Consider the following 57,671-nt stretch of genomic DNA (forward strand, 5'->3'; position numbering starts at 1 on the left):
TGGTGCGTTGGAAATTGGTTCACCACTGTAACCTGCACTTCATCTCTTTTGTAATATTCACGTACGGATAAGGCAGATAGCAATCCAGCGTAACCTGCACCTAAGATGACGATTTGTTTTGACATAGTTAATCCCCCGTCCTTACTGATTGAAAGTTAATCAAATTATTTTTGGTTTTTACGTTCTGAAGAGACTTCAAGAAAAGCTTGGGCGAAACGGAAAAGCTTTTGTGCTTGCGGATCTTTCATCATTCTTAACAGACCAAAAAGACCGATCACATCAGTATTCGCTTCTGCACGATCCTTAGCTTCGATGGCATTAGCCGCAAGACCTTTCACTGAACCCACTACAGGTGTAACGATCTCCGAAATGGCGCTGACCGTATCATTTTTCAAGACATCATCAGTCGCAACCGATTGAGCGAAATCATAAGACTTTGTTAAAATATTCACTAACTCAGTCAGTTTTGGTAACTGCTCAACTAAAGTGTTCAATGATTCCTGAACCTCAGGCTTTAATAATTGGTCCAGTACATCTAATTGTTTTTGGCGGGCATTAAGTTGTTCAGTTTGTGATTGGGTAATCGTTTCTGACATATCCAATTCTCCTTTGCAATAAGCATTTTGTTGAGGTAAATAGAAAAACTTGTAAAATATTACACAATGTGTGACCAGAAAAAATACTAACAAAAATGTAATAAATGCTATCCTATAGTATATCCCTTTAGTGGCTTGAAAACAGCTGATTTTTTAAAAAAGATTCATAAAATAATCTTTTCCTGCTTATTTGATGTACAGATTGCAATGAGAGTTACCGTTATTTACCTATAATGGACTTTAAGAGGGGGTCTAACATCGAAGCCTGTCATACATATTTCCATCTTGATTTGCCATCCTAAATGATGGAGGTGAAAAAATGTGACTGATTCAGAATCTAAACTTACAGAAGAGAATAATGATAAGAAGCTTCATAAACTGGTTGGCAGTATGGAATATACCAAAGCGCAACTATCGGAAGGTATGAATGGAATTTCTGAAGTTTACCTCAAAAACAGTGAGGAAGGCACATCGGTAACACCTGATAATTAATATTGTTGTGTAAGCATAGCGAAACAGTTATGCTTACTTATTTTTGTAATAAATCCCACTCTTAATTCACAAACTATAGTTGTTTAAATATTCTAAAAGTACCCTTGACTTTATCGTGAATTGACGTAAGATAAAGTATATAGCCATGGTGTAAACAAGTAGTTTTTTCTAGAAATTCTACTCTGCCATCGTCTAAAATGGACTCGGTGATTTAAAAGATGAATCTATAAATAACTGTCGAATCTAATAGACTTCGCCGCCCTGCGAAGCTAAACCTAGATCAAAAACCAGTTATATCAATTATTTCTTATTGATATGACTGGTTTTTTTTATTTCATCATTCATCTTGTTCCGTTTTTGGCGTAAGAAAATCCAGCGGCTGGCTGATACTCTTTCACACAGTTCTATTAATCGGTGCAAGTGGCGCAAGGCAATGTCAAAAGGTATAAAGTATTTTAAATCTTGTAGCAGGGGTGGGAGTTATATGATAGGTACGAAGCAAACTAGGCTCGCAATTGATGTAGGCGGAACTTTTACGGATGTGTTCGTTTTTGATGAAAGTACGAAGGAAATTTCAATTACGAAAACGTCGTCGACTCCTTTGAATCCAGAGGTCGGTATTTTGGATGGAATTGCGAAAGCGGAAATAGATTGTGAAAATATTAAAGTTTTTTCCCATGGTACAACAGTAGGCACCAATGCCTTGATTGAAAGAAAATTGCCAAAGACAGCATTGATTACATCCGCTGGATTTCGGGATGTATCGGAAATCCGCCGAGGAACCAAGCTTGAGTTATGGGATACATATGATGATGTAGCCAAACCGTATATCCAAAGAAGAGACCGTTTTGAAGTGGAAGAACGCATCGACTTTGCAGGGAATGTCTTGACGGAAATCAATGAAGAGGAAGTACGGTCACTGGCAAGGAAATTAAAAAGACGCGGTACCGAATCGATTGCGGTTTGTTTCATGAACTCATATGTAAATGGAAGCAATGAGGCGAAAGTGAAACGAATCATCAAGGAGGAACTCCCGGATGTTTATATATGCATTTCAAGTGAAGTCCTTCCTGAGATTTTTGAGCATGAGCGCATGAGTACGACGATTGTCAATGCGGTTTTAGGACCGACTGTCAGCAAATATATTAAAACCCTTGAAGGTGAAATGACTAAACGGGGATATGAAGATGACATATTAGTGCTTCACTCCGGCGGAGGGGTAATGACATCCCAAACCGTTCCCCGTTATGCAGCAAGACTTGCAAGCTCCGGCATCGCTGCAGGTGCGATTGCCAGTAAACATATCGCCCAGCTTTGCGGCTTTAATAATGCCATTGGGCTGGATATGGGGGGGACGAGCACCGATATTTCCTTGATGCATGAAGGTGATTTACGAATTACGAAAGATTGGTATATCGAGTATGGATATCCGATAGGCTTCCCAAGTATTGAAATCTTGACGATAGGAGCAGGAGGCGGAAGCTTAGCTTGGGTGGATGAAGGAGGTTCTTTACGCAATGGCCCTCAAAGTGCAGGGGCTGTTCCTGGACCTGCTTGCTATAGCAGGGGCGGCGTAGAACCGACCAATTCCGATGCCAATATTGTCTTGGGACGACTTGGCACCAAACTATTGGATGGACAAATGGAACTGGATAAACAAAAAGCGATTGAAGTCGTGGATAAGATCGCCAAGAAATTTGATTATACGATTGAAGAAGCAGCGAACGCCATCACACGGGTGGCCAATGCCAATATGTGTGATGCTCTAAGGCTGATTTCAGTCAGACGGGGATACGACCCTCGCGACTTTGCACTTGTGGCTTTCGGCGGGGCTGGGCCCTTGCATGGAGCGTACCTGGCCAAGGAAATGGAAATCCCGACCGTCATCATCCCGCCGCATCCGGGTGTAGCCGCCGCAATGGGATGCCTGTTGGTCGATGTTCGTCATGATATATCCAAAACCTATGTCAAAAACGTCAAGGATGTATCGTTAAAAGATTTAGAGAAAGAATTCATCGGAATGGAAAAAGAGGCCGCGGAGTTATTGCAAGAAGAAGGAGTCGCTAAAGAAGCTTCCACATTGATGAGATATATTGACATGAGGTATATGGGACAGTGGCGTTCATTGGCGATAGAAGTCGATTGCCCGATTTCTTCTTTGGAAGAGACCCTTGAACGTTTCCATCAAGAGCATGAACGCGAATTTTCTTTCTCCGATAAAGAACAGACCGTGGAAATTTACGGACTGCTCGTTACGGCTATCGGAACTGTACCAAAACCTGAATTCCCGACTTATGAACCTGGAGGCACACTTGCCGATGCCTTGAAGGAAACGCGTGATGTCTATTTTGAAGAAGAGGGATATGTGAATACGAACGTCTATAACCGGGAACTCATTCCGGCCTTTTCTGAAATCACGGGCCCTGCCATAGTGGACCAGCTTGATACAACTACTGTCATACCACCAAATTTCACGGCAAAAGTTGATAAATACAGAAACTTGATTCTTTCCCAAAATAAATAAAAAGAGGTGGATTTCATTGTCGAATAAACAGTTAGTTGACCAAACTGGAGTTGGAACAGGTTTAGATCCGGTGACATTTGAAGTGATAAAAAATGGCTTCGTTAACCTTGTAGACCAGATGGCGGAACAAATCCTTCGGACATGCTATTCCTTCGTCATTTATAATCGGGATTTCAGCTGTGCTCTTTGTGATGCAGAAGGAAATACAGTCATGCAAGGGACGCAGGATATTTCGGTCCATGTAGGAACATTGCATCTAACGGCAAAGGCGGTAATAGAGGACTTCGAAGATGATATCCATCCTGGGGATGTATTCTTGGTCAATGACCCGTATCGAGGCGGCACTCATTTCAATGACACACGCGTCCTCTTGCCTGTCTTCCATGAGAACAAGCTCATTGCGTTCATGCAGACGAATGGTCACTGGGCCGACATGGGGGGATCGACACCTGGCTCCTTTGATATCAATGCCAAGGAACATTTCGGCGAGGGGGTAAGGATTCCGCCGCTTAGGATTTATAGTAAAGGAACATTTTTAAAAGATGTTGTCAATGTGCTCGCTTTGAACATGCGCGTACCTGAAGAACGTGTCGGCGATTTACGTGCTCAAGTGGAAGCGGCCAAGGTAGGCGAGCGCCAGTTGTTTGCCATCATCGAGAAGTATGGAATCGATACGACTTTGTCCGCCTTTTCGGAAGTGCAGAATTATGTGGAGCGTTTGGCAAGGGCCAAGGTTGCGGCTTTACCGAATGGAACCTGGGAGACCGTTGATTATATTGATATGGATCCTGAAGCCGGAGACGGACTGATTCCGATCCGGGTTAAAATGACCATCACGGATGACGAGATCCTATATGATCTTTCTGGATCGCATTCTTATATCGGCTGCTTTTTGAATGCTGGTTTCGGGGCATCTTTATCGGCAGCATACTCAGGAACCAAGACATTCTTTCCTGAAATACCCCTGAACTCCGGCTTTTACAGAGTGGTGAAGATCGAACTGCCGGAAAACTCCGTCGTCAATGCCCCTGCACCGATTGCCGTAACCGGTTTTTGTTCAGGGGCCTATGAAAAAATCATGAGTGCGTGCTTCGAACTCTGGTCCAACATCATGCCGGAAAGAGCGATCGCATGCTCATTTAACCTGGAGTATTTACTAATCGGCGGTTGGGATCAACGCCAGGAGCAGGATAAATACTTCATGTGGTACGACTGGATGGCAGGCGGTCATGGAGGCCGCAATGATCGGGACGGTGTAAACGCCACCTCCCCGACATTCGGTTTGGGACTCAGCGTACAGCCTTGCGAAGGGCAAGAAAGATTGTCGCCTGTCGTGACGATGAAGCATGAAATCATTACCGACTCTGCCGGGCCGGGTAAATACCGCGGCGGGTGCGGTGTAGAAAAGGGAGGTACACTCACCAATGTCAAAAACACGGTCATGTCCTATTGCTGTGACCGTTCCCGTTCAATAACATGGGGAATTTTTGGTGGGCTTCCTTCTTCCCCGCATGGAGCATGGCTGAATCCGGGCAAGGAAGACGAACGATATTTAGGTGCGATTTTCTCAAATGTAAAAGTGAAGCAAGGAGATTCCTTTGTGCGCCCATCCGCTGGGGGCGGGGGACTGGGAGATCCGCTTGAAAGAAGTCCCGAAGCTGTTTTGGAAGATGTTATCGATGAGTATGTTTCAATTGAGCGAGCTAAAAAAGATTATGGAGTCGTGATCAAGGAAATAGATAAAGATCTCGATTTATTCGAAATAGATCTTGAAGCAACGAAACAAGCTAGGTCGTATATCAAAAACAACCGCAAACAATGGCTTGAGGAAAACATACAAAGCGTGGAAGATAAATTCGGCAATGGAGAGCTGGATAGTCTCGATGTCATTCGCCAGTATGGTGTCATCATCGATTATGCAACGAATAAAGTCCTGCCAGAATCAACGAAACAGTTCCGTGAATCCATGAAAACCCGTTCGTTGGCATATTGGAAGTAACGTGAAAACATTAGGAACCTTAGACTGCAGACGAACTCGAAGAAAACGAGTTTGCCTGCAGTTTTTTCCTTTAAAAAAAGATTTAGATGATTTCAGAAATTCGGCTCCCTTTCCGCCGACTGCCTGCGGAATGCGAGCGCCTGGACCGGAAATCAACATCCAAATTGTATAGGTTCCTAAGACATTCTTAATGGAAACCCATCAATTCCTTCACATGTTCACAATTATCTCTTGAAGTGAGCATTTCCAAGAGCGTAAAGGCAACATCGAAAGCTGTGGATGGATTGTAGGAAGTAATGATATTGTCCGTAACGACAATCGGTTCGTTTACGACAATCGCACCAAAATCTTTTAGCTGCCTCTGTCTCTTACTGGTTGGATGGTTGTATGTTGTGGCTTTTCTTCCCTTCAATATCCCGCTTATTCCTAGTGGGAGAGAACCTACACAAATGGTTGCTATGATTTTGTTCTTATTATGAAAATGCTTGATCACATCAAGAAACCTCTGATCATAGGCATCCTCATAAAAACCGGCTTCTTCAAAACCTCCTGGAATGGCCAAAGCATCGAAGTCATCCAGGTTCACTTGATCGAGGGTCAGTTCGGGCTGCACGATGAAATTCCATGTGCATTTCAATTGTTCGTGAAGTCCCACCGTAACCAGGTCTGTGGTGCCATCACCCTCTAATTTATTCCATCCCAATACATCTGTAAACACACTTGCTTCAACCGCTTCGAATCCATTGGATAGCAGCAGCAATACTTTTTTCATAGCAGTGTCCCCCTTGTTTATATTTGAATTAATTATATAAAAAGCAAATCCCCTAATACATACGATTAATTACGTAATCATTCCTTTTATATTTATTTTATAATGTATTTGAAAGGAATCGGTTTATAAAAAAAGTAGGGGTGATTGAATTGGATCGAACGGACAAAAAAATACTTTCCTTACTGGAGAATAATGGTCGTATGTCCATGAAAGAACTGGCACATGAAGTTTCCTTAACGGCTCCAGCAACGAAAGAACGTGTGAATAAATTAGAGGAAAGCGGAGTGATTAAAGGTTATAAAACAGAAATATCCCTTGAAAAACTTGATAGAAGCATAACGGCATTCATATTATTCGAAACGGATCGATGCAAAGACTTTTATCAATTCAGCTTGAACCATCCGGAAGTTCTGGAATGCCACCGGTTAGCCGGTCAATACAGTTATCTTATTAAAATAAGTACATTTTCCATGGAAACGTTGGAAGACTTCGTCGATGAAGCCATTAAATATGGGAAATCGTCCACCCACCTGATATTCTCTTCCGCATCGAAAAATGTTTTTTCAGGAGATGAGATCTAAACCGGCTTTAACCCATTTACTTGCCAACTTTTTAATATATGACCAATTAGCAGGAAAAAACTCCACCAATATAGAAAGTAAATAGTAACAAAAATCACAGTTGGATGTTCAAAAAGGGAGTGGAGAGAGTGAGTTTTGTTTATGAGGAAGATAAAATAATGGAATTCCTTTTGCAGAATAAAAGTGAGTTTGAAGAATATCTTTTATCAGCAGCGGTCAATGTCAGGGATAAAATCGAAGAAATTTTACTGATTGGAAATGTCGACCTTTTGAATAATGCACATAAGCTCATTCGATATATAGTGGAACATAATGAAACGGATATGATTGCCTTTGCCGAAAAAGAGGGAGTTACGTGGGCAACCCACTCCTTGACGCTTTCATTCAAGCTGGAATGGATTCAAGCCCTTCGCAGAACGCTTTGGACCTTTCTTTATAAGTTTGAACAAGATAAGAAAGCGTTTATTGAGGATTCCAAGGTCTTTTTTGAATTAGAGAAAAAAGTGAATGAAAGTGTTGATGTTTTTCTTAAATCCTTTTTCGTCAGTTACTCCGATTATAAAGACAAATTGATTCTCGCTCAGCAAAACTTGGTGGAAAATCTATCCGTCCCAATCATTCCCGTCACTTCCACCACCTGTGTCCTTCCTTTAATCGGGACAATCGATTATTCACGAATACAGATAATCGAAGAAAAAGTATTGATGGAGATAGGTAAACTGCGGATACAGACCTTGATCTTGGATTTGTCCGGTATCATCGAAATGGAAGTTGAAATGATCAATGATTTGATGAAAATCCTCGATGGTACGGCAATGATGGGGTGTAAAGCTGTGGTGACTGGATTACGCCCAGAGGTTGTTACGAAAATGATCCGTTCAGGAATTCAGCTCGATAATAAAGCAGAAACAAAGGGTACACTGCAGCAGGCCTTGAAGGACTATCTTGTAGTCACCTAAATCGTGAAGTGGAGTCGCCATGTTTTGGTGACTTTTTTTTGTGGGTAATTTGGGATATTAAGGTAATTTATTTGCTGTTTTATCATATCCGAATAAGTATATGGAATGGGAACAGATGCTCCGAAAAGAACTGAATCTTGGTTTCAGAGTGAATCTATTCCGAACCCCCAATTGTTGATAAATTCAAGAAAATCCAGTTTGCCTACAGTTTTTTCTGAAAAAATTCCATTTGATCTCCGCCGGAGACTTTATTCGACCTACCCAGCAGTTTATTCGACCGTTGAAGGAGTTATTCGACCTACCCGGCAGTTTATTCGACCGTTCACAAATTTATTCGACTCTACTTCGGATTCCGGAGCATTTGTCTTGCGGTCCACGCATTAAATCCCGCTCCCGATTGTTGCCAAGCCCTCATCAAAGCAAGCATCTAGCAGGTCTCGTCTAGCCAGTTATCGGCAGGAGTTTCGCCAATTTCTTCTATGCAACCTTCCAAAGAAGGTTGGTTTCACTTCAGCAAGGAATAGACATATGTATCATGAGGGATACCGTTTTGGTAAATATAACTCCTTAATATTCCTTCTCGAATGAAGCCCAGCTTAAGCAAGAGCGCACTTGATGGCTGGTTTTCCAGAAAAACGACCGCGCCGATGCGGGTTAAATCAAGGTCGTTGAAACCGTAAGCGATAATTTCTTTAAGCGCTTCTGACACAAATCCTTTGCGCCAATGTGAAGGATGGATTTCATAACCGATTTCCGCTCGTCTGTATTTAGGACTGTGGGCATGAAAACCGATGGTGCCAATCAATTCCTGCGTATCTTTTCTTTCAATTCCCCATCTTATGGCTCGTTTTTCACGATGGTTTTTCGCAAAAGATGCTACAATATCCTTCGCTTGTTCAACATTTTCCAATGAGTCCTGGCCATAAAAGCGGGTGACTTCATCTTTTGATAAACATTGGAAAAGAGCTTCCGCATCACTTTCATGAATTTCCCGTAAGCGTAACCTTTCCGTGTTCAATAAAGGAAACATTTTTTCTCCTCCTATATCAGTTTTCTATCTATTCGGGCTCCACGAAGGTTTTTCCTTTATTATGAAGTGCCTAATTTTCTGGTGATTTCGGTGATAATCGGACAAGCTAAAAACGTTAGATGCATTAAACAGTTCAACCTAAAAAAGCATTAATGAAGGGGAGATAGATCATGGGAAAAAAACATCGTAACCGTACCGGTTCACCGAAAAAGAATAACCATATTCCGAAAGCGGACATCATTGCAGAACATGAAGCACACGGTAAGGAATATTCTGCGAATAAACGAAAGAACGGTCCTGGCTCCAATACAGATTGAGTAACCTAGTGACCGCTCTAGCCTTTAAGGGCAGGGCGGTCATTTGTGTTTCTTGCCATCAAAGGGTTCATCCTATATCTTAAAGAATGAAGAACCATTGAAGGGAGTTAGGATGATGAAAGCACTTGTTTTTGATGATTTCGGCGGGCCGGAAGTTCTGTCTGTATGGGAAATTGCAGAACCTGAACATTCAAAATCAGCCGTGATCGTTCGAATGAAAGCAATCGGATTGAATTTTGCTGATGTATATAGAAGGAAAGGGAATTATCATTTGGTGGGTGATCCCCCATTCATTCTAGGGTATGAAGGAGCAGGGGTCATCGAATATGTCGGGGAAGATGTCCGTCATGTGAAAGTGGGTGATCGCGTCGGGTTTGCTGATGTTCCCCATGCCAACGCGGAGCTGGTTTCAGTTCCAGCTGATAAACTTTTACCGCTGCCTGAAGGCATTTCCTTTGAAACGGCCGCTTCCGTTTTACTTCAAGGATTGACTGCCCAATATTTAACTCATGACAGCCATCCAGTTAAAGAAGGGGAAATCATTCTGGTCCATGCCGCTGCAGGGGGAGTCGGTCAATTACTGACACAGATGATCAGGATGAATGGCGGTCAGGTCATTGGCTTGACCTCATCGAATGATAAAGCGGCTGTTGCCAAACAAATGGGTGCGGATCATGTTATCCTTTACGGATCGGACTGGGTGGATTCCATTAAGGATATAACCGGTGGTAAAGGCGTTGATGTTGTTTATGAATCAGTGGGTCAAACCTTGATGGATAGTTTCAGTGCGACTAAGACTGGAGGAACTGTTGTATTTTTTGGGATGGCAGGCGGTGATCCAGAAAAAATCGACCCGAGAATGTTAATGGATACATCCAAGGCATTAATTGGTGGTGACCTTTGGAACGTCCTGACTACTCATGAAGAACGGACAAGAAGAACAGCAGAGCTATTCCAATGGATTCTGTCAGGGGAAATCCACATCAAAGAACCGACTCTTTTTTCGTTGGAAAATGGGGCGGATGCGCATAGACTTCTTGAAAGCCGGAAGAGTTCGGGGAAAATATTATTAATACCATAACAGGTCATGGGGCTTTCCATTCTAAATGGGGGCCCATTTCTTTTACCCGTATAGCGTCCTGTCACATTCAATACCTTATTCATACTGATGAATCAGAACCTTTTTAAGTTCCTTATTATAGACCCATTCTACCCTTAGAATAACTCCAGATAAATGTCCTTGTCCTTACAGGGGTTATGACCTGCTGTTAAAACAACTTGATGACCAAGTTGGCTTATCCACAAGATTCATATGCAACACGCGAATTCAGAGGAGAAATCCACAATGGGCCAATCACCAAACAACAATCGTCATTCTTCAATCCACAGGCGTTCGATACAAGCAAAAAAAGAGAACGGACCCGTTCCCTTGGAAAACTTATGAATAGCAGGATTAGGTAATGAGAGACAAACACTTTTTTTAGTGATCCTTGTGGTGCGGTGAATATATGGATGATCTGCCTTAAGTACTTTTCTGTCGTTCTGACTCCCGGGCCATCATATGAAGCGGGCTCTGAATGCCCCCGTCCCAATCACTGTGGAGCAATGCATACAATCAACGTATCGAATTCAGTGGAAGATACATTCCTTAATGGGTATTGGTAAGTTTCTTCATAAATCATAAGGCTTCGTCCCCTTTGGCATCCATCCTTTTATAGAGTCTATATAAACATTAAATCGGTAAAAGTAGCATCGTTGGGGTAAATAGTTTTGGAAGTATTTTGACGTTATTTCGCTATATTAAAAAAATAGTAAATTAGTTGCACAAAAGTGATAAAATGGGTAAATGGAAACATACATGACAAGGAGAGACATTTCAAACCATGATACTTTCACTACTCGGTTTCATCTTAAAAGGAATTTTAATGAAAATGCCATTTGCCATATTGGGACTTTCCTTGATTCCGCAGAGATGGACAAACGCAATCACCAAAAAAGATATACCTTTTTTCATTGAACAAGTGCTGAGACTTTTAGTTTCTGCTGCCGTATTGTTTTTCGTTATCGATATCATGCTGCTGGATCTTACTGCCGCTGCATTCTTTTCGTGTTTTGCCATTATTCTCGGGCTCATTCTCATCATCGATTCAAGATTGTTTATGTACAGTGCCAGTGAATCTTTAGGTACCCGACGGAATCGGAGTGGAAATGAAGCGGCAAAGCAGCCTAAAACACCTTGGAACGTACATTTCAACAGCTTGATGGGTGTCGTGTTGATTGCCGCATGGGTCATCATGCTGTTTTACCCGCTCACTTTTGCCGCAGATCTGCATGGATTGGCGAAGGTCGATAAGAAAAAAGAGCTGGAAGAAATTCAAGATATAAAAACCATGCCGCTTGTTACAGTGAAAATGGCTGACGCAAAAGGTGATGCAGCGATTAATAGAATAGAAAATGCATCATATTTCACTGAAGGCGAATACCGTCTGACCAATATCAATGATGAATTGGCTTATACATCACCCATTGAAATGGACGGGTTTTTAAAAGCCGGGAAAGCGGAATACACGCCAGGTTATAATCTGATTTCCGCCGTATCGACGGATAAAGGGGCAAGTACTGTCAAAGGGAAGATGCTGTATGCTCCCTCACAGTACCTCGATCATGATTTGGAAAGGACCATTCGCAAGGCATATCCGAATAAAATCATCCATGATTCATATTTGGAACCGAACGAAGATGGAAAGCCCTTCTTCGTAGCTTCAGTCGGACATTATTTGAAATACCGGAGCGGTCCCGTGGTGGACGGGGTGGTATTGGTTAATCCGGAAACGGGTGACACGAAATACTATCCAAAAGGAAAAGAACCTAAATGGGTAGATCGGACATTCACATTGGAAACAGCCCTGGAATATTGGACTTACTGGGGAAAATATGTTCACGGGTGGAAAAACCAGTCCTTGATTGGACCGAAGAAAGATGTCCTGATTCCTAATGAGGATAATATGCAAGTTACGTTTAACGAAAAAGGCGAATTGATTTATGTAGTGGACTTTACCCGGGCTAAATCAAAAGGCAACTCCAAAACCCTTGTAGGTTATGGTGTTTTCAATGCCAAGACCGGTGAAATGACGTACTTTAAAGGCGTCACGTCCGTTCTGACAGGAAAGGAAGCAAAATCCAACGCCAATGCGAGTGAGTTTTTGTCTAAATATCCAGGCTGGAAAGCCACTAATGGAATTTTCTATACGATTTACGGTGCTCCCACTTATGTCATTCCAGTTACAAAGGGCAGCAAGTTCCAGGGTGTGGCGATCGTTTACGCAAATAGCGATAATCCCCAAGTGGTCTTTGGGAAAACGAAAGACGAAGCTTTCCGTAATTATAAAAAGCTGATTGCCTCTTTAGGGAAAGTCAGCGGTGTGACGCCTCAAAAAGGTTTTGAGATGAAAGAAATAAAAGGGAAGGTATTAAGGATCAATGATGCCAATCTTTCAAATGGATACGTCTTCCATTTAATCGTCGAAGGCAATGCCAAGAGGTTCTCGGTGGACCCTGGTGTCAACGCGCTATCTGATATTGTGTTGACGAATGTAGGAGACAGGGTTGTGCTGAAGGTGATGGATATGGAAGAAGACATCGTTCCAGTCGATGAATTCACTAATCTGGATTTGCCAAGGAAATGATAATGGATCGTGGACATATAAACTGGCCATCTCCAATATAAGCATGAAAAAAAGCATTGTCATCCGCAATGCTTTTTTCATGTTTTCGAATGATTGTCATGATAAGTCCGATAAATTGAATGAATGGATGGATTCCATATAATATCCCTTTTGAATGACGGCTTTTATTGCAAAGTGCCCATTTAACCGTTTCCGCACGCGGTACAGAAGTGAAGCGATTTCCTCTGCCGTCACAATTTGCTCGGGATCACCGACTCGCTCTGGCCAGACTTGCTGAACAATTTCTTCCTTTGAAATAAGATTGTCCAAATTTTCATAAAGGAGCTTAAAGCAATTGAATTCCTTGGTCGGCATTTTAATGGGTGCTTCTTCATTGATGATTACAGTCTGAAGGTGCTCATTGATAGCGACGGTTTGCAGGAACTCGGGGTTCACCGGCGTGAAATCCATTGTTAAATCGTTGTCGATGGAGATTATGAATTCAATCAATCCATTGACCAAAGTAATCGAATCCCCCGGTTCAATGTGACATGGATTGCCCGGTACGAGCGGCATCTGGTTTACGGAGGTGCCGTGTTTGCTTGCCAAATCCTCAATGAGGAGCTGCCCTTCCTCCATATAAATCCGGCAATGTTCCCTGGAAACAAAGTCATTGTAAAGCCTGAAATCAGCTTTGGAGTGCTGGCTTGCTCGGCCGATCAGCAGGCTTTTCCCTTCAAATACATAGGCGAATTCCTCGGTTTGGCCTTTGTGCATGGTTCTCAATACAACCTTGAAAGTTTTATAGATCATTCACTTCATACCCCTTAAAAAATCTGAAAATTTAAATTATTTTCATGAATTTATCATTTTGGCTACATGGCTGTTTAGTGGGTTCAATTTTATAATTATAAATTATCAGTCGCTTACTTACTAACGAAAAATAAAAAAAATCCAAATTAGGCACACAGCCATTATAACAAAGAGGAACGAAGGATGAAGAAGAAACTCTATTTTTGCTGATGTTCGCTTTGACTGTGGGAGAAGTACTTCCTCAGCACCGGAAGAAGTTTGCGATGAAAATGTACCTTACGCTTGTGGAAAAGGAGTTGACCAAAGGTGAGTATGTGGAGAGATAGGATAAATGCCTTCAGCATCCTGCTGATGATCATTAGTATGATCGTATATATTATTTTTCCCCAGCCCTTTACCCTCATTCTGTACTGTATATTTGGCATTGCCTTTATCAGCCTGACTTTACTGAATTAAGACTACCTTTGAATGGGTGGAGGACGGAACCAATAAGAAGAAAAGAAACAAGCCTGCCGAATCAATGGCAGGCTTTTTTGATGCATAATGTTTCATGATGAAATTATAACTATTGGCATATGAAATTGTTATTTTTATCCGTAATTGTAGTAATATTGCTTGAAGAGGAGATGGAGTTCTGAGCGAGATGCAATTTTCCCGGTTAGTAATGCGGGTAATATTGAACGAGGCCACTAAAGTGAGTATTCATATCATGATTGAAAAAATGAGATAGGAGATTTTAATTATGAAAAAATTAATAGTGCTAATAGGATCCTTGCTGTTTGGACTAATCTTAATGAATGTTTATACTGATTCAGGAACAATGGCACGTGATGGACTTGAAATTAATACATCATATATTAAAAACTCGAAAGAATTAGTGGCTGATATGAGTGTCTCTGGCTATATTCATAAAAAGAAAACGCTAGAAATCAGAACTACTTTAAAAGAAAAGAATACAATTTACATAGATCAAACTGGTAGTGAATTAGAATATATAGTAATCGATTCAACGGGAGAAAAGGTATACTTTGAAAAAATAAAAGGAGATACAATTCGTGCATTTGAATCAATGTCAGGAGAAGGAATCATCAAAATAGTTTTAAGTAGCGGGAAACATACTGCGATTATTAATATAAATGAAGATGAGCTTAATAATGAATAAAACAGATTCTTAAAATCTGTACGGGAGCTAAACCGCTTCACAAGTGTAAAACGGAAGCTGATATTTAAAGGAGAAGAAGCAAGAACCGTTATGGGTTCCTGCTTCTTTCATTCAAAGGGAACCGATGAGGATATTTTCACACAATCGTACTATGAAATCCCGGGGCGCCATGGATTTAAAACGACTTTATAAGAGCCATTTTAATGCAGAAACGGTATAATTAATTGGCAGAAGTAGACATTAATATGGACTGCAACTGAGTTATACCGCGTGTTTTAATATGAATCTTGAGAGAAAGAACATTTATACAAAAGTCAAAGTAAGAAAAGGAGAAACCATGACTAATGAAACAGGATGGAATTTAGACAATAGCTATGCGCGTCTTCCGGAAAAGTTTTTCACGAGCACGAACCCGACTCCTGTACATTCACCGGAGTTGATCATTCTAAATGAACGTTTGGCGGATTCTCTTGGTTTGGACGTAAAGTCGCTGCAAAGCGAAGATGGTGTGGCGGTATTTGCGGGAAATGAGATTCCCGAAGGTGCTTCGCCGCTTGCTCAAGCATATGCTGGGCATCAATTCGGTCATTTTAACATGTTAGGGGACGGCCGGGCGATATTGCTTGGCGAACAGGTCTTGCCCGAAGGCGAGAGGGTCGATATCCAGCTGAAGGGTCCAGGAAGAACGCCATACTCCCGCGGGGGCGATGGCCGGGCTGCACTTGGACCGATGCTGCGCGAATACATCATCAGTGAGGCGATGCACGGGCTCGGCATACCTACCACCCGGAGTCTGGCAGTGGTGACGACCGGTGAAACGGTAATCCGTGAAACCGGGCTGCCTGGTGCCATCATGACTCGTGTGGCTTCGAGTCATCTTCGTGTCGGCACTTTTCAATTCGCTGCAAAATGGGGCACGATCGAGGAACTCCGGACACTTGCCGACTATGCCATTAAGCGTCATTTTCCAGACATTGAATCCGATGAAAACCGTTATCTTTCGCTGCTGCAGGAAGTGGTCAAGCGTCAGGCTGAGCTCATTGCCCAATGGCAGCTGGTTGGCTTCATTCATGGGGTGATGAACACCGACAACATGACGATTAGCGGGGAAACCATCGATTATGGACCTTGCGCCTTCATGGATGCCTATGACCCTGCAACGGTATTCAGCTCAATTGATAGACAAGGCCGCTATGCCTATGGTAACCAACCTGTTATTGGAGGTTGGAATCTTGCACGATTCGCTGAATCCCTATTGCCGCTGTTGCATGATGACCAAGATCAGGCCGTTACTTTGGCCCAAGATAAGATTTCCGTTTTTAATGATCTGTATCATTCTAATTGGTTAGCGGGAATGAGGTCGAAACTGGGGATATTCAACGAAGAGACTCAGGATGAAGCGCTTATTAATGGCATCCTCAGTATGATGAAAAAGCATGGTGCCGACTATACTAATACCTTCCGTGCCTTGACCTTTGATAAAGTGGAGGATACGGTCCTTTTCGGGACACCGGAATTCGCTCAGTGGCAAGAGCTTTGGAAGGCGAGACTGGGCAGGCAGAAGGAATCGAAAGAATCTTCGAATCAGTTGATGCAGAACAGCAATCCTGCAGTGATCCCACGGAACCACCGGGTGGAAGAAGCGTTGGAAGCGGCAGTGGAGCAAGGGGACTACGGCGTGATGGAACGGCTATTGGATGTTCTTGCAAATCCTTATGCACACTGCGAGGAACAAGCTGAATACGCCGCACTGCCTTTGTCAACAAAACCTTACCGAACTTTTTGCGGCACCTGATTATGAAACATGTATGAAGCAGCTCCCGCGATTGAAGTCGATTCTTTGTCAACTTCAATTGCGGGAGCCTTTTTGTGTATTCATTAGTAAAAAAGTTTTGTTTGAAGAATGTCCAGGGCACGGTCAATTTCCGCTAAATCTTCCTTCGATGCATGTTGCAGCAGGCTTTGGAAACGGGATTCTACGATTGCAAAAGCCTCGTTCATCATCATTTCCCCCTCTTTGGAAAGGCGGATGTATTGTTTCCGTCTATCTTCCGAATCACTTATTTTTTCAATTAAATTCTTTTCGCTTAATTTTTTCAGTTCACGGCTCGTGTTAGGCATGGAGATATGCTGACAGTCACTGATTTCACTTGGTGTGACAGGCTGACTGACTGTTATATATTCAAGAATTTTATATTGTACCGGCGTGATGGAATCGGATTTGGCGTTTTGTGTCAATTCGTGTGTGACTTGATGTACGGTAGTCGTAAATGTGACCATTTTTTCAAAAAGAGCTTTTTTGTCCATAACTTTCACCTCTTATTGAGAAGATAACAAAAGTGTTATCAAAATACAATTATCATTTGACAACAAAAAAAGGGGTGTAATATGATTGTTATCAAATGATAAGTAAATAGGGGGTACGTCATGAACATGCTGGTCATCTACACATATCCAAATCATAAAAGCTTAAGCCATTCTTTTTTAGAAAAAGTCATTCAAGGAAGTCAGGAGAACCCTAACATAAAAGGGATTCAGGTCTTGGATTTATATGATGAGGGCTTCAATCCGATCTTGGAGTTCAATGAGCATAAACGAAGGAGTGATATGCATCGTGATCCTCAGCTTGAAAAATATAGAAATCAGATTACCTGGGCCGACCAGATTGTCTTTGTCTATCCAATCTGGTGGGGGAGGCCTCCAGCAATGCTGATGGGATACATTGATCAATTATTTTCTGCGAATTTTGCCTACAGGGACAAAAAGGGATTGTTCCCGGAAGGCCTACTGAAAGGAAAGTCGGTCGTATGTGTGTCCACGATGAAGGGACCTGCAAAGTATCCGCTTCTCTGGTTGAATGATGCGCATAAAATATTGATGAAAAGAGCACTATTCAATTTTGTCGGAATCAAAAAAGTGAAATTTTTTGAATTCGGAAATATGGAAAGTCCAAAGGGGAAACAAACCCAAAAGCTAGAGAAGGTTTATCGGTATTTCAGAAAGGTGGCAGTCTAAGTTTTTACGTGATTGATAGGGGCACTTGATTTGTATATTTTACTATGAACCTGATTTGCTTTTTTGATTTCCACCCCAGGCACTCGCTTTCCGTGGGCGGTCCGGAAGCCTCCTCGGCGCTTTTTGCGCCTGCGGGGTCTCCCTTGGACACGTTTTTCCCGCAGGAGTTCCAATCAACATTGGGTTGGGACTTTATGTCGGCGAACTTTCTTTTTTTATCTATTTACGTGTATCAGATTACATAGTTTGTTATGCAACCACTTTGCCGTGCAGCTTCGCAATCAATCCCGTTTTGTTTTCACGGATATCCATTTGTTCTTGATAAGCGTAAGGATCATACAAATCACTAGGATCGTAAATGAAGCTAATCCGCTGAACCATATGCTTTGGAATTCACTTACATAAGGCTGGATGATGTATGAAGCGACAATAGCCAGGACCGCGCTTATCGGTATGTAGTCAGCGACTTTCCCTTTGCTGAATACGATAACAAGGATTGGTGCAAGTAATGCCGAGTATATGTTGCCTGAGTAAAATAAGAGCTCCAATAAGTTGGGGGAATAGAAGAGTGTAGCAATGAAAACCAATCCTCCAATACAGATTGAAAGCAGGCAGGCCATCCTTATTTTTTGCTGGTCGCTTTTTTTTGTTTGTAATGGTTCAAGAATATTGGCTACGATCAGGCTTACCAATGAATGCAGGCAGGCACCGAATGTTGAGGTGATTGCACTGAAAGCGCAGAGCACAAAAAGGATGAAAAAGAATGGTGTCGTTATTTTGTTTGCCAATCCCGCCAGAATCGAGTGTATATCAGTGAAGCCGCCCGTAAAGATAACCATGATGAACAGGGATGAAAAGGAGAGCGGGAATATGATCCATATAAGGCCGGATAAAGAGAATGTCAATCGAACCTTTTTCATTTCTATCATGAATAATCGCTGCCATGATGTCAGGTCAAAGAAAAACTGGCCGAACCCGACTAGAAGCCCTGCAAAAAGAAAACTCCATAGATCATATTTATTGATTACGAGCATGTATGGATGGTATAAACGGATTCCATCATAAACGGGCTGAATCCCTTCCTTGACGAAAAAGTATAAGGGGATTAATATAACCGCGGCAAACATGAAGACGACTTGAAAAGCTGCGAATCCATGAATGAGCTTTAACCCGCCGAATCCAGCATAAAGGACACAGAAACCGAAAAAAAAGAACAGCCCGACATAGAGTGGCGTATCGAAAAGAAACTGACATAGGGTGGACGCAGCCATTCCCTGAATGAATAAAATGTGTAAGCTGGTTATGACCAGAATCACGATCAATATCCAATATCCGAGGGGATTGAGCCGGGCTTTTAAATAGTCCCCAATGGTCAAGCCCATGGGGAAGTCCTGCCGGACCCTCTTCCCGATGAAGCTGAACATGAACAGGGCGATCGCTCCCATCAGGGCGTATCCGATCCCTCCGAAAACTCCATACTTCACCATCGATTCGGGGGAGGATAATATCGTGGTTCCTGTCACCCAGCGTGCCAGGAGGGAGATGATCCCTAATCCCATCCCGATTTGAATGGGGCCTTGTACGTATTCTTGAAATGTACGTGATCGCAATGTTCATTTTCCTTTCTCGCGGAACTCCTTTGGCGTGATTCCCTCTATCTTCCGGAATAAAGTGCTGAAATAATGCTGGCTATTGAAACCCGATTTTTCAGCGACGTCTGATATGCTCCAGCTGGTGTTATTGGTTAAGGTCCTTTTTGCGGCCTTTATTCTATAGTGCATTAAATATTCCGAAAACGAAGTGCCGACTTCTTCATGGAATTTCCTGCTTAAATAAGTCGGATTGGTATGCACTTCACGGGCGATGTCCGAAAGGGAGAGTTTTTCGGCATAGTTTTCATGAATGAATGAAAGCGAATGGTGAATAAGGGTTGAATAGTTATGGGAAGATTCCCTTTTGTCATACTTGGCCAGGACTTTATGCAAATCACTTTCTATTACAGGTTTCGTTAAATAATCAACCACGCCTATCCTGATGGATTGCTGGGCATAATCGAAACTTTGATGCGCGGTCACCATGATGATTTCGACCTCTTTGTTTAATGCCCTTAGGTCTTCACCAAATTCAAGACCCGATCGCCCCGGCAGGTTAATATCAAGGAAAGCGAGGTTGATTTTATGATTTTGGTTGAGGGTCAGTGCCTGACAGGCATCAGCAGCTTTATGAAACTTCCAAAAAGGGTATATGGACTGAATCATATATTCCATTTGTTCAAGGACCAATGGTTCGTCATCAACTAATAATACATTCATTCCGGCTCCGCCTCCTCCGATTTCTTATCAAAAACCAGTGGCCATGATACCTCTACCTTAGTTCCCGAATCAGTAGAAGCTATATTCAATTGTGCACGATCATTGAAATACAAATATAAGCGCTTTTGGATATTATCCAGGCCATGGCCGCCTTCGTCCGTAGCGAATGGTTCCTTTCCCATTAACCCATTATCCGCCACTTCCAGATACACCATCTGCGATTCCAGATAAAACCGGATATGCAGCAGGGCTTCACCCACTTTTTTTTCCAAACCGTGTTTAAACGAATTCTCCACCAATGTCTGAAGAATGAAGGGGGGAACAAGTGCGGTTGCTAATGGTTCCGGGCAATCCATGTCAATCTTGAGCCGATCACCGAAGCGAAGGGTCTGGATGTCGAGATAATGCTGGGTATACTGAATTTCCTGGGAAAGGGGGATCAATGGTTCTGATGCTTTATATTTGAATTTCAGGAATTGCGAAAATGCCTCCAAGGCCCGTATCAATTCAGCCGTCCTGTTCAGGCGGGCCAAGCCCAATATGACATTTAGTGTATTAAACAAAAAGTGTGGCTGGATTTGCTGGTTCAATTTATTATATTGTGCTTCTTGCAGTGCTTGCTCCAGGCGGATCTCTTTGTTTTTATTTTCAAGAAGGTCGATCCTTTTCTCGAATATGAATAGAAATAAAAGAGCGATAGCTCCCATGATGGGAGCTAAAATGAAGAGCATGATAATTAAGGTGAATCCCTCGTAACTTAGCATGGAGAACCTCTGCTGGTTATATTTTTAAATAACTTGAATTATTCTGTTTATTAGTATCATACTAAAGACCCCTCCGGAAATCTACAGCTTATGACACAATGTGACAAGCGACTTGATGATTTTGTGCAGATTGTTTCAGTTCGGGTAGCTGTGTTTTGCAGATATCCTGTACGAAAGGGCACCGTGTATGGAAGCGGCAGCCGTTTGGAGGGTCTATGGGTGAGGGGACATCACCCGTCAATAGGATCCGTTCTCTTTCATGCACAGGATTCGGTACTGGGATGGCCGATAGCAATGCCCTTGTATATGGATGCTGGGGCTGTTCGAAAATGGACTTTTTATCGGCTATCTCGACTATCTTTCCGAGATACATGACCATCACCCGATCCGAGATATGTCTGACCACACCTAAATCATGTGATATGAAAAGAAAGGTAAGGTCGAACTGGCGCTGTAAGGATTTTAATAAATTCAGCACTTGCGCTTGGATGGAGACATCCAGTGCAGAAACTGCTTCGTCACATATGATCAATTTTGGATCCACTGCCAGAGCCCGCGCAATGCCGATCCGCTGTCTCTGGCCGCCGCTGAATTCATGCGGGTATCTTTCCATGGATTCAGGTCTCAGCCCGACATGTCCCAATAATTCTTCGATCCTGCTTTTCCGTTTTTCTTTAGGGACTACATTTTGTATCGCTAAAGCTTCTCCGAGAATTTGGACGATAGTCTGTCTCGGGTTAAGGGAGGCAAATGGATCTTGAAAAATAACTTGCAGATCCTTCCTGGTACGCCTCATTTCTTTTTTTCCTAAACTCAGTAAATCCCTGTCCTGAAAGTGAATGCTCCCGCTTGTCGGTTCATCCAATCTAAGGATTGCCCTTCCGGTAGTCGATTTTCCGCAGCCGGATTCGCCGACTATGCTTAAGGTTTCACCCTGTTTGATATCGAAGGTAATGTCATCAACGGCTTTTACATGATTGATGGTTCTTCCGAAAAATCCACCCTTGATCGGAAAATACTGTTTCAATTGATTCACTTTAAGCAGAACCTTTTTCTCTGCAGCTGGTACACCCATCATTAAACCCCTACCTTCTCTTGAGCGTCATATTCCTTCTCCCATTGGGGGGTGAACATCCAGCAGCTGACCTCGGTGCTTGGGCCGATAGCCTGGAGATCCGGTACGGCTTGTTCACAAATGCTCTTCGCATGTGCACAGCGGGGAGCGAAGCTGCATCCCTTGGGCATGTTGTAAGGACTTGGAACGGTCCCTGGAATTGTAGTCAGTTCTTCCTGGTCCATGTCAAGACGCGGAAGGGAGTTTAATAAACCGATTGTGTAAGGATGTTTTGGGTTTGTGAATATTTCCTTGGCCAAAGTGTATTCAACGATTTTCCCTGCGTACATGACAGCAACCCGATCACAGGTTTCGTATACGACTCCCAAATCATGAGTAATCAAAATGACAGCCGTCCCGAAATCCTTTTGCAGCGTCTTGATCAGTTCGAGAATTTGGGCTTGGATCGTCACATCCAGTGCTGTTGTCGGTTCATCCGCTATTAAAACCTCAGGATGGCAGGCAAGTGCCATGGCAATCATGACCCTTTGCCTCATTCCGCCGCTTAGCTCATGCGGCTCCTGTTTTGCCCTTTTTTCAGGTGAGGGGATCCCGACGAGCCGAAGCATGTCGACCGCTTTATTCCATGCTTCCTTTTTTCCCAGCTTTTGATGGAGCCTGATCGCTTCTGCAATTTGCTCACCCGCTGTATATACGGGATTCAGTGATGTCATCGGCTCCTGAAATATCATCGAAATTTCATTACCGCGTATGGACCGCATCTGTTTTTCAGACTTCGTAAGCAGATCCTCCCCTTTAAAAAGGATGCTGCCACCGGCAATCTTACCGGGTGGCGATGGAATGAGCCTTAACAATGATAGTGATGTTATGCTTTTCCCGCTTCCCGACTCTCCGACGATTCCGAGCGTTTCCCCTTTATTGAGGGAGAAACTGATTCCATTGACTGCCTTACTCGTTCCTTCATCAGTGAAAAAGTGTGTCTGCAGATTTTTTACCTCCAGTATTTTATCATCATCCTGTTTCATCATCATACCTCCTTAGTTCAAGTCTATTCTTTTGTTAAAGTATCGATAGAGGACATCCACCGCTAAATTCATGAATACGAAGATAACGGAAGCGATGAGGACCCCGCCTTGGACCATCGGCAAATCCCTCGTTCTGATTGCATCGACTATCAATCTCCCAAGTCCATTGATGGCAAAAACGGACTCTGTCAATACCGTACCGCCAAGGAGTGCACCGAACTGGAGGCCAACTACGGTAATGACGGGGATAAGCGCATTTTTCAGGCCGTGTTTATAAATGATGATATATTCTTTTAATCCCTTGGCTCTCGCGGTCCGGATGTAGTCCTGGCGAACGACTTCAAGCATGCTCGACCTGGTCATCCTGGCAACGATGGCCGCACCGCCGGCCCCAAGGGTTATGGCTGGGAGAACCATGTGGCTGAAAGTTCCCCAACCTGAAACCGGAAACAAATGAAGGTTCACGGAAAAGAAGTAGATAAGCATGAGGCCCAGCCAAAAACTAGGTAACGAGATTCCCAATAAAGCAACGATCATGATGGAAATGTCAGCTGCCGAGTATTGCTTGGTAGCCGAGATGATTCCTGCGATCATTCCAAGCACAACGGTTATGAAAATGCTGGCAAGTGCCAGTTCAAGGGTGATGGGCAAGCGGACCATGATTTCGTCCAAAACAGGGCGGCTGCTGCGGAGTGATTCTCCAAAGTCACCTTGAACGGCATGAAGGACATAGTCAACGTACTGATAGAGGATTGGACGATCCAATCCAAGCTCATGACGCAGTGATTCAATCGTTTCTTTAGTCGCTCCTTCACCTGCAAGCAGTGTTGCCGGGTCTCCCGGGACCATTTGCATGATGAGGAAAACAACAAGACTTACACCCAGTAAAACCGGTATCGTTTGAAGTACCCGTCGGATAATGAATACGAACATTTTCTCTCCTCCTTATTTTTTCATTCTTGGATCCAGGGCATCTCTAAGTCCGTCCCCGAAGATGTTGAAACCAAGTACCAGTGTTGATATCGCTATCCCCGGAAACAAAGCGATGTGGGGGGCACTGAACAAATAATCCCGTCCGCTGCTCAGCATCGCGCCCCATTCTGGTGAGGGCGGCTGGGCTCCCAGTCCCAGGAATGACAATCCGGCTGCCGACAGAATGGCCGTTGCCAGACGTAATGTGGCTTGAACGATGACGGGAGATAGAATATTCGGAAAAATATGCTTGCAGATGATCGTGAAGTCAGTTGCTCCCAATGCACGAATGGCATCGATATATTCCAGCTTCCTGACTGACAATGTGGAACCTCGTACAATCCGGGCAAACATCGGTATGGAAAAGACACCGACCGCTACCATTACATTGATTAAACTTGGACCAAGGGCACTAATGATCGCAAGTGCAAGCAGTATTCCCGGGAAAGCCAGCAGAACATCGACAATCCTCATAATGACGGTGTCGATCCATTTTCCGTAATAACCAGCTGTTAACCCGAGGAGTATGCCAATGAACGCCCCGAAGAATACAGAGACAAATCCAACCGTTAATGAAAGCCGTGTTCCATATAATAATCTGCTTAAAATATCCCTTCCCTTATCATCTGTACCCATCCAATGTTCGGCTGACGGAGTCTGGAGTTTGTTGACTAAATCAATTTCATAGGGATCCTGAGGTGAGATCAAAGGTGCAAAGATAGCCAATAAAATATAAAAAAGTACGATGTACCCGCCTACCAATGCCAATTTATTTCGCTTGAATTTTTTATAAAAAGCTTTCCAGTGTCTTAGTTTCGGAGTTTTTCTTTCTTTTACATTCAATTCGGTATTATTGATGACGACCTCTGGCTTCATTGGATTTCCTCCTTTTCTTTCATTCAATTTATTCAAAAAAGGTATTGAAGTAAATATGATGCGGAAAAGCAGTAAAGATAATTAAAAAATGAGTAAAGATTCTGAAAATATAAAATTCGGTTTTTTTTTATAATTTACATTAAGCCCGATGTACTCATAGCTGAAAGTTACTTGGAGAAACAAAGGCAGGTTGAAAAGGGAGGAAATAGAATGAGAAAAAGTATGATTGGGTTGCTTTTTGCTTCTTTATTAGGCATCTCATCCGTTTTATCAGGCTGTGCAACAGAAGAAACCGGCAGTAAGGAAACAGTGGAAAAAGCGAAGGAAGGAGGAACGCTGATCGTCGCGCGATTATCTGATGCGACCACCCTTGACCCTCATTTCATAACAGACATTCCATCTGCAAACGTCGTTTATGAAAAGGTTTATCAAACATTGGTCGTTCCTGACAAAAACATGAACCCTAAACCGCTGCTCGCAAAAGAGTGGAAACAACTGGATGATGTCACTTGGGAGTTTAAATTGCAGGAGGGAGTCAAATTCCATGATGGAGCTCCATTCAATGCCGAAGCGGTGAAAACCAATTTTGACAGGGTACTGGATCCGGCAACAGCTTCTCCGCAGGCTGGTAAATTGGAAATGATCAAAGAAATTAAAGTCGTTGACGAAACGACTGTACAATTCAAGCTGAAATATCCTTATGCTCCGCTGCTATCGATTTTAGTGAGTAATGAAGGAAGCATCATCAGCCCTAAAGCGATTAAGGAAAATAGTGACAAACTGGCTCAAAACCCCGTTGGGACAGGGCCATTCGTTTTTAAATCGTGGAAGCCTGGTGAAGAAATCGCACTTTCGAAAAACAAGGACTATTGGGGGGATAAGCCTAAGATCGATGGGGTGGTATTCAAGGTTGTCCCTGAAGATGCCACGAGGATTGCAATGATAGAAACGGGTGAAGCACATGTGACCGATCAAGTGCCAGTGACGGAGATTGATAGAATCGAAGCGTCAGGCACGATGGATTTATATCGCACGGAGGGACTTGCAGTTGAATACTTAAGCTTCAATGTTAAGAAAAAACCCTTTGATGATGTACGGGTCCGTAAGGCGGTCGCACATGCCATCGAGGTTGATTCCATTATCAAAGGGGTTTATAACGACGTCGGTACGAGGGCGAATTCAACAATGAGCCCGAAGGTGTTTGGTTATGATCCGGATATAAAAGGCTACGACTATGATATTAATGAATCGAAGAAGCTCTTGACTGAAGCGGGGGTCAAGGATGGTTTGGAGTTTACATTGACGACGAGTGATCGTAAGGAAAGGATCAATATGGCCGAGGTGATTCAATCCCAGTTAAAAGGAATTGGAATTAAGGTCAAGATTCAAGTCCTTGAGTACGGGGCTTACATTGATGCGACAGCCAAAGGCGAGCACCAGGTAGCGATAGGCGGCTGGGGCAATGCTACCGGGGATGGAGATTATAATCAATACAATCTTTTCAATACCAAATCCCAAGGTGCTGCGGGAAATAGTTCATTCTATAGCAATCCGGAAGTTGATAAATTGATTGAAAGTGCACGTAAAGAATCGGATGGAGATAAACGTAAGGAACTATATTCCAAGGCTCAGGCAATTGAAAGGGAAGAAGTTCCATATGTTCCTATCCGTAACTATGAACACTTGGCCGTATATGGCGGGACGGTTAAAGGACTTTGGCTGAATCCGGCAAATTATTTAATGCTTGATGACGTAACCGTGAAGTAGGAATTCATCACAAAAGGAAGGCAGCATAAGGAAGTTATGCTGCCTTCTCAATTAGGAGGGGAAAATATGATAGATTTACTGCTAATCCATGGGACCGTGATAACCATGGATCAAAACAGGAGAATTCTGCAAGATGGCGCCATTGCCATACATCAAGGAAGGATTTTAGCCGTAGATTCAACGGAAAAACTGAAATTGAAGTATGAGGCAGTTAAAGTCATGGATTGCAGCCATCAGTGCATATTGCCTGGATTGATAGATGTTCATGGTCATGGGGGGCATTCCATGTTCAAAACGATTGCAATGGAGAATATTGATTTTTGGATGCCGATCATGACGAATGCGTATAAGCATTTTGTTACGGATGACTTTTGGTATTACGAAGGAAAGCTATCCTCGCTTGAGAGATTAAAGGCGGGCGTGACAACTGGGGTTAGCGTGTTGGGATCCATGCCGCGGTCCGATGAACCGATTTTCGCCATCAATCATGCAAAAGCATACGCCGAAGTGGGAATCAGGGATGTGGTATGCACGGGTCCTTGCAACCCTCCATGGCCCCATTCATTCAGCCGGTGGATCGACGGAAAGCGAGTGGTAAGGGAAGTTTCCTATGAAGAAGTGTTACAGGGGGCGGAAGCTGTAATCGAGGCGCTGAACCATGCGAATGAAGACCGCACGAGAGCCTTCATTACACCATTTGTCATCGTTACATCAGTGGATCCCTCGAATCCCACCTCACCGGACAGGCTTTATGGGCTGACTGATCATGACCTTTATCAAGCGAAGAAAATAAGGGAGATTGCCAGGAAATATAAAACACGAATTCACTCAGATGCCTTTGGCGGGATGATTCATTTAGCGATACAGGATAAGGAAAATGCCCTATTGGGTCCAGATGTCCATTTACAGCATTGTCGGGGCATTTCCTTCGATGAGGCAAGAATACTGGCTGAAACAGGTACCAACGTCAGTGCATCACCTGGTTTTGGCCAGGTTCATGCCCGTACCCCGATAACCGAATTATTGGAGATGGGGACAACTGTGGCAATCTCCACGGATGGGACTTCCCCTTCCACAAGCTTTGATATGTTTCAGGCAATGAGGAAAACACAGTTTGTTCACCAGGCAGCGCTTAGGGACTACTATTATTTACCTCCAGGCAAGCTACTGGAAATGATCACGATAGATGCTGCGAAATGCATTGGCTGGGATGATGAAATAGGCTCCCTTGAGATCGGGAAAAAAGCGGATGTCATTACGGTCAATCTGCATCAGCCCCATCTGACCCCTGAATTCATGCATGTTCACCGGCTTGTATTTCAAGCAGTGGCGAATGATGTGGAGCATGTCATCGTGGATGGCAAATTGATCATGGAAGGAAGGAAAGTACGGACGGTCCATGAAAGTACAGTCCTTGATGAAGCGAATGAGGAGGCCTTTTCAACGATAAAGCGTGCCGGGCTCGAAAAGTATATGCAGCCGACGAAGTACTTCTGGGGGCATGCCAGGGCCTATGTAGATGAAAAGCGATATGACGAACGCGAAGACGCTGCCGTGATGGTGAAAGGGGAATAAGATGAAAACCAAGCTTAAAGGAAGATATGTAATTGGATATGATGGATACGATCATGTCATTTTGGAAAACGCAGAAATTGTTTATGAAAAAGACACGATTCTGTATGTCGGAAAAAATTATCCTGAAGAAGTGGACAAGGTAATGGATGCCGGTAACGCCATTATCAGTCCCGGGTTCATAGATTTAAATGCATTAGGGGACATTGACCATGATATTTTACATTTTGAAGCCGGTGCCGACAGACAGAAAAACCTTCTTTGGTCAGAGAATTATATAAAAAGCGGACATCCTGAATTAATGACCGAGGAAGAAGAAGCTTTTAAATCACTATATGCTTATTCACAACTCATTCTTCATGGCGTGACGACGGCGATGCCCATCACTTCCGTTTTTTATAAAAGCTGGGCTGAAACCTATGATGAATTGGCAGCTGCGGCAGAACATGCCGCTGGATTGGGGTTAAGGATTTACCTTGGTCCGAGTTTCCAATCAGGAATGAGAGTCATCCAGCCTGACGGGAAAATTAAACTGCATTGGGATGAAAAAGCCGGTGAAGCGGGATTACGGAAAGCGATCGAGTTTGTAGAAAAATTCGATGGAGCCCATGAAGGCATGGTCAGGAGTATGCTTGCTCCAGAACGTATAGAGTCTCAAACGGCAGATCAATTAAAACAGATTAAATATTACAGCGAAAAATTGGATGTACCGATAAAGCTTCATGCTGCACAAGGAAGTTTTGAATTCAACACCATCTGGGAAGCCCATCATGTTACACCGATCAGATATTTATACGACCTTGGCTTTCTCGGTCCAAGAACAGGGATCCCGCACTCCCACTTTGTTTCAGGATATAGTAAAGCGAAATATGGCCAAGGTGATGACTTGGCGCTGCTAGCTGAAACGAATACAACGGTGATTCATTGCCCGCTGATCATTGGGAGGCATGGGGAGGCGTTAGAATCTTTTGCCAAATATAAACGGGCTGGGATCAATATAGCCCTTGGAACGGACACATTCCCTCCGGATATGTTCCAGAACGTTAGGACAGGCAGCATGCTCTCACGGCTGGCGGAAGGAGAAACGGAAGGCTCTGTATATGCCGATTTCTTTCGCTCAGCCACACTTGATGCGGCCGCCTTTCTTGGCAGGAACGATTTAGGACGCATCGCAGTTGGGGCCAAGGCGGATATAATCGCGATTGACTTGGATGGTTTTCATATGGGGGTAATCGATGATCCGATTCGAACCATGTTCGTAAGCGGGTCCGGGAGGGACGTTAAATTATCGATCATCAATGGAAAGGTGGTCATGAAGAATCGAATAATCCCCGATCTTGACTTAACGGAAATCAAATATAAGGGGCAGCAATATTTTAATAAGATGAGAAGAGGCTATATGGAAAGGGATTATCAGGAGCTTCCCGAGAAAGAATTGTTTAAGCCCTCATTCAAGGTCGTGGAATCGATAAGCGATACAGAAGCGTAAAAACCAAACAAGTAAAGAAAATGAAAAACATAGTAAAGATATTCGAAATGAATAGTCAGAATATTTCCTATAATTAGATAAGTATTCAAAAAATGAAATCGGGAGGTCGAAGTCCATGGGGTTAAAACGTGGGACAGGAAAGTCTTTTCTAGTCATGATCATGGCCATCATCATTACGGGCTGTTCTTCTAACAATGACGTAATCACAACAGAAAGTGATCCGAACAAAGCATCAAACGAAGGGGGCACATTGGTTATTGCCCGCTTATCCGACGCCGAGAATTTGGATCAGCAGTTCATGTCCACGATTAACGCCGCTAGCGTCACTCACCATAAAATCTATGAAGGCCTTGTACAACGGGATGAGAATAGTGAGATACAGCCAATGCTAGCAGAAAAATGGAAGCAAATAAATGACACGACCTGGGAATTCAAGCTTAGGGAAGATGTAAAGTTTCATGATGGCACACCATTTAATGCAGATGCGGTAAAAAAGACGTTTGATCGACTATTAGATCCGTTGGTCGCTTCTCCCAGAGCGGTAGTATTCGATATGGTAAAAGAGGTGAAACCGGTTGATGAATTTACCGTGCAATTCATTTTGAAGGAACCTTTTTCCCCTCTCCTTTCCATATTGGCGAATCATGAAGGCGGAATCATCAGTCCGAAAACGATTGAAAAGTATGGCAAAAAGATTATCCAGGAACCGAATGGAACAGGTCCTTTCGTTTTTGATTCATGGTCCCCGGGCCAGGAAATCATATTGACGAAAAACGACAGCTATTGGGGAGATGAGCCAAAAGTGGACAAGGTCCTATTCAAGGTCGTCCCGGAAGACTCCACGAGGATATCGATGATAGAAACCGGTGAAGCGCATATCGCAGAGCCTCTTCCTGTTGCTGTAATGGACCAGGTGGAATCTTCACCGGCAATGGACGTTTACCGCAGTGAAGGGTATGGAACCGAATATTTAGGGTTCAATGTCAATAATGAACCGTTCAATGATGTAAAGGTACGTAAAGCTATTGCTCATGCCATTGAAATGGACTCGATCATCAAGGGTGTCTTTAATAATGTGGGAGTAAAGGCGAACTCCTTGATGGGCTCTAAAGTATTCGGGTACAACGAAGATCTCGAAGCCTATGATTACAACCTGAAGGAAGCAAAGAAATTGATGGCCGAAGCTGGATATTCTGAGGGACTGGATGCAACCATCCTGACAATGGACAGTAAAGAAAGAGTTAACTTGGCCGAGGTCCTGCAATCCCAACTGAAAGGTATCGGCATTAATTTGAAGGTGCAGGTGATGGAGTACGGTTCGTTCGTGGAACAAGTGAATAAAGGGCAATCGGAAATGTTCATCATCAGTTGGAGAAACGCGACCGGCGATGCTGATTATAATCAATATAATCTATTTCATACCGATTCACAGGGAGCGGCAGGCAATACATTCTTTTACAGCAATCAAAAGGTTGATCGTTTAATAGATGCCGCCAGGAAGGAAAAAGAAGAAGAGAAGCGCAAAGAACTATACGCAGAGGCACAGGAAATCGAGATGGGTGACACCCCGTATATTCCTGTAAGGGTCATAGAAAATGTTGCTGCAGTCGCGAAAGATGTAAAAGGATTTTCAATCAGCCCCTCAGGTTATCTGGAGATAAATGACGTAACGATAAAGTGATGCAGTGTGTAGAGGAAAGGGGTTCGGAGTCCGAATAGGGAGAATGGTTTTTTCCTGTAAACCCCATTGGAAGAGATTTGCGAAACTCCTGCCGAATTACTGGCTGGCCGAGACCCCAAAGGCGGAAAGCGAGTGCCTGAAGTGGAAATCAACGTCTATAAAAGGAAGGAAGCGGATCTCTGAAATTAATTGAACGTTTCAAATACTGCAGGCAAACTGAGTTATCATCGAGTTGTCTACAGTCTGAAAGGGTTCATCCATTAGGGTGAGCCTTTTTCTTTGGCACAATAAGTAAAAATAACATAAAAACGAGTAAAAATTCTGAAATTATTTGCTGATCTTTAAAACTATAATGAAAGTGATGCATGTTCAATCTGAAATGGAAGGGTGAGTTTAATGTCTCAATCGTATTGGTTGACGAATGTACGCTTGGAAAATGGTTTTACTTATAATGAAAATGAAACGATCACCGGCACTGAAACCGGTCATTACCACATCAAGATTGAAAATGGAAAAATATCCTCCATTTTATTGGCGAAGGAATCGATAACTGATCAGGACCCGCAGCATGATGTTCACGGCCTCCTGATGGTCCCCTCGTTTAAGGAAATGCATATCCACATTGATAAAACCTATTATGGCGGTCCGTGGAAGGCTTGCATGCCTGCCATTAATGGCGTGAAAACCCGGATAGAGGAAGAGCAGGTTTTACTGCCAGAATTATTGCCTACCGCTAAAGTAAGGGCAGAAAAAATGCTGGATTTATTATTGGAATTCGGATCTACCCATATTCGTACACATTGCAACATCGACCACGTTATAGGACTGAAAAACTTAGAGGCGACCATTCAGGCACTGGAAGGATATAGTGATAAATTGACGTATGAAATCGTCGCATTTCCGCAGCATGGACTATTACGCAGCAATTCCGCTGGTTTAGTAAGGGAGGCCATGAGGAATGGGGCAAATCTGGTAGGAGGCGTGGATCCAGCCACCATTGATGAAAACATAGAGCGGTCACTTGAAACGATCATGGATATCGCGGTTGAATACAATTCCGATATCGATGTCCATTTACATGATCCGGATCACCTTGGTCTCTTCACCATGCAACGCCTAGCTTCACTTACGGAAGACGCAGGCTGGCAAGGAAGGGTAACGGTTAGCCACGCCAGCGGTTTGGCAGATCTTTCAGTCCCGGAGGCAACGGGCATCGCCGAAAGATTTTCGGAAACAGGCATATCGATTACATCAACAGTGCCCATCTTCAGAACGATCCCCATCCCCCTGCTTCATGAAAAAGGGGTGAAAGTCGAATTGGGTAATGATAGCATCACTGATCATTGGACACCCTTTGGCATCGGGGACAATCTGGAAAAGGCCGGTCGCCTTGCAGAGAGGTTCCGCATGATTGAAGAACGTTCCTTAGCGCAAAGCCTGCAATTCATAACAGGTGGGAAGACCCCATTAAACCAAGACGGGGTCAAGACATGGCCTAATGTCGGGGATGAGGCAAATATCGTTTTGCTTAAAGCAAGCTGTTCTGCGGAAGCGGTGGCTAGAAGGGCAAATCGTGCCGCTGTCATCTTCAGGGGCAATGTTGTTAGCGGATCCATTTCATCTTTTGAGACGACAGGTGTTTAATCTTCTATTAAAGAGAGTGATTTGATGAATGAAGCATACTGGCTTACAAACGTTACGCTTGATAGTGGATTTGTTTTTGAGAATGAACGAATTGATCGGACGAAGACAGCTACATACAACATGTATATACAAAATGGGGTCATAAAGGATTTGCAATTGGCTTCAACTATGCCTTTTAAAACGGATGGACCTGTTCACGACGCGGGAAAGCTGCTTGCACTTCCTCCTTTTAAAGAGATGCATAACCATCTTGACAAGACTTATTTAGGACTGCCATGGAAATCATGCACTCCGGTTCCGAACTTAATCGAACGCTTAAAATTAGAAGCAAAAGAGCTTGCTGAACTGGCTGAAACCGGGCGGCTCCGGGCTGAACGGATGCTTCAACTATTGTTAAGCGGCGGGGCAACGCATGTAAGGACGCATGTTAACATCGATCCATACATCGGTATGAAGAACTTGGAAGAAATTCAAAAGGCGCTAAGTAGTTTCAGTGGGAAAATGACATACGAGATCGTGGCTTTCCCGCAGCATGGACTGCTAAGAACGAATTCAAAAGGGCTGATGAGACAGGCGATGAAAGAAGGGGCGTCATTGGTGGGCGGCCTGGATCCTGGCGGAGTGGATAATAATATAGAAGCTTCCCTGTATGAAATGGTTGATCTGGCCGTTGAATTTGATGCAGATATTGATATTCATATACATGATCCCGGTCATCTTGGTTTATATACGATCAAGAAACTGGCTTCTTTGATCGATGAAGCAGGGTGGAAAAACAGAGCCGCTGTGAGTCACGCTTTTGCACTGGGTGATGTTTCAATTGGAGAATCAAATGAAGTGGCCAGTGAATTATCAAACCTGGGGATAGCCGTCATGTCTACGGTTCCGATCAACCGGGTCATTCCCCCGATTGATTCACTGCATGAAAAAGGTGTCCATGTTGCTCTCGGATGTGATGGCTTTTATGACTCCTGGTCCCCATTCGGTACCGGAGATATGCTGGAAAAGGCAGGCCGATTGGCCGAGAGGTACAACTGGAAGGACGAGTATGCATTGTCCCAATCGCTTCAATTCATTACGGGCGGGGTCAAGACACTGGACCCTGAAGGTAAACGTTTATGGCCGAAGGTGGGAAATGACGCAAGTATGGTTTTTGTGGATGCATCATGTGCGGCCGAGGCAGTTGCCAGGAGATCGACGCGTGCTGCCGTTATGGTCGATGGAAATCTGGTTTTTGGCGGACTCGATCGCGAATTTGCCTTGAAGAAGAATTGAAGGTCTATTTCAAGAAGGGATGAAGATCATGAATACAATCTATTGGTTAAAGAATGTTCGTTTGGAATGTGGCTACCGAAAAGAGAATGGTAGAGTTACAGGAACGATGACCGGGCTATTTCATCTGTTGATCGAGGATGGAAGAATCACGAAGATTGTCAAAGATGGAGAAGCCATACGTGATGATTTACCAGTGGAAGATGCAAAAGGATTGCTGGCGTTACCATCCTTCATTGAAAAGCATGTTCATCTTGATAAGACACTGATGGGTGATGTTTGGAGGGCTTGCACTCCTTCTTCAAGTGTCATTGAACGGTTTGAAAATGAGAAAAGGGTTCTGCCTTCCATTGCAACAAGCACATGTAAACGTGCAGAATCATTACTGGAAATCCTTTTAGCTTCTGGATCTGCACATATCCGTACTCACGTTGATATCTATCCGGAAGTGGGATTGCAAAACTTAGAGCAAGTACAACAGGCGCTTGCAGGCTATTCCAATAGACTCAGTTCGGAAATCGTCGCATTTGCGCAGCACGGATTGCTGAGGTCCGGCTCTGTCAAGCTTGTCAGGGAGGCATTGCGAAACGGAGCAGGAATCGTCGGGGCGGTGGATCCAGCGACAGTCGATAACAATATTGAAGCATCGCTGGTTCAATTGATGGATTTAGCAGTGGAAGCGAACGCTGATGTGGATTTGCATTTACATGATCCAGGCCATCTGGGCACGTTCACCATGAAACGTTTGGCAGCTCTGACAAAGCAGGCGGGCTGGGAAGGCAGGGTGGCATTAAGCCATGCTTTCGGTATCGGGGACGTATCCAGGGAAGAAGCCTATGAACTGGCTGACGTTCTGAGGGATGCAGGGATTTCCATCGTCACCAGTGTCCCTATTAACAGGCAGATGCCCCCTGTTGATTTATTACAAGAAAGAGGGGTTGAAGTATCGGTAGGAAATGATAATATCTTTGATGTATGGTCACCTCTTGGGAATGGTGACATCCTAGAGAGAGCAGGGAGGCTCGCAGAACGTTTCAAATGGATTGATGAAGTCTCACTTTCCCGAACACTCGGGTATATAACTGGGGGAAAAACCCCATTGGATGAAAAGGGTAACAAGGTATGGCCGAAGGCGGGGGATGCTGCAAGTCTTGTGTTGATTGACGCAAGCTGTTCGGCAGAGGCAGTTGCCAGGCGTTCTGAACGTAAAGCGGTCATTTACAAGGGGAACTTAGTTGCCGGTTCACTATATAAACAAAAGCAGTCAATTGAACGGTAGTACTAAACGAAAAAGGAATTCTGGATACTTCCGGATTTCCTTTTTCGTTTTGGGTATGGAACGGCTTCCATGTACTTTTACTTACTTATGTTATATGCTGAGGAAGTGTTTTTTTGCTCTCATTTCATTACTGTTATACCCCAATATATTTAAAACGGTCTCGCTTCTGATTGCCCATTTGCCTTGCAACAGTAGTCAAGCCAACAAATTAGCAGGGAGCCTCAGTCTTTGTTACTATTAATGGGAACGTTATCATTTATCATGAGAGTCTGCAAAGGTCAAATGACATAAATCATGTGTTCAGCAATGCAGCGGACCATCCGGGACCGCGTTTATTAGCATGGTGCTGTCCTATCGCCCTTTTTAAGGGAAGGACAAGTGAAATTCACCATGAGTTTGAAAAGTATCATGTTCAAAGGAGATGGAATCTATGAAAAGTTGGAGATCTTCTGTGACTCTATTTTCTTCTTTTCAATGGTTGTTTTTTATTTTTGCAAATACGGTAGTTGTGCCCATATCGATTGGCGCAGCTTTTGATCTTCCTCCCAATGTTACGGAAATGACCATGAGAAGCTCGCTCATTTTCACCGGGATCGCTTGCGTGTTTCAGGGGTGGAAGGGGCATAAGTATCCGCTTATGGAAGGGCACTCCGGTCTATTATGGGGAGTGATGCTGAATTTAGGTTTATCTGCACCATCCATAGGGCTCGGATATGCTGAAGTAGGAGGGGGAATTGCTACTGGCCTCATTGCCGCGGGTGTAGTGACCCTCATTATTTCTGCCTTCAACCTGATTTCTCATGTCCAGAAGATTTTCACTCCCATGGTCATGACGGTTTATTTATTCCTTTTGACGTTCCAGCTCATTTTTGTCTTTTTTAAGGGGATGCTGGGGATTACGGAGAATGGGGAAATTAACATCCCGGTCAGTTTCCTATCAGTGGGAATTGTACTTCTAGTAAGTATATTAAAAATAAAAGGGCCAAGGACGATTAGCAATTTCTCGATATTGATTGGGATTATAGTGGGATGGATTTTTTACGAGCTGCTATTTCCGAAGGCTGGAGGAGAAATGGGCTCGACGGGTGCCGCTTTTTCACTTTTCCCATTAGGTGCTCCAAACCTTCAATTCGGGATAATAGCGATTTCCTTTTTTGCAGGATTACTGAATTTGTGCAACACGTTCGCTTCCATTCAGGCTGCATCGGAATTAATCGGTGATGAAGCTGAACACAAGCAGTATCGAAATTCTTTATTCATGACTGGCGGCTTTACCATTTTCGCTCCCTTGCTTGGCCTTGTTCCGTATACACCTTTTACTTCATCGATCGGATTTTTGCAGAGCACTCAAATCTATGAGCGGAAGCCCTTCTTGCTTGGAGGCATGTTATTGACCATAATTGGGCTCATTCCCCCTTTTACCTCTTTCCTGGCTACGATGCCGATCACAGTCGGGAATGCAGTATTGTTCGTTGCGTACCTTCAGCTGTTCGGTACGGCTTTCAACAGCGTCAAGGGTCAGCATTTCACTTCAGACACGATATTCAGGCTTGCCGTACCAGTATTGATTGGCGTGAGTTTGATGAATATCCTGCCTAATGCATTTTCGAACCTGCCCACGCTATTACAGCCCTTTTTGACGAATGGGCTCATAATGGGCGTATTGATATCAATCGTGCTGGAAAAATCGGTCAACTGGAAACGTTATGAACAACTGCAGAACTAATTGGAAAGAGTTATGTGTGGAATTCTTATTAAGCACAAGAGGTAACTTCCTAATTAAAGATTCTATACAGCTTTCTTATATTTTAAAAGACATGGAGAAACGCCTGATTGGATACGGCAGTACATAAGTGATTCTCCCATCAACAAGGGTGGGGCAATCTTTATTGACGAAGAAAAAAGATACTTGTAAGGCAATTAATATGAAAACCAGAAGGTGTTGGGGACCTTCTGGTTTTTTTGATTGTGTTTAAGGTTTAACAATTTTATAGCATAAACTTGTTCGGTTTGAGACATCAAACTTTCTATAGAGATTTTGCAAATGTCTTTTTACTGTATTAACACTAATAAATAGTTCGCTGGCAATGGTGATATTGGTATGCCCTTTTAGAACCAGTTGTAATATTTCTGCTTCTTTTGATGTTAAATCTGGTTGTCTGAGATCTTGAGAACTAGCCAGAATCTTATTTTTCAAAGGATTAATGTTTTCTTTGGGAACGCTTACAGAAGGATAAGGGAAATCACTTGTTTTTTGCGATAAGAACCTAGAAATAACCTCTAAACACATAATATCGGATGTACTAAAAGGCTTCTCCTTTTTGGATCTAACGAAGTTCAGAACACCTTTAATGCTGTTTCTATCATATAAAAAAACACCCACATCATAATAAAATCCATATTTAAACATGAAATCATTGTAGTATACACTTTTTTCATATAATTCAGGCGGAAGTAAATCAAGGTTTTTTATAACAGTTTGTTTACTTGCTTTTTGCCTATTATATTTTGGGGCTAGCAAATCTAATTGATAAAAGTTATTAAGATAATCATCCGTAACATATTTATCTATATTTAACGTAATAGGTTCGATCAAGTCATTATTATCATCACATAACCAAAAAACAGATTGGCAGTAACCAAATAAATTTTCAAAGGTCTGTAGTACTTTTTCACGGAAATTTACATTAGAAAAAGTAATTTCATCCATAAAAGATAAAATTTTTTTATAGCTGGGGTTAGACATATCCTTCATAGGCTTTCCTCCAAGTTAACTTTTTTTGATTATATAACATTTTAAAATAAAATGAATTACTTTTTGATATAAAATGACCCATTTGGGTAATGGTAAATTTTTTGATTTTTCTGGATAATATAAAATACTAACATGTAATAGTTCATAAATTAGAAAGACTTTTTAAAATAAACCTAAGGAGATGAAAGAAACGAAGTGTGTGAGGTAGGAAAATAAACATCTCCTTATCAAAACCGAATAAGTGGATGCATAGTACACTTTTGAGTTATTGAATTAAGGGTAATTGAAGGAGAGTAATGTTTATTTGTATAACGTTTTTGTAACGGTTGTTGAATTTTTGGGTATATTTATGTGTTTTTTAGAGTTACTAATTACTCTATCTCTTTAAAAAAATCAATAAAATAATGGAAGAGGTTTGCTTTCATGGACAATTCAGAAATTGAAACGCTAACTCGTGCTGAAATAGAAGCACTGTAAATGAGCAGATTTCAGACTACATTATGACATATCTATCTGAATATAGAGTTTATCGAATGAAGTTTAAAGAGCTAAGGATTACTCCTGATGACATTCAATTTTAATGGATGCCATTTACCAAAAAATAAGACTTAAGAGTTCATTATCCATGTTGAAAAATCATAATAATGTAATCGCTTTCAACTCTGTGTGTAAACAAAGTTAGGGGCTTTTAGCTTATTCAAGATACGCATCACATAAGGAAACCTAGCTATGTTTTTCAGAATTGTATGGTTAGTAATTTCGAAGTTTTATCAAAAAAATAAATAAGAGGTGGAGAAAATGAATAAATATCAACTATTTATCGATGGAAAATGGACAGATTCACTCTCAGGAGAAACATTTGAAACGATTAATCCTGGCACAGGAGAAGTTTATGCCCTTGTTTCACAAGGGGGCGAGGAAGATTTAAACTATGCAGTTAAAGCAGCTCGAAAAGCGTTCGAATCCGGACCATGGGCGACTATGTCTCCTAGTGACCGAGGTAGACTTCTGTATAAAGCAGCTCAGAAAATGCGGGAGAATTCAGACTTTTTAGCGGAAGTAGAATCAAAAGATAATGGTTTACCAATCAATGAAACCAAGCATATAGCGCTTCCTTCTACCATAGATGTACTGGAGTTCTATGCAGGACTTGCAAACAAGGTTCAGGGTGATACATTAGCATCACCTCATAATCGTTTCAACTACACACTAAAAGAACCATTAGGTGTAATTGGCGCCATTGTCCCTTGGAACTTTCCTTTAATGCTGACGATGTGGAAATTAGCTCCTGCTTTAGCTGCTGGAAATACAATTGTAATTAAGCCAGCAAAAGAAACATCAACAAGTATTTTAGAGCTGGCTAAACTATTCCAAGAAGTCGGTATTCCTGATGGGGTGATTAATATTGTACCCGGTCCAGGTTCAACCGTGGGATCTGCTTTAGCTTCTCATCCAGACGTCGATAAAATTGCCTTTACGGGGTCAACGGACACGGGTCGCTTAATTATGCAAGCAGCTACAAAAAACTTGAAACCAGTTTCGTTAGAATTGGGAGGGAAATCACCTAACATTGTATTTGACGATGCCACTCTTGAAGATGCAGTTAATGGAGCGATGTTTGGCATTTACTTTGCACAAGGTCAAGTTTGTGCTTCTGGTTCTCGTTTATTTGTCCAAGAAAGTATTTATGATAAATTTATGGATCTTTTTGCTAGTAAAGTACAATCAATACGGGTAGGAAATCCCCTTGAAGCGACAACACAAATGGGTCCACAAGTTTCCGCACAACAGTTAAAGACGATTGAAAAGTATGTAGCGATTGGTCTTGAAGAAGGTGCGGAATTAGTGACGGGTGGCCAAAGAGGCAAGAAAAATGGATATTATTTCACACCTACCATCTTTGGAGATGTAACCAACGAAATGACAATTGCGCGTGAAGAGATATTTGGACCAGTCGTGTCGGTTATTCGCTTCAAAGATGAAGAGGATGCTCTACGACAAGCAAATGATACTATTTACGGTTTAGCTTCAGGGATATGGACCAATGACTTAAAAAGAGCTCATCGTATGGCGCGCGGTATCCAAGCAGGAACTGTCTATGTTAATACGTACAGTATGCTAGATAGTACAACTCCTTTTGGAGGAATGAAACAAAGTGGATTTGGTAGAGAATTAGGGGTACAAGCCATGGATATGTATACACACTCAAAGAGTGTATGGATTGATTTAGGTGAAAAAGGCTTAAATTGGTACGGTGGCTAAGACTATTATTTCTAATGAAAGTTAAAAATATAAAATGAAAGGAAACATTCTATGAAAACAATGCAAAGAACTTTCAAAGCAGCAATTATTGTAATGACTGCACTAACTTTCATATTCTCTCCTTATTCACTAATTCATAATCACAATGCTTCTGCTCATGGCGGTGAAGTGGAATTAATTAAGCTAGAAACAGCTTTAGAAGGTACTGGTGCAACTGTTAAATCTGATTTTTGGAGTTTTTTCACAAAAAAAATCACCATCGAAAAAGATGATACGGTCATAAAAATAATACCTGATTCTGATAAAGCGTATATTAATGGAAAAGCGATTACACTCGAATCAAACGTAATAGAAAAAGATGAGAAAATCTACGTAACGGATCATTTTGTGAATGAAGTTCTCCCTGAAATCAAGCAAACAGCTAAAATAAAGGAAGCTTATCATCCTTTAGATCCTTTAACTCCTAAAGAAATTAAAGCAGTCGTTAATGTAATCAAAAAGGCAGGGAAATATAAAGATACTCTTCGTTTTACAGAAATTACACTGAAGCTTCCCGAAAAAAAGAAAGTGTGGGAGTGGGAGTACGATAAAGAGAAAAAAGACAACGCATTTACAAGAAAAGCAGAGTTCATTGCATTGAATGGCAAACAAGTTATTGAGGGTGAAGTGAATATATCATCAAAAAAACTAGTTTCATGGAATGAAATGGACGGCGTTCAGGGCATGGTAATTATGGATGATTTTGCTACTGTTCAAGGAGCCATTGAAGCAAGTGAAGACTATGCAAAAGCGCTAAAAAAGCGGGGGATAGATGACCCTAAAAAGGTCGTTGCGACCCCTTTGACAGTAGGTTATTTCGATGGTGAAGATAAATTGGAGCATGATAAGCGTCTATTGAAAATAGTATCTTATTTGGATACAGGTGATGGGAATTTTTGGGCGCATCCAATTGAAAATTTGGTCGCAGTTGTAGATCTTGAAAAGAAAGCGGTTATTAAAGTAGAAGATGATGGTGTCATTCCAATCCCGATGCAATTAAACGCATATGATGGTAGAGATTATGAGAAGAAATCCGATGTAAAACCGCTTAATATTACCGAGCCAGAAGGCAAGAACTATGAAATAAAAGGAAATACGATTAGCTGGCAAAACTGGGATTTCCATTTGCGATTGGATACTCGGGTAGGACCTGTGTTATCAACCGTTACTTATGATGACCATGGGAAAAAAAGAAAAATCATGTATGAAGGATCACTGGGTGGGATGATAGTTCCTTACGGAGATCCTGACGTTGGCTGGTACTTCAAGTCCTATTTGGATGCTGGTGAATATGGAATGGGCACATTAACTGCACCGCTGGAACTTGGAGCGGACGTACCAGAAAACGCCGTGCTGCTAGATGCAACAATTGCAGATAACTCGGGCAATCCTTACGTTATTAAAAATGCCATTGCAGTATTTGAACAATATGCGGGGCCAGAATATAAACATGCCGACCTTGCGACATTTAAAGAAGAAAATCAAAGCCGTGAACGCCGTGAATTAGTGGTTCGCTGGGTTAGTACAATAGGAAACTATGATTATATCTTTGATTGGAAGTTATCACAAAATGGAATAATTAATATTGATGTAGGAGCATCCGGTATTGAAGCAGTTAAAGGTGTTAAATCAAAAACAATGCATGACAAAACTGCAAAAGAGGATACAAAATATGGTACTTTGCTTGATAATAATATTGTCGGAACCACTCACCAGCACATTTACAATTTCAGGCTTGACCTAGATGTTGATGGCGAAAGTAATTCCCTAATGGAAATTAATCCAAAGGTAGAAGAAAATCAAGAGGGCGGTCCACGCAAAAGTGTTATGGTAACAGAAGAAAAAACAGTAAAGACGGAGCAAGAGTCGATTCAAAAATTTGATTCTTCCACTATTCGACTGTTCAGTAATCTTAATAAGGAGAATAAGGTAGGAAATCCTGTTTCCTATCAAATCATCCCTTTTGCAGGAGGCACTCACCCGATTGCCAAAGGAGCCTTATTTAGTGATGATGACTGGCTTTTTAAGCGAGTTAACTTTATGGACAAGCAGTTGTGGGTCACTAATTATGACCCGGATGAGCGTTATCCGGAAGGTAAATATCCGAACCGCAGCAAAACAGATACAGGATTAGGACAATATTCGGCAGACAACGGTTCCATTGACAATACAGATAATGTGGTATGGATGACCACAGGTGCAACTCATGTAGCACGAGCTGAAGAATGGCCAATGATGCCAACAGAATGGGTACACGCCATGTTAAAACCGTGGAATTTCTTTGATCGTACTCCAACATTAGACTTACCAAAAGAAAATTCAAAGTGATTAAATAAAGTCCTTGTATAAGTTAGTGCAAGGGCTTTTTTTTTGGTCCGAAGCGAGATTGGATTCATACATTAATTGTTTGGAGTAGCATCGTAATTCATAGATGAAAAGGATATTGATGTTCTATGTTTATAACTTGCACCAGAGCCCATTTCGCGTCGATAAGCTAAGCTCCCAGGCTTTCCAAGTTAATTCCGGATTCTTACAGCTTTGTTCGGAGTTTTTCATTTGTACCAAGCCACATAATTAATATAGTGATTATCCTATTTCCGTCTTGAACCGTTTTAAGGAGATTCAAGGAAATTAGGCGCTTTAATCAGTGGCAATACCCACTCCCCTGACATAATTTGTTGGAGGGATTACTTGACGTGGTGTTAAATTCCCTGACCATTTCTTTCAGGTTTCCTGTTCTAAGCACTATCTTATAAATAAAAAACGGAGGTTATATAAAATGTATGAATTTCAAAATCAATTGCAAAATCTGAATGTCGATGATTTCCAGGTAACTCAGCCAGTTCCTTGGGATCAAAACCAGTACAATCTGGATGATTCGTCCCGGCAATTCATTGGTGTGGGCGGCTGCTTTGGCTGTTTTGGCTGTTTCTTATGCTTCGGTTGCTTTGGTTGCGGCGGTCGGTGTGGTCGCTGTGGTGGATGCGGACGCTGCGGCGGTTGCGGCGGACGTTGCGGACGTTGCGGGGGTTAAGTATCCAGGTTTTCTAAAGGAAGTCCCTGCATGTGCAGGGACTTTTCTTTATAGCATGAGACATAAGGGACAAATTGTCGTACATAGGATTAAAGTGAAGTGCTGTGCTAATAGCAGTACTTAGAATGCATCGGGTTAGGAGGAGCGGAATGGTGAATTTGACCCCTTCTATGCGTTTGAAAGTGAAAAGGGACACGTTTTTTCTTCCGGAACCGAACAGAGGTGTGTATTTCAGGAATAACATAAGTTCGTTCCGTATGGAGGGCAGCTCGATCGTACAGTGGATTGAAAAGCTATTACCGATGTTCAACGGGAACCATACATTAAGCGAGTTGACGGATGGATTGCCTGGCCCATACCGGAACCGGGTAATGGAAATTGCCGAGGTTCTGTACGGGAATGGGTTTGTTCGGGATGTAAGTCAGGACAGTCCCCATCAATTAAGGAATCAAGTACTTGAAAGGTATGCTTCGCAAATCGAGTTCCTGGAAAGTTACGGCGATTCCGGGGCTCACCGTTTTGAAATTTATCGAAAGAAAAAGGCGTTGGCTATAGGTTCTGGCCCATTGTTCCTTTCATTGGTGTCCTCACTGATTGAATCGGGATTGCCTGTATTCCATATCTTCATTACGGACACGGTACAGACCAATAGAAAAAGATTGAATGAAATCGTGGCACATGCGCGTAAGACGGACGACGAGGTTGCGATAGAGGAGGTCGTGCTTGAAAAGGGAACAGAGATTGAATGGCAGGAGATCGTGCGGCCCTTTGACTCGATATTATATGTGTCACAGGAGGGTGAAATAGAGGAATTAAGAGAACTTCATTCGGTTTGCAGGCAAGGGGAAAAGAGCCTGTTTCCTGCAAGGATCATCAATCAAGTAGGCATGGCTGGTCCGCTTGTCCATCCAGATTCAAAGGGGTGTTGGGAGTCAGCGTGGCACCGTTTACATCAAGCTGAGCTGGAGAAGAATCAGGCATCATCTTCTTTTTCCGCTACAGCCGGAGCGATGTTAGCCAATATAATGGTATTTGAATGGTTTAAAGACGCTACAGGAGTTACGACAGCAGAACAAGCCAATCAATTTTATCTGTTGGATATGGATACATTGGAAGGAAAATGGCACCCGTTCATTCCCCACCCGGGGGTGACGGGAAAAGGGACTGCAACATGGATTGAAGATTTTGAACGGCGGCTTGAACAGAATTCGGAACCGGTTGAGCCGGGGAAGGTATTTATGTATTTCAGCCGGTTGACATCCTCGGAATCCGGAATTTTTCATCGTTGGGATGAGGGGGATTTAAAACAGCTGCCGCTGGCTCAATGCCGCGTTCAGGTTGTTGATCCGCTGTCGTCCGGTCCGGCCGAACTCCTGCCCGAAATCATCCGTTCAGATCTGACGCATGAGGAAGTTAGAAGGGAAACCGGTCTTGCAGGAGTTGAAGCATATGCATCCCGAACACTCAGCCAGCTCGTTGCGACTCTTCCTCCGCTTCAGGGAGCAGACGAAATAAAGGAATCGATCGGTGTCGGAGCAGGGGAAACATTTGCTGAATGTGTTTGCCGTGGACTGCAAAGCAGTTTGGATACAGAGTTTTTAAATAAGCGGTTCAATCAGGAGAAACTTGTGACGGTGCAATTGGCTCAAGTGGAAGATGAGCGCTGCAGGTATTATTTACAAGCGCTGACCCGGCTGCAGGGAGATCCAATCATAGCCTTGGGTGAGGAAGTGTCCGGTTTCCCGGTAGTTTGGGCAGGAACGAACGATGGCTGGTCCGGGGCTGTCGGTTTGAATGTAACGATCGCATTACGGAACGCGTTGCAAAGGGCTGTCATGAAAGTCCAAAACCAGACCGTTTGCCTCACAGCTCCCGGTTTAGTGGCATCGCCTGTTCTTGAGGAAGAAAAGGTGAATCTTGTGATTCCTTCATGCGGGGTGAAAGGGAATTCCGAACTAGTACAGTCCGCCATTCAAGTCTTGAAGAAGAACAGTAAGCGAATCTGTGTTTTCGAATTAAATCTGGAACCTCTCTTGAAGGAAGAAATGGCAGGAGTGGTCGGGGTGTTTTTGCGAGAGGAGGAATCAGGGTGAAAACTGACGTATTGGTTGTCGGGGAAGGAGTGTTGGCTGACCATGTTCATTGGGACCTGTCCGGCCAATATCAGGTGAATCGCCAAACCGATTTCGAGGCAGGAATCCCGCAAACCACGGCGATGGTCCTTCTGCTGCAAGATGCTTGGAATCCCGCTGTCCATGTAAAGGCGGAAGAGGTGATAGGGCAAGCGGGCATTCCATGGCTGCGGGGGTTCGTATCATTTGGAGAGGGAGTGGTAGGGCCGTTGGTGCGCCCGGGTGTTCCTGGCTGTTCACAGTGTGCGGACCAAAGGCATCTCATGGCCGGGCGTGATCGAAAAGAAATGTGGGGAATCCGCAAGCAGCTTGAGGAAAATGGGGGGATGGAGCGTGATCCGGCGGCATCCCGCACTGGCCTTTTACAAATGGCCCACATGATTTGTGCAGAGGTGAGGAAGGTGATGAAAGGAGAGCGCGCCCGTTCGGAGGGGCATGTATCTTTAATCAGCCTGAAAACGCTGAATGGTTCTTGGCACTCCTTTTTACCAGATCCATTGTGTCCGGTTTGCTCAACATTACCTGATGACTCGAAGGAGCGTGCTAGGATTTCGTTGAAGCCAAGTCCGAAAATCAGTCCCGACAGTTACCGAACCCGTTCAATGGATGAGCTGAATGAAGTGCTGGCCAAGGATTACTTGGACCACCGCATGGGATTCCTGAATAATAAAATGATAGACCTTGTGCCGCCATTTGCCGATGTAAGTGTTAATTTACCTTTGTTCATAGGCGATGAGGGAGCGGCAGGCCGGACCCTCTCATATGCGGTCAGTGAGATGACGGCCATTTTGGAGGGACTGGAAAGGTATTGCGGAATGGAGCCCCGCGGCAAACGGACAGTCATACATGACAGTTACAACAACTTGAAAGATTCTGCGCTCAATCCCATCAGAATAGGGGTGCACTCGAAGGAAAATTATGCACAGCATGATTTCCCGTTTCAACCGTTTAATCCTGACCGCCCGATAGATTGGGTGTGGGGCCACTCATTCTTGCAAGAGCGGCCGATCTTGGTTCCGGAATTGCTTTCTTATTACAGCTTGGGCTGCGGTCATGGATTTGTCTATGAAACTTCCAATGGCTGTGCTTTAGGGGGAAGTTTGGAGGAGGCCATTTTCTACGGCATCATGGAAGTGGTGGAACGTGATTCGTTCCTGCTGACCTGGTATGCGCAGCTGCCCCTCACACGCCTTGACCCTTATTCTGCAAATGACAAAGAACTGGAACTGATGATTGACAGGGCAAGGGCGGCAGCGGGATATGATATCCATTTGTTTAATGCGACGATGGAACACGGTATACCGAGCGTATGGGCGTTGGCGAAAAACAGGAAACAAAAAGGATTGAATATCATCTGTGCGGCAGGGGCCCATCTCGACCCGGTCCGGGCTGTGAAAAGCGCGGTCTTCGAGTTGGCTGGCATGATGCTGACACTTGACGATAAATTGGAAGAGAACCAGGATGAGGTTGAGAAAATGCTGCATGATTCCTCGCTGGTACGGAAAATGGATGATCATGGCATGCTGTACGGTTTACCGCAAGCCGAAGAGCGACTGCAGTTTCTGCTGGATGATGACCGCCCGATGCGAACTTTCGCTGAAGAATACGGGGAAAAGGTGAACCGTCCGGACTTGACGGAAGATTTGCAGGAAATCCTTCAGGAGTTTCGCCGATTGCAACTCGAGGTGATTGTGGTGGATCAGACGACACCGGAAATTGCACGGAATGGACTACATTGCGTGAAAGTGCTGATCCCGGGGATGCTGCCGATGACATTCGGCCATCATCTTACCCGCATAACGGGCCTTGAGAGAATACTGAGGGTTCCGATGGAACTTGGATATGCTGAACGGCCGCTTGATTTCGAACAGCTCAATCCGCATCCGCATCCTTTTCCATAAGCGGTGACGTAGGAGGTTGGAGGATGAGTCTAGAGGCATTTTTGCACAATTTACATTTTGATATCGAAAAGGCAAGTCCGCCAAATTGGGAAGTGGATTGGGATGATGCACCGCTAACGTATAAGCTTTACCGTGACTTGCCTGTTTTTCCACTATCATTGGAGGTGCCGCTGACGCTCGAGGGGGAGAGCGGGCCTTCAAAGCAGGACCTCGAAGAAATCGGTCATTTCCTCTGGTATGCCTATGGCCTGACCCAAGTCAGTCAGGTACCGAGATCCTCGGAATCTGAGGATCTCATGCAGTCATTCCGGCGTTTCCCGCCATCAGGGGGAGCTTTGTATCCAAGCGAATTGTACGTATACCTGAAGATTGAGGGATTACCTGCTGGAGCATACCATTATGATGCGGCGCACCACCGGCTTGTTTTGCTGCGGGAAGGGAATTTCGATTCATATGTAACAAAGGCTCTTGGTGGAACCATTGATATGTCCGCTTGCTTTGGCACAGTTTTCGTATCGACGATGTTTTGGAAAAACTTCTACAAATATAATAACTTTTCATACCGTCTGCAAGGTCTTGATGCAGGCGTGCTTATTGGACAGTTGCTCGAAGTGGCGAAACGCTTTGGAATCGCTGCCGGGGTGTGCTTCCAATTCCTTGATCGGGCCATCAATCATCTGCTCGGGCTTTCGGAGGAGGAAGAGAGCACGTATGCGGCGATTCCCTTATCGGCAGAGCCTTCTTGGAGATTTAGGGAAGAAAGGAGTAAGGACGGACCTGTCACCTCGACGGAATTATTGCTGGAATTGAAGGGAATTCAGCCTGAACACTATGTTCGGTCGCAAAGGATCAGGGAATTTCCGATGCTGACTAAAATGAATGAAGCATCCATGATCGAATCCACCCAATCATTTCGGCGGATCCATCCAAAGAATGGGGCGGGATCAGAAGGGAAAATTGTAGCCCTTCCTATCGTGAAGCGGTTGTCCTATGACTTGGCAACAGTTTGCCGGAAGCGATTTTCACCTGAAATGGACTTTGTACTCGGGAAAGTCAGTCAATCGCAACTGGCCGCTCTCCTGCAGGAGGCAACCGCTTCGTTCTCCTATCGAAATGACTTGGATGGAACAAACGGGAACAACGAAAATCGCGTTTCCCTCTATGCTTGTTTATATAATGTGGAAGACATACAAGATGGTGCCTACCATTATGACAGCACGACACATTCATTACGGCAGATACAACCAGGAGATCACCGGCTCCTATTGCAATACGGAATGTCCCTCGATATCATGAATTTTCATCAAGTGCCAATCTGCATACATGTAGTTGGTGAGCGGGACCATTCCAAAACGCAACTTGGATATAGAGGATACCGCATCCAGCAAATGGAGGCGGGGATGCTCGTTCAGAAATTACTGCTGGCGTCGTCAGCCCTCGGAATGAATGGGCACCCGCTGCTCGGCTTTGATGTGAATATGTGTGATGAACTTTATAAGATAGACGGTCCGCAAAGGAAAACGAGCCTGATTCAAATCCCGATTGGACACTATCTGAATCGCCCTTGGCTGAAGGGGAGTCTGCATAGTTGAAGAAGATGAAGCGAAAGCCTCCATTTCATTTTGAGAAATGGAGGCTTTCGTTTTTATATTGTAGGATGGCAGGGTGCAATAATCTCTGCTGAAGATTATACTGAATAAAAAGGTTTTACCACTTTTGGGAATGAGTAAGTAGAGAAAGATATTAATGCAGGACGCTTTTAACTAAACATTTTAAAGGATGTAGCTTATGGAATGGAAAACGGACAGAAAATCCAAGAAACCTTTATATAAACAAATAGCAGCTTACATCGAGAGTGGCATTGCTGATGGAACATTTTTATTGGATAAGCCGTTACCGTCTGAACGCTTCCTGGCAGGTGAATTGGGAGTTAACAGAAGCACAGTTGTTGCGGCTTATGATGAATTGGAAGCAAATGGTCTGGTAGAACGAAAAAAAGGAAGCGGAACGATGATCAGCAAGGATATCTGGGGAATTACCCGAAAACGTATCCCTAGTTGGAATAGATATATCGAAGCGGGTTCTTTTTTGCCCAATATGCCAGTAACCCAAAAAATACGTAAAGAGACGGAAGGGCATAACCTTATTAACTTAGCTAGTGGGGAGCTTTCAGAAGACTTATTTCCAGTCCAATCCTTACGTGAAATCATTTCCAATAGGTCCTTCATTGGTAGCTTAGGTTATGATCACCCTCAAGGCAATTCGGTTTTAAGGGAAACGATAGCCAATCATGTTAAACAGTATAGGAGAATTGACACGGATCCATCTTCTATACTCATTACTTCTGGTGCACAGCAAGCCCTGCATCTGGTGGTCCAATGCTTGTTAAAGCCAGGGGATGCCGTTGTATTGGAAGATCCATCATATAGTTACAACCTTCCCATCTTTCAATCCGCGGGGCTAAGAACTTTTCCTTTGCCGGTTGATAAAGATGGCATCAACCCAGAGGACTTACTGGAACTCCATAAAAAACATCGGATCAGGATGATTTTTTTGAACCCTATATTTCAAAATCCTACAGGAACTGTCCTTCATATCAACCGCCGTAAAAGGATTCTTGAGCTTTCATCCGAATATGGAATACCGGTCATAGAAGACGATCCTTATAGTTTAACGTCCTTTGCCGGGGAAGAAATTTCCACTCTTAAATCGATGGACAACAACGGAAATGTTTTATATATAAGCTCTTTGTCAAAAATTGTTGCTTCCGGTTTAAGAATTGGGTGGATTATAGGACCGAAACCAGTCATAGATAGACTATCTGATGCTAAGCAGCAGGTTGACTTCGGTCATGGCTCATACACTCAATGGATAGCAAACGATTTTTTGGATTCAGAGTATTTTCCTGCCCATATTGCCGGCTTAAGGGGGCATCTGGAAAATAGAAGGGATGCAATGGTTTCGAGTCTTCAACAATTCCTGCCAAAAAAAGTTGAATATTATTCGCCAAATGGCGGAATTCATTTGTGGTGTAAGCTGAAAGTGCCATTGAACGAAATAAAGTTACTGGAGGAATCCATCAAAAGGGGAGTCATATATGTTCCGGGTTCAACGCTAGGTACAGATGAGGGATACGTACGCTTTACTTTTGCAAGGGAAAATGAGGCTTCCATTCACGAAGGCATCAAAAGGTTTGCAGAGGCGGTAAAAAGTTTATAATCATATGCTTTGATATATATAGAAATAGAATGAATCCAGACTGTAGACAAACTTGATGAAAACTCAGTTTGCCTGCAGTTTTTTTTATTAAAAAGTGTTGATTTCAGAAATCCGCTCCCTTTCCGCCGACTGTCTGCCAAGCCTCCTCGACGCAAGCCTCCTCGACGCAAGCGTCTGTGGGGTCTCGGCTAGCTAGTAATTCGGCAGGAGTGTCGCAAATTTTTTCAACCTAATGAGGGTTTCATCCATATAAAAAATAAAAAAACATGAAGGATAATCAGGTCTTCTTTAAAATCATGGTTCAGGATGAGACCATTTCGAACCATGATTTTAAAACAAAGTTGATTGGAACGTAAGGTACGAGACTCCTGCGGGAAAAGCGCGTCGAAGGGAGACCCCGCAGGCGAGCGCCGAGGAGGCTCCCGGACCGCCCGCGGAAAGCGAGTGCCTGGAGTGGAAATCAACATCTCAAATTGTAACTATACCCGAGGAGTTGAAGGTCTTTTTTGTGGATACAAGTCAGGCCTGAGTTCCTGCATTACGCGGTATCTTAGCGATTTCTTCAGTGGCGCTTTGGGGCTTTAGTATGGATATTAGAGAGTATTCAAAAAGTGGATGGTGAAAATTTCCCTTGATTGGATGGTCCTAAAAATGGTTGTTCTTTTATTATAGAGGGGAAGGGTTTTACTAATATATTTACTCAGTAAACACGAAGAGCGATCTACCTGTAATTTTGCGATCTCTTTATGTAGTTACACTGCGATCTACGATGGGAATCGGAATGATTTTAAATGGATCAAGGTAATGGATAATAATATTTGGAGGCGTTGAATCATGACGATAAGTGTAATATTAGTAGTAGCCATTAGTTTAGTTGCTCTGGTTGGCACCCTTTCATTAACGGGGAAGAGTGATAGTAATTATTCTGCAGCAACGAGAGGGAATTTGTTGAACCTTAGTTATATTTATATTGGTCTTGCGCTAGTATTAACTGTGGGTATCATCTACTTCGTAATAAAATCAGCCTAAGAAAGCGTGAATGATTATTATAATAGTATATCAAAATGCATAGAAATATTGCCTTGATTCGTAAGACATACTCTATTTGCTTGTAAAAAAATGTGAATTTGTTCACAAATGTTACGGAAATATGAACAAAAAGAATCTGATAGATACCTAAAAAAAAATGAAACGTTAATAGAACGGTCACTTCAAAGAAAAACTGACCGCCTCTTAAAATAATAATGTAGCGGAGATGATCAAATATGACATTGCCTGTATTGATTTTGACAATTATCTTAAGTTTGCTTAAATTATTAGTTACCTGTCTTCCAACCGATGCAGTGAATTGGATTATGAGTAAATTTAAAATACATTCAGAAATTAGTGACGCGAATTCAATCATAACCTTTGATGGAAAACGTTTGGAAGGTGAAGACAAAATTCAAGTAATTAATTATTTTAACGAAGCTAAGTTTTTGAAAAAAAATCATATATTCCCCGGGAACGAGCAATTGTTTTTACATCCAGAGAACAGTGGGACTCCAATAGTCATTGATACTAAAAGAGGGAAAAACGATGTTAGATTATTTGTGTACAGTTACAACGACCATGTGGATGTAGTCAAACAGTACAAGAAGAAAGTAGTTGCGTATAGTCTGCTTTCCGAGAGCCTCCAAGAAAGTACCATTCCGGTAATAAGGAATTTAGCTTAATAGGAACATAAAAAATTAAAGTGAATTGCACTCCAATTGTCAGTAACATCTAACCAATTGGAGATGCAGTTTTTTTATATGATGAATAACGAAAATGGCTTTCAGATGCCGAAAGTCAGTCGTTCTCGGTTAATACCTTTAAAGTCTTTTCCCTGATGCTTATCCTGTTTTTATAATCTTTAGCAACCAGCTCTGTATATATTAAATCAAAAAGTAATAGTAGCGGAAGCAATGGAGAGATGTTTTGTCCCATATGCATGCTGTTTTTGCTCGTGACCAATAGCGATAGATCGCCAAGCAGTGAGAGCTCGGAATTCTTATCTCCAGTAAAGACCAAGATGCGCGAGCCTTGCTTCTTTGCGATTTTAACTGCTGAAATCACTTCTTTAGTCGTTCCGGAAATGGAAATGCCGATGACAACACTTTTCTCGTTACTTAAAGCAGCGTCCATCATTGACTGGTGGGGATCTGTAATAGCCTCAACAGATAAGCCAATCCGGAAAAACTTGGATTTGAACTCCTGGGCCGCTAAACCCGAACTCCCTATTCCATATACATGTATCTTATTTGCCTGTGTAAGGAAAGATACCGCTTTCTGGATATCGTCATATGTGGTTATATGAAAGGTATTATCTATGATGCCTAAGTGATCTTGATACAGTTTAGCGAAATAATCCACTTGCTTGATGTCCTTCATATTTTTCGGTGTTTTTCGGAGATCCACGAACCTTTTTAACTCATGCCTGAACTCATTAAACCCAGAAAAGGCTAATTTTTGGCAGAAACGCGTAATCGTTGCAGGTGAAATATGAAGCTTTTTAGCTATTTGACTAATGGTTAACTGACTTACTTCTTCAGGGCGCTGCAGAATATAATTGGCCAATTCTTCCTCTGTTTTGGTGAACTTGTCCATGCTGCACTCTATGCCATATATAAGGTTTTCTGCTAAATATTCCATTGAATCACCCATTTCAAAATTTCTTATATGTATTCATAGTTTAATGTATCCAGTACGGACGTCAATAACCGGAGGAACGTTTACAGCAATTTGAATCGAAAAAAAGACCCAAACTGCTGTCAGTCTGGGTCTTTTCATTACTATTTGCCATTTTCTATTCTTGGATAGCGTCCACGAATCTTTTAGTGATTTGCTGCGGTCTGGTAATGGCACCGCCCACCACTACTGCATGGACATTCATATCCAATACAGAGCGGGCGATTTCCGGTGTTATGACATTTCCTTCAGCGATCACTTTCGCTTTTTTCACTGCTTTTACTATCTCCTTGAGCAAAGCGTAGTCATCCTGATATATTTTCTGGCCGAACGTTTCGTTCGTATAGCCGTATAAAGTGGGCGCCACAATATCGAATCCTAAAGCGTCAGCGTATATGGCTTCCTCGATGGTGGATACATCGGCCATTAGTAAAACATCCGGATATTTTGCTCTTATTTCACCATAAAACTGCTTTAGCGTTTTACCGTCCGGCCTTACCCGGGATGTAGCATCCGTCGCAATGATTTCCGCTTTGGTTTCCATCAATGCATCTATTTCGTCCATGGTGGGAGTGATATAGACATCGTTTTGTCCATAAACCTGTTTAATGATCCCTATGACTGGAAGGTCCACATTTTTCTTGATTTCGATTATGTCAGCTACAGAGTTTGCGCGAATGCACTTCGCACCGCCTTCTTTGGCAGCAATGGCCATGCGTCCCATAATAAAAGAGCTGTGCAGCGGCTCATTCTCCAATGCTTGACATGATACAATTAAGCCTTTGTGAATTTTATCCAGCACCTGTTGCATGTTTAACACGTCCTTATCGTTGTCTATATTCTCAATGACCCAAGTATTCTTCCACTTCATTTTTGATGATCGTCACTTGGGGACCGTAAACTATTTGAATGCCATTTCCTTTTTTTACGACACCTTTTGAACCGGTTTGTTTAATGATGTCTTCTTTCACCAATGATTCATCCTTTACGGTGACACGCAGACGGGTTGCACAGCAATCGACTATATCGATATTTTCCTGTCCGCCTAATCCGTTAACAATGGTCTGGGTTCTTTCTGATGCCGTTACTTGTGTAACAGCGGCCTGTTCATCATCTTCACGTCCGACCACTTTCAAATTCTTCTTCCTGATCAAGAATTTAAAAGTGAAGTAGTATAAGAAAAACCACGGAATGCCGACGAGAAGTACATAAATCCAGTTTGTTTTACTGATGCCCTGGAGTATCCCGAATAAAGTAAAATCAATGAATCCTCCAGAAAAGGTTTGACCGATCGTTATATTGAATATATCTGCCATCATGAAGGCAAGTCCGTCAAACAAGGCATGAAAAACATAAAGGATCGGTGCGACAAATAAGAAACTGAATTCAAGCGGCTCGGTGATGCCTGTTAAGAAAGAGGTCAATGCAGCTGAAAGAAGCAAACCGGCCACGACTTTCTTATTTTTAGGTTTAGCGCAATGATAAATGGCCAATGCCGCTCCAGGTAAACCAAACATCATCGTGATGAACCGTCCGGACATGAACCGGGAAACACCCTCATAATATTTGACGGTAGTTGGGTCGGCCAATTGCGCAAAGAAGATATTCTGGGTCCCGCTGACAATCTGCCCTTTAATCTCCATCGTTCCGCCTAATGCTGTTTGCCAGAAGGGAAGGTAGAAAATATGGTGCAACCCTAACGGTCCGAGCATCCGTAATATGAATCCGTAAAAGAAAGTCCCGATCGTACCTGTGCTCGTTACCAGCGCACCTAATTGGTTTATGAAAAGTTGGAAATAAGGCCATACGATAAAAAGCACGGCTCCAACCAAGATGGACGCGAAGGAAACGATGATGGGAATGAAACGTGAACCCCCGAAAAAACCTAACACTTGCGGAAGCTGAATTTTATTATATTTATTGTGCAAAAGTGCGGCAACGATACCTACTACGATACCGCCAAACACACCGGTCTCCAGTGTTTGGATCCCGACCGCCATTCCTTGTCCGGCACCTGCCAAATTCTCTTTGGCAAGTTCCCCGTTTATTTGAAGCAGTGCATTAATTGAACTGTTCATGACAAAATAGCCGATCATGGCTGCCAATGCAGCGGTACCTTTATCCGACCGTGCCAATCCTACTGCAACACCTACTGCAAAAATAACCGGCAAGTTGCCGAATACGATGCTCCCTGCAGAACTCATGATCGTGAAAATGGCCTGTAGCCAAGCAAAGTCTAAAAATGGATAGGCTTCAACTGTATTTGGATTGGAAAGAGCACCGCCAATTCCTAGCAATAAACCGGCCGCTGGCAAAACGGCAATCGGGAGCATAAAAGATTTACCGAACTGCTGTGCTTTCTCAAAAGCTTTCTTCATAATGATTCCTCCCTCATTTAACGAGCCATTGATACTCTTTATTTTTTATCGCTCTATACTAGCTATATTAAATCCACATGAGAGCGTTTTCAATGCGGTGCAAGGTTATATCAACTGTTTTCAATCTTGTGCTTTTTTCTCTGAAAAAGTTTTCATTAATAGAGGGTGCTGGATTGGATAAAAAGTTATATGAATATATTGAAATCTTTATTGCTTATTTTTATAATTCGTGTATTGGTGAGTAAATGTGCAATTTAATTAAAAAAAAACATTTTTTTGTGCAAAATCCGAATATTATCTTGTGCAATCAAGAAAAAGTATATATAATTACCTCAAACGATAGTATGGCAGGTGATAGTCATCTTAGCGATAAACTCTAACGAAACGAAAAAATTGCTTTCTCATATGTATAATGAGGTATCGAAGGAATTGTTCGGCTTTGGTACGACGCTGCTGAAGGTTACTGTTGAGCAGAATGTGATTACATTTCAAGCCAAACATCGACGTGCCCCGCGCTCTGAAGCTTTAGAAGGGGAAGTTCCCAGCCTGAAGCAGGAGGTTGACTTTCATATGTCCCTGCTTTATAAAAAGAAACTAAAACAAAAGCTGGAAACGCAAACGAATTGGGATATCGAAGCTGTCCTGAGGGATTATGACTCAGCGACACAGCTGGCATTCACCAATATTGTATTGAAGGAAAAAATTATATAATCATATAAATGGATTTCCCTTCGGATTTATCTGGAGGGAACGCCGCTAGAGAACCAAATGATAAGTTTTATCTTTGTTTACAAAGAAAAGACAATCTTGGGTAGAATTTCAATTCTATTTAAGATTGTCTTTTTTTACATTTATATCAGTAAAAAGGAAAGTTTAAACAATATAAAATTGGAGGTTTGGATGATGAAAAAAATATTGATGATGTTATCGCTTTTCACATTAGTTTTAGCTGCATGCTCTTCAAAGGACAATGGAAAGGAAAAACCAGCCAAATTAGTCGTTTCCACTTGGGGATTCGCCGATGATTTCTTCCGTCCTGAAGTCTATGAGCCATTTGAAAAGAAGCATAATGTAGAGATTGTTGTTGATTCAGGAAATAATGCAGATCGATTGAACAAAGTACGCCAAGCGAATAGCGATGTGGATGTTATTTATTTATCCGACTACTATGCACAGCAAGGCATCGATGAAGGGTTATTTGAGAAAGTTGACTACAGCAAAATTCCGAATATTGATAATATATACGACAAAGCAAAAGCACCGAATGGCGAGGAGTTTGGACCAGCCTATACCATTGCACAATTTGGCATTGCCTATAATCCCGATGAATTGAGTAAACCGATCACTTCTTGGAAAGATCTTTGGAGCAAGGATTTGGCAGGGAAGATCACGATTCCATCCATCACTTCAACAACTGGACCGATGTTTTTGGATGCCGCTTCAAAAGTTAGCGGAAGTAAAGAGTTCAATGAAGATAAAGCCTTCGATCAAATGAAAAAGATCATGCCGAATGCGGTTAAGGAATATGGGCAAACATCAGAGTTCGTCAACATGTTCTCGCAAGGGGAAATCGCTGCAGGCCCGATCAT

46 protein-coding genes and 1 pseudogene (1 of these 47 running past the window's edge) are annotated in these 57,671 nt (G+C 42.9%); 30 read left to right on the forward strand and 17 right to left on the reverse strand.

Annotated features, from left to right (window positions below):
- Positions 1-125 (reverse strand): annotated as a pseudogene (locus ACWF5P_RS23655) (NAD(P)/FAD-dependent oxidoreductase); the annotation flags it as partial.
- A gap of 39 nt (positions 126-164) precedes the next feature.
- A complete protein-coding gene (locus ACWF5P_RS23660) occupies positions 165-596 on the reverse strand; it encodes a DUF1641 domain-containing protein (protein WP_452445371.1) in 432 nt (143 codons plus the stop codon).
- A gap of 321 nt (positions 597-917) precedes the next feature.
- Between ACWF5P_RS23660 and ACWF5P_RS23665 the strand changes: the two genes are divergently transcribed.
- From ACWF5P_RS23665 to ACWF5P_RS23675, 3 genes are all read left to right on the forward strand, one after another.
- A complete protein-coding gene (locus ACWF5P_RS23665) occupies positions 918-1,088 on the forward strand; it encodes a hypothetical protein (protein ID WP_157831108.1) in 171 nt (56 codons plus the stop codon).
- A 484-nt stretch (positions 1,089-1,572) separates the two neighbouring features.
- Complete coding sequence (locus tag ACWF5P_RS23670; protein ID WP_434168638.1) at positions 1,573-3,612, forward strand: hydantoinase/oxoprolinase family protein; 2,040 nt, start codon at positions 1,573-1,575, stop codon at positions 3,610-3,612.
- A 16-nt stretch (positions 3,613-3,628) separates the two neighbouring features.
- Positions 3,629-5,611, forward strand: a complete 1,983-nt coding sequence (locus tag ACWF5P_RS23675; protein ID WP_434168639.1) for a hydantoinase B/oxoprolinase family protein — start codon at positions 3,629-3,631, stop codon at positions 5,609-5,611.
- Positions 5,612-5,798: 187 nt separating this feature from the next.
- Here the strand turns inward: ACWF5P_RS23675 and ACWF5P_RS23680 are convergent, their stop codons facing one another.
- Entirely contained in the window at positions 5,799-6,383 is a 585-nt protein-coding gene (locus ACWF5P_RS23680) for a DJ-1/PfpI family protein (RefSeq protein ID WP_434168640.1), read from the reverse strand.
- A 149-nt stretch (positions 6,384-6,532) separates the two neighbouring features.
- On the opposite strand from ACWF5P_RS23680, the gene ACWF5P_RS23685 reads away from it, so the two are divergent.
- Complete coding sequence (locus ACWF5P_RS23685; RefSeq protein ID WP_101224419.1) at positions 6,533-6,964, forward strand: Lrp/AsnC family transcriptional regulator; 432 nt, start codon at positions 6,533-6,535, stop codon at positions 6,962-6,964.
- A 128-nt stretch (positions 6,965-7,092) separates the two neighbouring features.
- Positions 7,093-7,923, forward strand: coding sequence for an STAS domain-containing protein (locus ACWF5P_RS23690; protein WP_434168641.1), 831 nt, complete (start codon positions 7,093-7,095; stop codon positions 7,921-7,923).
- A gap of 505 nt (positions 7,924-8,428) precedes the next feature.
- On the opposite strand, the gene ACWF5P_RS23695 is transcribed toward ACWF5P_RS23690, so the two are convergent.
- Entirely contained in the window at positions 8,429-8,953 is a 525-nt protein-coding gene (locus ACWF5P_RS23695) for a GNAT family N-acetyltransferase (protein ID WP_402940677.1), read from the reverse strand.
- A gap of 170 nt (positions 8,954-9,123) precedes the next feature.
- On the opposite strand from ACWF5P_RS23695, the gene ACWF5P_RS23700 reads away from it, so the two are divergent.
- From ACWF5P_RS23700 to ACWF5P_RS23710, 3 genes are all read left to right on the forward strand, one after another.
- On the forward strand, positions 9,124-9,270 hold the full coding sequence (locus ACWF5P_RS23700; protein ID WP_141994063.1) for a hypothetical protein: 147 nt from the start codon (positions 9,124-9,126) through the stop codon (positions 9,268-9,270).
- Between the two features lie 115 nt (positions 9,271-9,385).
- Entirely contained in the window at positions 9,386-10,351 is a 966-nt protein-coding gene (locus ACWF5P_RS23705; protein ID WP_434169611.1) for a zinc-binding dehydrogenase, read from the forward strand.
- A gap of 844 nt (positions 10,352-11,195) precedes the next feature.
- Entirely contained in the window at positions 11,196-12,956 is a 1,761-nt protein-coding gene (locus tag ACWF5P_RS23710; protein ID WP_452445372.1) for a hypothetical protein, read from the forward strand.
- A 96-nt stretch (positions 12,957-13,052) separates the two neighbouring features.
- Here the strand turns inward: ACWF5P_RS23710 and ACWF5P_RS23715 are convergent, their stop codons facing one another.
- Positions 13,053-13,748, reverse strand: a complete 696-nt coding sequence (locus ACWF5P_RS23715; RefSeq protein WP_427574768.1) for an FHA domain-containing protein — start codon at positions 13,746-13,748, stop codon at positions 13,053-13,055.
- Between the two features lie 742 nt (positions 13,749-14,490).
- On the opposite strand from ACWF5P_RS23715, the gene ACWF5P_RS23720 reads away from it, so the two are divergent.
- Complete coding sequence (locus ACWF5P_RS23720) at positions 14,491-14,910, forward strand: hypothetical protein (protein WP_434168643.1); 420 nt, start codon at positions 14,491-14,493, stop codon at positions 14,908-14,910.
- 337 nt (positions 14,911-15,247) lie between these two features.
- A complete protein-coding gene (locus ACWF5P_RS23725) occupies positions 15,248-16,705 on the forward strand; it encodes a protein adenylyltransferase SelO family protein (protein ID WP_434168644.1) in 1,458 nt (485 codons plus the stop codon).
- A gap of 83 nt (positions 16,706-16,788) precedes the next feature.
- Here the strand turns inward: ACWF5P_RS23725 and ACWF5P_RS23730 are convergent, their stop codons facing one another.
- On the reverse strand, positions 16,789-17,217 hold the full coding sequence (locus ACWF5P_RS23730) for a MarR family transcriptional regulator (protein ID WP_434168645.1): 429 nt from the start codon (positions 17,215-17,217) through the stop codon (positions 16,789-16,791).
- Between the two features lie 120 nt (positions 17,218-17,337).
- Between ACWF5P_RS23730 and ACWF5P_RS23735 the strand changes: the two genes are divergently transcribed.
- A complete protein-coding gene (locus ACWF5P_RS23735; RefSeq protein WP_434168646.1) occupies positions 17,338-17,925 on the forward strand; it encodes an NAD(P)H-dependent oxidoreductase in 588 nt (195 codons plus the stop codon).
- Between the two features lie 281 nt (positions 17,926-18,206).
- Here the strand turns inward: ACWF5P_RS23735 and ACWF5P_RS23740 are convergent, their stop codons facing one another.
- The 7 genes from ACWF5P_RS23740 to nikC form a co-directional block, all read right to left on the reverse strand.
- On the reverse strand, positions 18,207-19,535 hold the full coding sequence (locus tag ACWF5P_RS23740; RefSeq protein ID WP_402940696.1) for a transporter: 1,329 nt from the start codon (positions 19,533-19,535) through the stop codon (positions 18,207-18,209).
- Positions 19,536-19,538: 3 nt separating this feature from the next.
- Positions 19,539-20,237, reverse strand: coding sequence for a response regulator transcription factor (locus ACWF5P_RS23745; protein WP_101224408.1), 699 nt, complete (start codon positions 20,235-20,237; stop codon positions 19,539-19,541).
- Positions 20,234-21,001 carry a histidine kinase gene (locus tag ACWF5P_RS23750; protein ID WP_434168647.1) on the reverse strand — a complete coding sequence of 256 codons (768 nt, stop codon included), beginning with the start codon at positions 20,999-21,001 and terminating at the stop codon, positions 20,234-20,236. Before ACWF5P_RS23750 ends, ACWF5P_RS23745 begins: the two co-directional genes overlap by 4 nt.
- 88 nt (positions 21,002-21,089) lie before the next feature.
- Positions 21,090-22,076, reverse strand: coding sequence for an ABC transporter ATP-binding protein (locus tag ACWF5P_RS23755; protein ID WP_452445373.1), 987 nt, complete (start codon positions 22,074-22,076; stop codon positions 21,090-21,092).
- A 2-nt stretch (positions 22,077-22,078) separates the two neighbouring features.
- Positions 22,079-23,101 (reverse strand): oligopeptide/dipeptide ABC transporter ATP-binding protein, encoded by a 1,023-nt coding sequence (locus tag ACWF5P_RS23760; RefSeq protein WP_397314223.1) that lies wholly within the window; start codon positions 23,099-23,101, stop codon positions 22,079-22,081.
- A 12-nt stretch (positions 23,102-23,113) separates the two neighbouring features.
- On the reverse strand, positions 23,114-24,034 hold the full coding sequence (gene nikB / locus ACWF5P_RS23765; RefSeq protein ID WP_101224404.1) for a nickel ABC transporter permease: 921 nt from the start codon (positions 24,032-24,034) through the stop codon (positions 23,114-23,116).
- A 12-nt stretch (positions 24,035-24,046) separates the two neighbouring features.
- The gene (gene nikC / locus ACWF5P_RS23770; RefSeq protein ID WP_101224403.1) at positions 24,047-24,949 is read right to left on the reverse strand and encodes a nickel transporter permease; all 903 of its coding nucleotides are present in this window, start codon (positions 24,947-24,949) and stop codon (positions 24,047-24,049) included.
- Between the two features lie 210 nt (positions 24,950-25,159).
- Between nikC and ACWF5P_RS23775 the strand changes: the two genes are divergently transcribed.
- From ACWF5P_RS23775 to ACWF5P_RS23810, 8 genes are all read left to right on the forward strand, one after another.
- Complete coding sequence (locus ACWF5P_RS23775; RefSeq protein ID WP_452445374.1) at positions 25,160-26,716, forward strand: glutathione ABC transporter substrate-binding protein; 1,557 nt, start codon at positions 25,160-25,162, stop codon at positions 26,714-26,716.
- Between the two features lie 66 nt (positions 26,717-26,782).
- A complete protein-coding gene (locus ACWF5P_RS23780; RefSeq protein ID WP_101224401.1) occupies positions 26,783-28,291 on the forward strand; it encodes an amidohydrolase family protein in 1,509 nt (502 codons plus the stop codon).
- A gap of 1 nt (position 28,292) precedes the next feature.
- Entirely contained in the window at positions 28,293-29,777 is a 1,485-nt protein-coding gene (locus ACWF5P_RS23785) for a chlorohydrolase family protein (protein WP_452445375.1), read from the forward strand.
- Positions 29,778-29,892: 115 nt separating this feature from the next.
- Entirely contained in the window at positions 29,893-31,458 is a 1,566-nt protein-coding gene (locus ACWF5P_RS23790; RefSeq protein ID WP_452445376.1) for a glutathione ABC transporter substrate-binding protein, read from the forward strand.
- Positions 31,459-31,854: 396 nt separating this feature from the next.
- Positions 31,855-33,102, forward strand: coding sequence for an amidohydrolase family protein (locus ACWF5P_RS23795; protein WP_452445377.1), 1,248 nt, complete (start codon positions 31,855-31,857; stop codon positions 33,100-33,102).
- A gap of 24 nt (positions 33,103-33,126) precedes the next feature.
- A complete protein-coding gene (locus ACWF5P_RS23800; RefSeq protein ID WP_452445378.1) occupies positions 33,127-34,377 on the forward strand; it encodes an amidohydrolase family protein in 1,251 nt (416 codons plus the stop codon).
- Positions 34,378-34,405: 28 nt separating this feature from the next.
- Entirely contained in the window at positions 34,406-35,653 is a 1,248-nt protein-coding gene (locus tag ACWF5P_RS23805; protein WP_452445379.1) for an amidohydrolase, read from the forward strand.
- A gap of 430 nt (positions 35,654-36,083) precedes the next feature.
- Positions 36,084-37,379 carry a uracil/xanthine transporter gene (locus ACWF5P_RS23810; protein WP_452445380.1) on the forward strand — a complete coding sequence of 432 codons (1,296 nt, stop codon included), beginning with the start codon at positions 36,084-36,086 and terminating at the stop codon, positions 37,377-37,379.
- Between the two features lie 246 nt (positions 37,380-37,625).
- On the opposite strand, the gene ACWF5P_RS23815 is transcribed toward ACWF5P_RS23810, so the two are convergent.
- A complete protein-coding gene (locus ACWF5P_RS23815; RefSeq protein WP_434168655.1) occupies positions 37,626-38,408 on the reverse strand; it encodes a LuxR C-terminal-related transcriptional regulator in 783 nt (260 codons plus the stop codon).
- 798 nt (positions 38,409-39,206) lie between these two features.
- Here ACWF5P_RS23815 and ACWF5P_RS23820 point away from each other — a divergent pair.
- The 9 genes from ACWF5P_RS23820 (at position 39,207) to ACWF5P_RS23860 (ending at position 52,710) form a co-directional block, all read left to right on the forward strand.
- Positions 39,207-40,670: an aldehyde dehydrogenase family protein gene (locus ACWF5P_RS23820; protein WP_434168656.1), complete on the forward strand. Its 1,464-nt coding sequence runs from the start codon at positions 39,207-39,209 to the stop codon at positions 40,668-40,670.
- Between the two features lie 51 nt (positions 40,671-40,721).
- Complete coding sequence (locus tag ACWF5P_RS23825; protein WP_452445381.1) at positions 40,722-43,037, forward strand: copper amine oxidase; 2,316 nt, start codon at positions 40,722-40,724, stop codon at positions 43,035-43,037.
- 451 nt (positions 43,038-43,488) lie between these two features.
- Positions 43,489-43,743 (forward strand): heterocycloanthracin/sonorensin family bacteriocin, encoded by a 255-nt coding sequence (locus tag ACWF5P_RS23830; RefSeq protein WP_452445382.1) that lies wholly within the window; start codon positions 43,489-43,491, stop codon positions 43,741-43,743.
- A gap of 149 nt (positions 43,744-43,892) precedes the next feature.
- Positions 43,893-45,836: a putative thiazole-containing bacteriocin maturation protein gene (locus tag ACWF5P_RS23835; protein ID WP_452445383.1), complete on the forward strand. Its 1,944-nt coding sequence runs from the start codon at positions 43,893-43,895 to the stop codon at positions 45,834-45,836.
- The gene (locus ACWF5P_RS23840; protein WP_452445384.1) at positions 45,833-47,776 is read left to right on the forward strand and encodes a TOMM precursor leader peptide-binding protein; all 1,944 of its coding nucleotides are present in this window, start codon (positions 45,833-45,835) and stop codon (positions 47,774-47,776) included. The genes ACWF5P_RS23835 and ACWF5P_RS23840 overlap by 4 nt, the downstream gene beginning before the upstream one ends.
- A 23-nt stretch (positions 47,777-47,799) precedes the next feature.
- Positions 47,800-49,368 carry a SagB family peptide dehydrogenase gene (locus ACWF5P_RS23845; RefSeq protein ID WP_452445385.1) on the forward strand — a complete coding sequence of 523 codons (1,569 nt, stop codon included), beginning with the start codon at positions 47,800-47,802 and terminating at the stop codon, positions 49,366-49,368.
- A gap of 196 nt (positions 49,369-49,564) precedes the next feature.
- A complete protein-coding gene (pdxR, locus tag ACWF5P_RS23850; protein WP_452445386.1) occupies positions 49,565-50,995 on the forward strand; it encodes a MocR-like pyridoxine biosynthesis transcription factor PdxR in 1,431 nt (476 codons plus the stop codon).
- A gap of 834 nt (positions 50,996-51,829) precedes the next feature.
- Complete coding sequence (locus tag ACWF5P_RS23855; RefSeq protein ID WP_101224389.1) at positions 51,830-52,024, forward strand: hypothetical protein; 195 nt, start codon at positions 51,830-51,832, stop codon at positions 52,022-52,024.
- A 236-nt stretch (positions 52,025-52,260) separates the two neighbouring features.
- On the forward strand, positions 52,261-52,710 hold the full coding sequence (locus ACWF5P_RS23860; RefSeq protein WP_101224388.1) for a YfmQ family protein: 450 nt from the start codon (positions 52,261-52,263) through the stop codon (positions 52,708-52,710).
- Between the two features lie 115 nt (positions 52,711-52,825).
- Here the strand turns inward: ACWF5P_RS23860 and ACWF5P_RS23865 are convergent, their stop codons facing one another.
- The 3 genes from ACWF5P_RS23865 to ACWF5P_RS23875 form a co-directional block, all read right to left on the reverse strand.
- Positions 52,826-53,668 (reverse strand): SIS domain-containing protein, encoded by an 843-nt coding sequence (locus ACWF5P_RS23865; protein WP_434168662.1) that lies wholly within the window; start codon positions 53,666-53,668, stop codon positions 52,826-52,828.
- A 154-nt stretch (positions 53,669-53,822) separates the two neighbouring features.
- Complete coding sequence (locus ACWF5P_RS23870) at positions 53,823-54,515, reverse strand: N-acetylmannosamine-6-phosphate 2-epimerase (protein WP_452445390.1); 693 nt, start codon at positions 54,513-54,515, stop codon at positions 53,823-53,825.
- Positions 54,516-54,546: 31 nt separating this feature from the next.
- Positions 54,547-56,082 carry a maltose/glucose-specific PTS transporter subunit IIC gene (locus ACWF5P_RS23875; protein ID WP_434168663.1) on the reverse strand — a complete coding sequence of 512 codons (1,536 nt, stop codon included), beginning with the start codon at positions 56,080-56,082 and terminating at the stop codon, positions 54,547-54,549.
- A 405-nt stretch (positions 56,083-56,487) separates the two neighbouring features.
- Between ACWF5P_RS23875 and ACWF5P_RS23880 the strand changes: the two genes are divergently transcribed.
- Both ACWF5P_RS23880 and ACWF5P_RS23885 read left to right on the forward strand, forming a co-directional pair.
- Entirely contained in the window at positions 56,488-56,793 is a 306-nt protein-coding gene (locus ACWF5P_RS23880) for a DUF2294 domain-containing protein (protein WP_081113038.1), read from the forward strand.
- A 192-nt stretch (positions 56,794-56,985) separates the two neighbouring features.
- Positions 56,986-57,671 carry the 5' portion of an ABC transporter substrate-binding protein gene (locus ACWF5P_RS23885; RefSeq protein ID WP_402940754.1) on the forward strand. It continues 352 nt past the right edge of the window, so the window shows 686 of its 1,038 coding nt (coding positions 1-686); the start codon lies at positions 56,986-56,988; its stop codon lies off the right edge, out of view.

The organism is Peribacillus sp. NPDC055009, from assembly GCF_053608705.1.

What these genes read in the sequence shown, in the direction of transcription:
- ACWF5P_RS23795 (WP_452445377.1), top strand. Translation starts at nt 31,855, where the DNA reads ATGTCTCAATCGTATTGGTTGACGAATGTACGCTTGGAAAATGGTTTT.
- ACWF5P_RS23780 (WP_101224401.1), top strand. Translation starts at nt 26,783, where the DNA reads ATGATAGATTTACTGCTAATCCATGGGACCGTGATAACCATGGATCAA.
- ACWF5P_RS23860 (WP_101224388.1), top strand. Translation starts at nt 52,261, where the DNA reads ATGACATTGCCTGTATTGATTTTGACAATTATCTTAAGTTTGCTTAAA.
- ACWF5P_RS23820 (WP_434168656.1), top strand. Translation starts at nt 39,207, where the DNA reads ATGAATAAATATCAACTATTTATCGATGGAAAATGGACAGATTCACTC.
- ACWF5P_RS23805 (WP_452445379.1), top strand. Translation starts at nt 34,406, where the DNA reads ATGAATACAATCTATTGGTTAAAGAATGTTCGTTTGGAATGTGGCTAC.
- ACWF5P_RS23880 (WP_081113038.1), top strand. Translation starts at nt 56,488, where the DNA reads ATGTATAATGAGGTATCGAAGGAATTGTTCGGCTTTGGTACGACGCTG.
- ACWF5P_RS23750 (WP_434168647.1), bottom strand. Translation starts at nt 21,001, where the DNA reads ATGCTAAGTTACGAGGGATTCACCTTAATTATCATGCTCTTCATTTTA.
- ACWF5P_RS23710 (WP_452445372.1), top strand. Translation starts at nt 11,196, where the DNA reads ATGAAAATGCCATTTGCCATATTGGGACTTTCCTTGATTCCGCAGAGA.
- ACWF5P_RS23695 (WP_402940677.1), bottom strand. Translation starts at nt 8,953, where the DNA reads ATGTTTCCTTTATTGAACACGGAAAGGTTACGCTTACGGGAAATTCAT.
- nikB (WP_101224404.1), bottom strand. Translation starts at nt 24,034, where the DNA reads ATGTTCGTATTCATTATCCGACGGGTACTTCAAACGATACCGGTTTTA.
- ACWF5P_RS23815 (WP_434168655.1), bottom strand. Translation starts at nt 38,408, where the DNA reads ATGAAGGATATGTCTAACCCCAGCTATAAAAAAATTTTATCTTTTATG.
- ACWF5P_RS23855 (WP_101224389.1), top strand. Translation starts at nt 51,830, where the DNA reads ATGACGATAAGTGTAATATTAGTAGTAGCCATTAGTTTAGTTGCTCTG.
- ACWF5P_RS23725 (WP_434168644.1), top strand. Translation starts at nt 15,248, where the DNA reads ATGACTAATGAAACAGGATGGAATTTAGACAATAGCTATGCGCGTCTT.
- ACWF5P_RS23680 (WP_434168640.1), bottom strand. Translation starts at nt 6,383, where the DNA reads ATGAAAAAAGTATTGCTGCTGCTATCCAATGGATTCGAAGCGGTTGAA.
- ACWF5P_RS23870 (WP_452445390.1), bottom strand. Translation starts at nt 54,515, where the DNA reads ATGCAACAGGTGCTGGATAAAATTCACAAAGGCTTAATTGTATCATGT.
- nikC (WP_101224403.1), bottom strand. Translation starts at nt 24,949, where the DNA reads ATGAAGCCAGAGGTCGTCATCAATAATACCGAATTGAATGTAAAAGAA.
- ACWF5P_RS23755 (WP_452445373.1), bottom strand. Translation starts at nt 22,076, where the DNA reads ATGGGTGTACCAGCTGCAGAGAAAAAGGTTCTGCTTAAAGTGAATCAA.
- ACWF5P_RS23715 (WP_427574768.1), bottom strand. Translation starts at nt 13,748, where the DNA reads ATGATCTATAAAACTTTCAAGGTTGTATTGAGAACCATGCACAAAGGC.
- ACWF5P_RS23865 (WP_434168662.1), bottom strand. Translation starts at nt 53,668, where the DNA reads ATGGAATATTTAGCAGAAAACCTTATATATGGCATAGAGTGCAGCATG.
- ACWF5P_RS23730 (WP_434168645.1), bottom strand. Translation starts at nt 17,217, where the DNA reads ATGGACAAAAAAGCTCTTTTTGAAAAAATGGTCACATTTACGACTACC.
- ACWF5P_RS23830 (WP_452445382.1), top strand. Translation starts at nt 43,489, where the DNA reads ATGTATGAATTTCAAAATCAATTGCAAAATCTGAATGTCGATGATTTC.
- ACWF5P_RS23660 (WP_452445371.1), bottom strand. Translation starts at nt 596, where the DNA reads ATGTCAGAAACGATTACCCAATCACAAACTGAACAACTTAATGCCCGC.
- ACWF5P_RS23760 (WP_397314223.1), bottom strand. Translation starts at nt 23,101, where the DNA reads ATGAAACAGGATGATGATAAAATACTGGAGGTAAAAAATCTGCAGACA.
- ACWF5P_RS23810 (WP_452445380.1), top strand. Translation starts at nt 36,084, where the DNA reads ATGAAAAGTTGGAGATCTTCTGTGACTCTATTTTCTTCTTTTCAATGG.
- pdxR (WP_452445386.1), top strand. Translation starts at nt 49,565, where the DNA reads ATGGAATGGAAAACGGACAGAAAATCCAAGAAACCTTTATATAAACAA.
- ACWF5P_RS23720 (WP_434168643.1), top strand. Translation starts at nt 14,491, where the DNA reads ATGAAAAAATTAATAGTGCTAATAGGATCCTTGCTGTTTGGACTAATC.
- ACWF5P_RS23735 (WP_434168646.1), top strand. Translation starts at nt 17,338, where the DNA reads ATGAACATGCTGGTCATCTACACATATCCAAATCATAAAAGCTTAAGC.
- ACWF5P_RS23790 (WP_452445376.1), top strand. Translation starts at nt 29,893, where the DNA reads ATGGGGTTAAAACGTGGGACAGGAAAGTCTTTTCTAGTCATGATCATG.
- ACWF5P_RS23700 (WP_141994063.1), top strand. Translation starts at nt 9,124, where the DNA reads ATGGGAAAAAAACATCGTAACCGTACCGGTTCACCGAAAAAGAATAAC.
- ACWF5P_RS23875 (WP_434168663.1), bottom strand. Translation starts at nt 56,082, where the DNA reads ATGAAGAAAGCTTTTGAGAAAGCACAGCAGTTCGGTAAATCTTTTATG.
- ACWF5P_RS23705 (WP_434169611.1), top strand. Translation starts at nt 9,386, where the DNA reads ATGAAAGCACTTGTTTTTGATGATTTCGGCGGGCCGGAAGTTCTGTCT.
- ACWF5P_RS23800 (WP_452445378.1), top strand. Translation starts at nt 33,127, where the DNA reads ATGAATGAAGCATACTGGCTTACAAACGTTACGCTTGATAGTGGATTT.
- ACWF5P_RS23845 (WP_452445385.1), top strand. Translation starts at nt 47,800, where the DNA reads ATGAGTCTAGAGGCATTTTTGCACAATTTACATTTTGATATCGAAAAG.
- ACWF5P_RS23835 (WP_452445383.1), top strand. Translation starts at nt 43,893, where the DNA reads ATGGTGAATTTGACCCCTTCTATGCGTTTGAAAGTGAAAAGGGACACG.
- ACWF5P_RS23785 (WP_452445375.1), top strand. Translation starts at nt 28,293, where the DNA reads ATGAAAACCAAGCTTAAAGGAAGATATGTAATTGGATATGATGGATAC.
- ACWF5P_RS23670 (WP_434168638.1), top strand. Translation starts at nt 1,573, where the DNA reads ATGATAGGTACGAAGCAAACTAGGCTCGCAATTGATGTAGGCGGAACT.
- ACWF5P_RS23825 (WP_452445381.1), top strand. Translation starts at nt 40,722, where the DNA reads ATGAAAACAATGCAAAGAACTTTCAAAGCAGCAATTATTGTAATGACT.
- ACWF5P_RS23745 (WP_101224408.1), bottom strand. Translation starts at nt 20,237, where the DNA reads ATGAATGTATTATTAGTTGATGACGAACCATTGGTCCTTGAACAAATG.
- ACWF5P_RS23775 (WP_452445374.1), top strand. Translation starts at nt 25,160, where the DNA reads ATGAGAAAAAGTATGATTGGGTTGCTTTTTGCTTCTTTATTAGGCATC.